Genomic DNA, 57671 nt, shown 5'->3' with positions numbered 1-57671 from the left:
CCCAGGTGGGGTCATCCTGCTCGGCGAGCTGGCTGATCTTCATGCGGTTCTCGCTGAGAATCTGGTCAATCGCCGTTTCCATGTGCTCGGTGCGCACATGGTCGAATTTCGGCAACAGATCTTCGGTCAGTAAAGGGTTATTCATAAGTCCTCTTCTCAGCTCTTTGCATCTAAGGTAGTTTCGGTGCCTCAACTATGGGGCAGGCACCTGTGGGAGAGACCCTTCCAAAACACGCTCCTGGCGGCACGTCCCTGTGACGCTTGAGCTCCGCCATCCATGGCTCCGCACAGTTTTGGAAGGGTCTCTCCCACAGGTGCCCCAAGCCTCCGGGCAAATCAGACACAGGTATATGTAATGACGAATGTACGCTCTCACAAGGGTATTACGCCACATTTTGGCGAACGGTGCTGGGTCGATCCCAGTGCGGTGGTCATCGGAGATGTCCAGACCGGTGAGGATGTGTCCATCTGGCCGATGACCGTCGTGCGGGGTGACATGCACAAGATCCGCATCGGGGATCGTTGCAGTATCCAGGATGGATCGGTACTGCACATCACCCATGCCAGCGACTATAACCCCGGCGGTTATCCGCTGACGCTGGGAGACGACGTCACCGTCGGACACAAGGCCCTGTTGCATGGCTGCACCATCGGCAGTCGGGTGCTGGTGGGCATGGGCTGCATCATCATGGATGGCGCGGTCGTCGAAGACGAGGTGATCGTTGCCGCTGGTTGCCTGGTACCACCGGGCAAGACCCTGAAATCCGGCTATCTGTACGTGGGATCACCGGCCAAACAGGCCCGGCCGCTGACCGACAAGGAAAAGACGTTCTTCAAGTACACCGCCGCCAACTACGTGAAGCTCAAGAATGAGTACCTCAGCGAAAGCAGTCAGAGGTAGTATCAGAGTGGTCTGATCCTCGAGGGCGCACCAATGGTTCGAAGTCGCATCCTGATGGCCATTGCCTTCCTGTTACTCAACGGCCTGCTGCTGGTACCAGCACTGGCGGTGCCGGGCGAGATGCCGTGGCTCGCAGTGGAGGCGCTGGCCATCTGGACACTGCTGGCGTTGCGGCGAAGCCCTCCTGGGTTCCTGCTAGGCACCCTGGCGGCGGCCCACGGTTTGCTGGTACTGCTGGTTGTTGCGGATGCCCTGCTCCGGGAGAGCCTGGGGCGGGGGCTGAATCTGTACCTGGAGGTGGGCCTGGTGGATGCTGCCTGGCATCTTCTACGTACCAACCTCGGGGCGGCCGGCGCCATCCTTGTCCTGGCGCTGCTGGCCTTGGTACTGGCCGCGCTCGCGAGGCTGTTCCTTGCCCTCACTGCGCGGCTGACCAGGCACTCTCCGGAATCCCTGGGAATACCATTATTGCTGATCACCGGGCTGGCGATAGCCACCGCGGTAACGCCCTGGGTGGGCAGCCCGGCCCTGGCCTTTGTCGCCAACCAGGGATCACTGATTGCCCACACCCACCGCACCACCGAGGCTTTTGCCGCCCAGCTGAGCGGGCAGGCGGCTGCCGGTGAGCCCCGGGAGCTGGCCCGCCTGGCAGACACGGACGTGATCCTGGCCTTCATCGAATCCTATGGCATCACGGGGCTGACCGATGAGCCGTACCGGACCATCATCGGACCCCGGCTGGACGCCATGGCAGATGAACTGGCACAAGCGGATCTGACCGTGGCGACCGGTCGGCTCGAATCACCGATCCAGGGCGGCCAGTCCTGGCTCGGGCACCTGTCGGTACTCAGCGGGCAATGGATCCAGAACCAGCTGGCCTACGAAACGCTGCTGAGCAGCGACTACCCGACGCTGGTGGACGACTTCCGCCGTACCGGCCATGAGACGCTGGCTGTCATGCCCGCGATCACCGAACCCTGGCCGGAGGGCAAGCTGCTGGGTTATGACCGGATCTTCGATCACGACGACCTCGGCTACCAGGGCCCGGCCTTCAACTGGGTCACCATGCCGGATCAGTACACCTGGCACTGGTTCGGGCGCCACCGCAGGGACAGTGCCGGGCCGATGTTTGCGGAACTGGCGCTGATCAGCAGCCACGCCCCCTGGGTGCCCATACTGCCCGTGCTCGCGCAATGGGACAGCATCGGGGACGGTCAGGTATTCCGGCAATGGGAGGGCACCGGCGAAGCGCCGGCGTCGCTGTGGCGGGAACCGGACCGGGTGCGCCAGCATTACGCCCGGGCGACCGATTACGCCCTGGCCGTCGCGAGTGGTTTTGCCGCCCGTCACCTGGGCGAAAACACTCTGATGTTCGTTCTGGGTGATCACCAGCCCGCCCCCCTGATCACCGGCGAAAGCGCAAGCCGGGATGTCATCGTGCATGTCATCAGCAGTGACCCGGCCCTGGTCGCCCCGTTCCTGTCCGGGGAGTTGCCCGGTTTCCGGCCCGGTACCCGGCCCGACATGGAGACAGTCGGCGCTCCCATGAGCCGATTCCGGGCCTTTCTGCACCGACACTATGGCGCGCCCTGAACAGCTTACGGCGCAATTGATGCCGATCAAAACTTAACCAACTTCACCCTTGAAAACCGACCGGGAGCGCCTACATTCCAAGGTAGCAGATGTTCACGGATAACCGGCCGGTTGGCGTCGCCGGCAAGGAGCTGTTCCGCGAGCGAAGCTGATAACACACTTTCAGATTCGTTTTCGTACCAAGGAGGAATGACTATGAGCAACCTGACACGCTGGAATCCGATCAATGAGTTCGAAGACCTGATGAACCGCTACAACCGGATGTTCGGGCTGACCCGGGCCGGTGGTGAGCGGGAAGGCAAAGACCTGTTCAGTCGCAGTGACTGGGCTCCGGCGGTGGATATCAAGGAAACCGACCAGGCCTTTACCGTCGAGGCCGAACTGCCGGGCATGTCCAAGGACGACGTGAAGGTGACCGTGCATGACGGTATCCTCACCATCAAGGGTGAACGCAGGCAGGAAGAGGAAACCGAGGACAAGAAGATGCACCGCATCGAGCGCTTCTACGGCAGCTTCATGCGTAGCTTCACCCTGCCGGAAAATGTGGACGAGAACAGCGTCAAGGCCAACTTCAAGGATGGCCTGCTGACCCTGACTATCAACAAGGCTGAACCGAAGGAGCCGAAGGCCATCGAAGTGAACGTGGAGTAAGTCTGCTTCAGTTCACACTGACCATTACCCAGGCAGGCGCCGGGATCACGCCCCCGGCCACTGCCTTTCTTTTGACTCGCCCGGCTCAGTCGGTGCGCAACTCCTCGACTACCGCGGCGGTCTCCGGGCGCACGCCGCGCCAGACCCGGAACGACTCGGCGGCCTGTTCCACCAGCATGCCGAGGCCATCAAACACCCGGGTGGCACCCTGGTCCAGTGCCCACTGGTTGAAGGTGGTGGTCTTCAGGGAGTACATCATGTCGTACACCACCGTGTCGGTGCCGATGACCGTCGGTGACAGGGCCGGAAGATCACCCTGGAGGCTGGCGCTGGTGCCATTGATGATCAGGTCGAATGGCTGCTCGGGCTCCCCGAACCCGCAGGCGCTGAGGCGGGTGTCGCCAGCGTCGTCGGCAAACAGATCCACCAGGGCTTCAGCCTTCGTTACGGTCCGGTTGGCGATCACCAGCTCCGCCGGTTTTTCCGCCAGCAGGGGACCGATCACGCCGCGCACGGCACCGCCGGCGCCAAGCACCAGGATCCGGGCACCCTTTAGGGTCACACCCTGGTTATCGACCAGATCACGAACGATACCGCAGCCATCGGTGTTATCCGCCACCAGGCGGCCTTTATCGTAATACAGGGTATTGGCGGCGCCAGCCTTCTCCGCCCGTCCGGTGCGCTGGTCCGCCAACTGCCAGGCCTGTTCCTTGAAGGGGACCGTAACATTGAGGCCTTTGCCGCCCCGCTCGAAAAACTGCCGGACGGTACCGGCAAAGTCGTTGAGGGGTGCCTGGATGGCGGTGTACTCCACCGGCTCGCCGGTCTGCTGCGCAAACAGGCTATGGATCCGGGGAGATTTGCTGTGACTGATCGGATGCCCGATCACCGCGTACAGATCATTGGTCATGATTCTCTCCCAGCCAGTCCCGGCCCGTAAGAAAATACTCGGTCAGCCGGGCTTCCTCGGTGCCGGGCTCCGGCACCCGGTTATAGTCCCAGCGTACCAGCGGCGGCAGGGACATCAGGATCGACTCGGTGCGGCCGCCGGACTGCAGGCCGAACAGGGTGCCCCGGTCATATACCAGGTTGAACTCGACATAGCGGCCCCGGCGGTAGAGCTGGAAGTTGCGCTCCCGCTCACCGAAGTCCATCTCGATCCGCTTCCGGACGATCGGTTCATAGGCTTCAATATAGCTGTCGCCCACCGATTGCATCAGGGCAAAGTCCTGGCCGAAATCACCGGTGTTGTGGTCATCGAAGAACAGGCCGCCGACGCCCCGGGGCTCGTTCCTGTGCTTGAGATAGAAATAGTCGTCACACCAGTCTTTGAAGCGCCGGTAGGTATCCTCACCGAAAGGCTCACAGGCGGCTTTGGCGGTCCGGTGCCAGTGCACGCAATCCTCGTCGAAACCATAGTATGGCGTCAGGTCATAGCCACCACCGAACCAGTACACGGGTTCGCCGTCTTTGGGCGTGGCGATAAAGAAGCGGACATTGGCGTGGGAAGTGGGCACGTAGGGGTTGTTCGGGTGAATCACCAGGGAAACACCCATGGCCTGCCAGGGCGCGCCGGCCAGATGGGGCCGATGGGCCGTGGCGGAGGCGGGCATGGTGTCGCCCATGACGTGGGAAAAGTTCACGCCGCCTTTCTCGAACACCCGGCCCTCACTGATAACCCGGCTGATACCACCGCCGCCTTCCGGGCGGTCCCAGGAATCACGGATGAACGAGGCCTCGCCGTCCACCGCTTCCAGGCGACGGCAGATGTTTTCCTGCAGACCGAGCAGGTATTCCTTGACGGCCTGGCTGTCGGGTTGTTGTGACATGAACTCTCCTATCGAAGCTGCTGGCCGGTGACGATATCAATAATGCGGCTGGGTTTGCGATTGCCACCAAGTTCACCGGGCACGATCCAGTCCAGCTGGTCACCGAAATAGCGGCGTACCTGCCAGGAATGACGGGCCGGCTGGCGCCCGGCGGGATTGCAGGAGGTGGAGACCAGCGGCATGCCGGCCGCCTCGCACAGGGAACGGACCACCGGATGGTCGCTGACACGCACTGCAATGGAGCTGTGGCGCCCCCGGACCCACTCCGGAATCTGCTCGTTCACATCCGGCAACAGGCAGGTCACGGGCCCCGGCCAGTGGTTCATGGCGGTTTCCCGGAGGTTTGCCGGCAACGGGTCGAGCAGGAAACGCACCTGCTCCACCGAAGCGGCCACCAGGATCATGCCCTTTTCCATGGGGCGCTGTTTCAGTTCCAGGATTCGCTCTACCGCCAGGACATCCCAGGGATCACACCCCAGGCCCCAGACCGCTTCGGTCGGGTAGGCGATAACACCACCCTGGAGCAGGGTGCGGCGGGCACGGCGGCATTGCCAGTCATTCAGTGGCTTGGTCACGGGCATCGAGAATCATCTGTTCAGCACGGGGTGGAACAGGGCACCGGGCTCAGGCGATCCGCAGGTAGCCGCCCGGAGCCGAACTGACCAACCCTTCCAGCTCCAGGAGCAACAGGGACTGCATCAGCTGGTCTGCGGCCAAACCGGTCGCCGAACCCAGTGCATCGGTTGATACCGGATCATACCCTAATGCCTCAAATACCGCGATTTCCCGTTGCCCCAGTCGCGACAGATCCGGCGCCCCCGGCGCCTCGCCGGAATCCGTCTCCCCGGCTTGCGGCGACCACCAGGCACCCAGTTCTTCCAGCACATCGTCCACGGTTTCCACCAGCCGGGCACCCTGCTTGATCAGGTGGTGACAGCCCCGGGCCACCGGACTGTGGACGGAACCGGGAATGGCAAATACCTCTCGGCCCTGTTCCAGCGCCAGCCTGGCGGTGATTAGCGAGCCACTCTTGAGGCCCGCCTCCACCACCAGCACACCCCGGGACAGTCCGCTGATGATCCGGTTGCGCTGGGGAAAATGGGCGGCACGAGCCGGCGTCCCGGGGGGATATTCCGACACCAGCACGCCCTGCTCGATCACCCGCTGGCCCAGCTTGTGGTGCTGGCGGGGATAGATCTGATCCAGCCCGCAGCCGATGACCGCGATGGTGGTAAAGCCGGCATCCAGGGCGCCGGCATGGGCGGCACCGTCCACACCCAGGGCGAGCCCACTGGTGACCACCAGCTCCCGCCGACTGAGTTCCGCTGCGAACCGGCGGGCATGGTCCAGTCCCGGGCGGGTGGCATGACGACTGCCCACGATGCCGATCTGATCCCGGCCGAGCAGGGCCTGGTTGCCCTGGGTATAGAGGACCAGGGGGGCGTCATGGATATGGCGCAAGGCTTCGGGATAATCGGCATCGGCCCAGCTAAGGATGTGGATGCCATGTTGCCCGCAAGCGATCAGGGTCTCCGCGACTTCCATCAGGGCCGGGTGAGTGAGGTCTTTGTCCTGCCAGGCACGGATTCCGGTAATGCTTTCCGGATGCAGACCAACAGCTTTGAGGGTGGCGGCGTTCATAACCAGCAAATCGGTCAATTTTGCGGTTGCAGCCATCGCGGCCTCACGCCGCCGGATACCGAACTGGGGCAGGGTGGCAAGAAGGAGCCAGGGCGAAGCAGGGTGTTCGAGCGCCTGGCAGAAACGGTCGCGGGAACCCGCGCCGGAAAGCAATTCGGTCATGATTCTTCGTCCTTGAAAACAACAATGGCCGGGCAATCCCGCCCGGCCATTCAACTGCAGCTGGAAGCTTCTGTCCGATCAGGGATTGGTGACCTTGTCACCCACGGACAGTGGACGGGTGGCCTGCAGGACCAGCCCGTAGCTCATCTTCTCGTAGGCCTGGAATACCATCAGCAGACCGGCACGCTCGGAAGGCAGCTCGATGGTTTCGCCGGTGACCGGATCGCGCACCAGATTGCCGCTCTTGAGCACGGCCATCACGTTGCCCGCTTCGAGGCCATCCCGTTCACCGCGGTTGATCGCCACCACGTTGTACTGACCGATCTGGCTGACACCGCCATCGACGGCGATCATCTCGCCCTCAACGGTTTCGTCCGGCGAGCTGGGTACAAAGCTGGTGGCAATCGGGCGATCGACGCTGGTCAGCAGGCGATCACCAATGCGGATCTCCTGGTTGGACTTGGTCAGCCGCAGGGTCAGGACATCCCCGTTTTCGGCGGTGATGTTGCCGGCACCAATGCTGCGGGCCTCCAGGCCCAGGAACTCGCCGGTATCCGGGTCACGGAATTCCTTGGTGCGTCGGAAGATACCCACCTTGTCTGCCGGTTTGTCGCCCCGGGCATAGACCCGGTCACCGGCGCCGGTGATGATGCGGCCGTCTTCCCCTTCCAGCACGTAGGGCGCACCCTCGAGCTCTTCCGGGGTGACGATACGGGTATCAGTCAGGAAGCTGCTGATGGCGTCCAGGGGGATGGCCGGGATCGGGGTATCAATCGGCTCGGAGCGCACCTGCGGCGAGAGCTTCACCACGCCGTTGGAAGCCACCTTGGTAATCCGCGGTTTTCCGTCGATATAGACCAGGGCGAGGCGATCACCCGGATAGATCAGATGCGGGTTGGCAACCTGGGGATTAACGTGCCAGATTTCCGGCCAGTACCATGGGTTGTTCAGAAAGCGCGCCGAAATGTCCCAGAGGGTGTCCCCCTTCACGACAGTGTAACGCTCGGGATGGTCGGACCGCAGCTCCGGTTGTGCCTGGGCCCAGGAAGTGAACAGCAGCGCAGTGGCTGCCAGAGCGTACAGCAGTTTCCTCATTGTGTAAGTCCTTGATCGCGTGCCTTGAGTCTTTGCATTCTGTTGGGATGCAGCCGGAATACCTGCAGCTTATTACGTTGTTATTCCTGATACTATAGAAGAAGTCTCGGAAATTGTGATGTTATCTTTTGTTCTTCCAGTGAATTCTATTCTGCCCGTGAAAGATTTTAACTATTAACTGATCAGTTTGTACTCAATCGTGGAATTGGGGGATAATATCGAGACTTCCTTCACAGGATTACAAAACTCAAACGGTAGCCGGGCGGATTGCCTGAACTGCCGGACATACGGACCAGAAACGCGAGCGTTATGATACTAGAAATCCTCGAATACCCGGATCCCCGTCTGCGCACCATCGCCAAGCCGGTGAACGAAGTCACAGACGACATCCGAAAGCTGATCGACGACATGTTCGAGACCATGTACGATGCGCCCGGAATCGGTCTGGCGGCGAGCCAGATCAATGTTCACAAGCAGATCATCGTGATGGATCTGTCCGAGGACAAAAGCGAGCCGCGGGTATTCATCAACCCGGAGGTGGAAGTCCTCGACGGCGATTACGAGGCCATGCAGGAAGGATGTCTCTCGGTCCCCGGATTCTATGAGGACGTGGAGCGCATCGAGCACTGCCGGATCCGGGCACTGGACCGCAACGGCGAGCCGTTCGAAATTGAGGCACAAGGTTTGCTGGCGGTCTGCATCCAGCACGAGATGGACCACCTCAACGGCAAGCTGTTCGTGGACTATCTCAGCGCCCTGAAGCGTAACCGGATCAAGAAGAAACTGGAAAAGCTTCATCGCAAGAGTGCCTGATCTGTTTCAGGCCACCAGAACAGACAGGCAGTGACGGACCGGGCGATGACCCGGTCTTTTCGTATTCAACGGAACAGAGACGACACCACAGTGCGAATCGTATTTGCCGGCACCCCCGACTTTGCCGCTAGCGCCCTGACAGCCCTTCTGGCCACCCACCACGACATCGTCGGCGTATACTCCCAGCCGGACCGGCCTGCCGGCCGGGGCCGCAAGCTGATGCCCAGCCCGGTCAAGAAGGTGGCCCTTGAAGCTGACCTGCCGGTGTTCCAGCCCGAGAACTTTCGCAGTCCGGAAGCCCGGCAGGAACTGGCGATGCTGAACCCGGACGTGATGATTGTTGCCGCCTACGGCCTGATCCTGCCCAAGACCGTGCTGGAAATCCCGGCCCACGGCTGCCTGAATATCCACGCCTCGCTGCTGCCGCGCTGGCGCGGCGCCGCCCCGATCCAGCGGGCCATTGCCGCCGGCGACCAGGAAACCGGCATCACCATCATGCAGATGGACGAAGGCCTGGATACCGGCGCCATGTTGCTGAAAACCATCACCCCGATCCATGACGACGATACCGGTGGCAGCCTCCATGACCGCCTGGCAACCCTGGGCGGGGAGGCCATCGTCAAGGCGTTGGCACTGCTGGAAAAGGGCGAACTGTCCGGGGAAGCCCAGAACGACGAGCAGGCCTGCTACGCCCACAAGCTGTCCAAAGAGGAAGGCCATATTGACTGGCGCCAGGATGCCACCGGTATCGAACGGCTGGTGCGCGCTTTCAATCCCTGGCCCGGCACCTACACCGACCTCGACGACCAGCGCATCCGCATTCACGAAGCCAGTGCCTTGGCCGATGCCTCCACCGAACCCCCGGGCACCGTGATCCGTCGGGAACGGGAAGGCATCGACGTGGCCTGCGGTGAACGCACCCTGCGCATCACCCGCCTGCAGCTGCCTGGAGCCCGCGCCCAGAGCGTCAATGACCTGATCAATGGCGGCAAGCAGCTGTTGCTGCCCGGCCAGGAGCTGAACTGACATGGGCTCCGGCCAACAACCCATGCGGTCCGTAGCGGCCAGCGTCCTGCTGGCGGTCGAGCAGGGCCAGTCCCTGTCCCAATGCCTGCCGCCGGCCCTGAACCGGGTCGGGGAGGGCGAACGGGCGGAACTCCAGGCTCTGTGTTACGGCACCTGCCGCTGGTTCCAGCGGCTCGATGGTGAACTGCAGGGCCGGCTGAAGAAGCCGCTGCGCAAACAGGACCGCGTTGTCCACCACCTGATGCTGGTTGCCCTGTTCCAGCTCCGGTTCAGCGAACAGGCCATCTACGCAGTACTTAATGAATCGGTGGAAGCCTGCCGCGCCCTGGACAAGCCGCACCTGACCGGATTGGTCAACGGTGTCCTGCGCGCCGCCGAGCGCGAAGGCGCCCCCGAGCCGAAAGATGACGCGGCGCGCTTCAGCCACCCCCAGTGGATAGTGGACAAGCTGCGCCACAACTGGCCGCAGGACTGGCAGCAGATTCTCGATACCAATAACACCCAGGCCCCCATGACCCTGCGGGTCAATGCCCTGCGTTTCACCCGCGAACACTACCTCGGCCTGCTGGACGAAGCGGGCATCGAGGCCACGGCGACTCGGTTCGCCCCCCACGCTATCCAGCTGGCCCGGCCAGTGCCGGTGGACCGGCTACCCTGGTTTGCCGACGGCGCCGCCAGCGTCCAGGACGAAGCCGCCCAGCTGTGTACCACCCTGCTGGACCTCGCCCCCGGCCAGCGGGTGCTGGATGCCTGCGCGGCCCCGGGCGGCAAAACCTGCGCCATCCTGGAAGCCTGCGGGGAACTGTCCGAGGTGGTTGCCATCGACGAATCCGCCGAGCGCCTGCCCCGGGTACAGGAAAACCTGGACCGCCTGGACCTCACCGCCACTCTGAAACAAGCGAATGCGTCGGATATTGACAGCTGGTGGGATGGCGCCGGGTTCGACCGCATCCTGCTGGATGTGCCCTGCAGCGCCACCGGCGTGATCCGCCGGCATCCGGACATCAAGCTGCTGCGGCGGGAATCGGACATCACTCCCCTAGCGGGCATCCAGCTGGGGCTGCTCGAGGCCATGTGGTCTATCCTCAAACCCGGTGGCCGCCTGGTATATGCGACCTGTTCCGTGTTCCCCCAGGAAAACCACCGTATAATCCAACGATTCATGAAACAGCAGCCGGACGCCGGCCTGGTCGAGCCGGATGTGGCCTGGGGCCGGGACACCGGCGCCGGTCGCCAGTTGCTGCCGGACCCTGACAGCCACGACGGCTTCTTTTACGCGGTACTGGAGAAACCCGAACCATGAAGATCCTGATTCTCGGCGCCGGCCAGGTGGGCGGAACCCTGGCCGAAAACCTCGCCAACGAAGCCAACGACATCACCGTGGTCGACAGTGACAGCGTCCGGCTCCGGGAACTGCAGGATCGGCTCGATATCCGGACGGTCCAGGGCAAGGCGTCCTATCCGACGGTACTCCGCCAGGCTGGCGCCGAAGACGGTGACATGGTGATTGCCGTCACCAATAGCGATGAGACCAACATGGTCGCCTGCCAGGTGACCAAGCTGCTGTACAAGACACCGACCACCATCTGCCGGGTCCGGGCCAACGCCTATCTGGCCAAGCCCGAGCTGTTCTACCAGCGGGACAAGGCGAAGGACCTGGACAGCCTGCGCGGATTTCCCATCGATGTCCTGATCAGTCCGGAGCACCTGGTTACCAAGCACATCACCCGGCTGATCGAATACCCCGGTGCCCTGCAGGTACTGGAGTTCTCCAAGGGCCTGGCACGGCTGGTGGCGATCCAGGCCACCGAGGGCGGGCCACTGGTGGGGCACGAGCTGTCCTACCTGCGCACCCACATGCCCAAGATCGATACCCGGGTGGCCGCCATCTTCCGCAAGGACCGGGCGATCATGCCCCAGGGCGACACCGTAATCGAGGACGGCGACGAGGTGTTCTTCATCGCCGGCGCCGACCACATCCGCTCGGTCATGAGCGAATTGCAGCCCCTGGAGAAGCCCTACAAGAAGATCTTCATCTGTGGCGGTGGCAACATCGGCCAGCGCCTGGCCAGTACCCTGGAGGGCCGTTACCAGGTCAAGCTGCTGGAACGGGATCATGAACGCTGCGTGATGCTGTCCGAGAACCTGCGCAAGACCGTGGTGCTGGAAGGGGATGCCGCCAACAAGGACATCCTGCTGGAAGAGAACATCGAGAACACCGATGTCTTCTGCGCGGTGACCAACGATGACGAGGCCAACATCATGGCCTCCTTGCTGGCCAAACGACTCGGCGCCCGCAAGGTGCTGACCCTGATCAACAACCCCGACTACGTGGACCTGATCCAGGGTGGGGATATCGATGTCGCCATCTCGCCGCAACAGACCACCATCGGCAGCCTGCTCACCCACGTCCGCCGGGGTGATGTAGTAAATGTTCACTCACTGCGCCGGGGCGCGGCCGAAGCCATCGAGGCTATCGCCCACGGGGATCACCGGTCCTCCAAGGTGGTGGGTAAACGGCTGGACGAGATCTCCCTGCCGGAAGGCACCACCATCGGCGCCATTGTCCGCCACAACGAGGTCCTGATCGCCCACGATCACCTGCGGGTACAGCCGGATGACCACGTGATCCTGTTCCTGGTGGACAAGTCCCGGGTCCGGGATGTGGAGAAGCTGTTCCAGGTCGGTCTGACCTTCTTCTAGTTCAAAATCAACGCAGTGAAGACCACTTAGAAATACCGCTTTGGCAAGCGTATAATGCGCCTTTTTTCGCAGTGCCCCGAAGGATGATCGGGGTGCCACACACAGACTGAATCAGCAGGCATACGTCGTGACAGACAAGGCAACGAACAACTCCGCGCCGGATATCAAGACCTTCCAGGGTCTGATCCTGGCTCTGCAGAATTTCTGGGCGCAGCACGGCTGCGTGGTTCTCCAGCCCCTGGATATGGAAGTGGGCGCCGGTACTTTCCACCCGGCCACCTTCCTGCGGGCAATCGGTCCGGAGACCTGGAATGCGGCCTACGTTCAGCCCAGCCGTCGTCCCACCGACGGCCGTTACGGTGAAAACCCCAACCGTCTGCAACACTACTACCAGTTCCAGGTGGTGCTGAAGCCCTCCCCGGACAACATCCAGGAGCTGTACCTGGATTCCCTGCGGGCCCTGGGTCTGGACCCACTGGTCCACGACATCCGTTTCGTCGAGGACAACTGGGAATCGCCCACCCTCGGTGCCTGGGGCCTGGGCTGGGAAATCTGGCTCAACGGCATGGAGGTGACCCAGTTCACCTACTTCCAGCAGGTCGGCGGCCTGGAATGCTATCCGGTGACCGGCGAGCTGACCTACGGCCTGGAGCGGATCGCCATGTACCTGCAGGGCGTGGACAGCGTCTATGACCTGGTGTGGACCGAAGGCCCGGATGGCGTCGTCACTTACGGTGATGTGTTCCATCAGCAGGAAGTGGAGATGTCCACCTACAACTTCGAGCAGGCGGATACCGAGTTCCTGTTCCACAGCTTCGACGTGCACGAGCGCGAGAGTGCCCGACTGATCGAGGCCGGCCTGCCGCTGCCAGCCTATGAACAGGTTCTGAAAGCCTCCCACACCTTCAACCTGCTGGATGCCCGCCACGCCATTTCCGTGACCGAGCGGCAGCGTTTCATCCTGCGCGTACGTACCCTGGCCCGTGCCGTGGCCCAGGCCTACTTCGACAGCCGCCGCAAGCTCGGCTTCCCGCTGGCCCCGGAGGCCCTGAAACAGGAAGTGCTGTCTGCGGCAGAAGCGGCTGAGGCCAAGGCCAACGGCAAGAAGAAAGGCAAGAAAGCGAAGAAGGCACAGCAGGAACAGGGGAACGTATAACCATGGCTACACAGGATTTTCTGGTTGAACTGGGCACCGAAGAACTGCCCCCCAAGGCTCTCAAGCGACTGTCTGATGCCTTTACCCAAGGTATCGCCAAGGGCCTGGAAGCTGCCGGCATCGAATTCGGCAAGGTGGAAGCCTTTGCCGCGCCGCGCCGATTGGCGGTCCGGATCCGCGACCTGGCCGACGCCCAGCCGGACAAGCCGGTAGAAAAGCGTGGCCCGGCGGTCAAAGCCGCCTTCGACGATTCCGGCAACCCGACCCGGGCGCTGACCGGTTTTGCCACCTCCCTGGGCATCACCCCGGACCAGCTCGACACCATGGAAACCGACAAGGGTGCCTGGGTGGTGTATCGCACCGTGGAGAAGGGCCGCCCGACCGTGGAACTGATGCCGGAACTGGTGGAGCAGTCCCTGGCCGCCCTGCCGATTCCCAAGCGCATGCGCTGGGGCGCCTACCGTACCGAGTTTGTCCGTCCGGTGCACTGGCTGATCCTGCTGTTCGGCAACAAGGTGATCGACGCGTCCATCATGGGCCTGAAGCCCGGCAACACCACCCGTGGCCACCGGTTCCATTGTCCCAAGCCTCTGATCGTGCCCACTCCGAATGACTACGAAGTGGTGCTCAAGCAGGAAGGTTATGTGCTGGCAGACTTTGCAGAGCGTCGCGAGCATATCCGCGCCGGTGTCGCTGCCCTGGCCGAGAAGGAAGCCGGCGGCAAGGCGGTCATCGACGAGGACCTGCTGGACGAGGTCACCGCCCTGAACGAGTGGCCGGTGCCGCTGATGGGCCGGTTCGAGGAGCGCTTCCTGGAAGTGCCTGCAGAAGCCCTGATTTCCTCCATGAAGGAACACCAGAAGTATTTCCACGTGGTGGACAAGGACGGCAAGATGCTGCCGCTGTTCATTACCGTGGCCAACCTGGAAAGCAAGGACCCGAGCCAGGTCATCTCCGGTAACGAGAAGGTGATCCGCCCACGCCTGGCGGACGCTGCCTTCTTCTACGACACCGACCGAAAGACCCGGCTGGAAGACCGCATCGAGTCCCTCAAGCCGATCGTGTTCCAGGAGAAGCTGGGCAGCATCTACGACAAGTCGGTGCGGGTCGCCGCCCTGGCGAAGAAGATCGCCGAGGCGATCAACAGTGACCCGGCCCTGGCCGAGCGCGCTGCCGTGCTGGCCAAAACCGACCTGGTCACCGAGATGGTCCTGGAGTTCACCGACCTGCAGGGCATCATGGGCCAGTACTACGCCACCAACGATGGCGAGCACGAGGATGTGGCCAAGGCGCTGAACGAGCAGTACATGCCGCGCTTTGCCGGTGATGACCTGCCAGGCACCCTGACTGGCTGCGCCGTCGCCATTGCCGACCGGATCGATTCTCTGGTGGGCCTGTTCGGCATCAACCAGCCGCCCTCCGGCACCCGCGACCCGTTCGGTCTGCGCCGTGCTTCCCTGGGCGTATTACGCATCATCATCGAGCGTGAGCTGCCGCTGGACCTGCAGACCGTGTGCGAGTGGGCCGAGCAGAATTTTACCGTGCTGACCGAGCAGAACACCGCCACCACCGTGGTGGACTACATGCTCGAGCGCTTCCGCGCCCACTACGAAGAGCAGGGCATCGGCGCCGAGGTGTACCTGGCGGTACACGCCCGCCGGCCCACCAAACCGCTGGACTTCGATCGCCGGGTCAAGGCCGTGGAAGCGTTCCGCCAGCTGCCCGAGGCCCAGGCCCTGGCCGGCGCCAACAAGCGGGTATCCAACATCCTGACCAAACAGGGTGGTGACAGCATCGGGGAAACCGTGGACAACAGCCTGCTGCAGGACGCCGAGGAAAAGACCCTGGCGGCGCAGGTGGAAGAGCAGGCACAAAAAGTCCTGCCGCTGTTCGAGAAGGGTGACTACGCCAGTGCCCTGAGCTCCCTGGCGAGCCTGCGGGAACCGGTGGATACCTTCTTCGACGAGGTCATGGTGATGGCCGAAGACGAGGCGATCCGCAACAACCGCCTGGCGCTGCTCAACCGCCTGCGCAACCTGTTCCTGCGGGTGGCGGACATCTCCCTGTTGCCCACCGCCGGGTAACAGGGAGGGCGATACGGCCGGTCTCAGCAGTTATACGGACGAAAATTCCCCGCCCGAGGGGTAGCCAAACCTCGTTTAATCCGTATAATACCGGCCGTTGTTCGGCGTGTGGCGCAGCTTGGTAGCGCACTTCGTTCGGGACGAAGGGGTCGCAGGTTCGAATCCTGCCACGCCGACCACTTTCCCGCATTGCTTCCCTGATTCAACCCTTTGATCTGATCCCCCTATAGCAACGACTCGATCGGCATCAGCGTCCAGAAAAACACCATTATCCGCTTCAGTGGCCCCGTTCCCGGTTCATGGTCGTACCGGACCGTCCGGTGTTCCTGATGCTCCAACCAGCGGAGCTTACCCTCCTGATTCAGGATCACCTGGTACGCACTGAGTCGCACCTGCTGGTCGAACTCTCTCTCCATGGCCCGGGCCAGTTCTGGGCTCTTGATCACGAAGCCCAGTTCAGTGTTGAGATGGATGGAACGGGGATCGAAATTGAACGAGCCCACAAACAGGATCTCGCCATCAACTGCGAACGTCTTGGCGTGCAGACTGGACACCGAAATGCCCATCATGCCGGTTTGCAGGTCCTGTTCCTTCTGGGCCTCGTCATCAAGCCGGCGCATCTCCCACAGCTCCACACCCGCCCGCAACAGCGGTTTCCGGTACTTGCTGTAGCTGGCATGCACCATTGCCACATCGTTGGCCTCGAGGGAGTTGGTCAGAACCCGTACCTCAATGCCCCGTTCCTCCAGCGTCCGGAACAGTTCGACCCCGGCATCCCCCGGGATGAAGTAGGGGGAAACCAGGGTAATGCTTCGTTCGGGATCCTCCAGCGCCCTGGCCAACTGTTGGCTTAGCAGATCCTCATTATCATTCCGGCCCAGCACTTTGGCGGGATCATCACTGACCATAACCACCGGCGCCCAGCTGAAGGTCAGTTCACCGATCAACAATTTGCGCAGGAACGCCGAATCCTCCAGCGTGCGGACATAGACCGAGGAGGCATCACTGTTTTCGGAGACTTTTAACAGTTCGGCCAGTTCCGCCAGCGGATCCGGTCCAGGTTCGGGCTCCCCCAGAATCTGCCGGGCCGGCCACGAGGCGTTACTGGCCCAGTATCGGTCGAAATCCCGGGAAATATCATCCACGGCCGGACCGATGGCCAGCACATCCAGATCGGCAAACAAGCCACCCCCGGCGGCGCCAAAGTACTCATCCGCAATGTTCCGGCCGCCAATGATCGTGACCTGGTTGTCCGCCGTGAAGGACTTGTTGTGCATTCGATAATTGAGACGCCGAAAATCCGTGAGGTAGCCCAGCCACTTGGGGTTGCGAACCACAAAAGGATTGAACAGACGGATCTCGATGTTGGGGTGCTGACTCAGGGCCGCCAGCATGTCGTCCATACCCACGATGCCGTTGTCATCCAGTAACAGCCGGATCCTGACTCCCCGTTCCGCGGCCCGATACAGGGTGTACAGCATCAGGGTGCCCGTGGTGTCGGGACGCCAGATGTAGTATTGGACATCCAGGCTGGCCTCCGCCGCCTCGGCCAGCAGGGCCCGGGCGGCAAAGGCATCGTAGGGATCCGGTAGCAGGACGATGCCACTCAGGCCGGGATGGGCATCGGTTTTCGGGGTAATGGCCTGGCCCAGGACCGTTTCCCGGGTCTGGGACTGGGGAATGGATCGGCTGTCAGGCCGGTCGACCAATGGTGGCAAGGCACAACCCGATAGCAGGAGGATGACCAACCCTGTCCAGATTTGCCGACGGTATTCTGCCAGGTTATGTAACGACAATCGCCTCACCACATGGGCCTTTCAGGGAAAACTCTGTCTCCTGTGGACAATATATGCGCTCTCCCGGGTTTCGGAAACAAAACGGCAAACTACCCTTGCTATAAATACTTAATGGAATAACCTTATACTATTAATTATATAAGAGAGGCCCGGCGCTAATCTGGTGGGCCCTGAATCGAAAATCTGGCGGTTTCGGGTCTTCACGGCTGTTGACCGGCATCAACTTTCGATTCTGTTTTTGGTAGAACCCGGGACAGGTTCCGAGATCTGACCTAGGATTTTAGTATCCATATCCCGGCTGTACCTGTCTTCTCAAATCCGCAATGAGCGATACCGCTCCTGGGAGGGACCGCAATGAAAACCCTGTTACTGTCACTGCTCATTACTTTTGGCCTGGCATTCCAGGCGCAGGCAGAAGAAGCTCTGTCTGTCACCCCTGAGGAAACTTGGAAAATGACTCAGGAACAGGGAGATGAGATCCTGTTCATTGATGTCCGGGACCCCGTCGAGATCATGTTCATCGGTTTCACCGATGCGGTGGATGCCAACATTCCGTTCAAACTGGTGGACCGCGCCCGCTTCAGTGAAGAGAAAGCCAAGTTCGCCATGGATACCAATCCGGACTTCGTCGCGGATGTCGACAAGGCGCTCGAAGCGAAGGGACTAGACCGGGATGCCCTGATCATCACCATGTGCCGTTCCGGTTCCTCCCGGGGCAAGCCCAGTGCCGAGTACCTGCTGGAGCGGGGCTTCACCAATGTGAAATACATCGACCACGGTTTCCAAGGCAGCAGCGCCAAAGAAGGCAAGATGAAGGGACTGCGGGTAGTGAACGGCTGGCAGAATTCCGGCCTGCCCTGGTCCATGGATATCAATCCGGACAAGATCTATCGCCCCTGACAACTACGTCAGAACCTGAACAGGGCTGGCCAGAGCGCAGGCTCTGGCCAGCCCTGTTCTGAAAATGGACTATGCTGTACCGGGTAATCCCCGAGCGTGGAGGGAGTCATGGCATCAACAGGATGTGTAGGGTTCAGGCCAAGAGTGGTCACAGCTTTTATGGCCGTGCTGGCTTTGGCAGTTGTTTCCATAGCCCAGGGAGCGGAACGCTCACCTCCCACCGCAGACCACAGCAAGTTCGAAGCGCTCAAGGGTCCTTTCGAGGACGCCACGGAAGTCACCGAAGCCTGTCTGGGCTGCCACACCGAAGCGGCCGATCAAGTAAAGGGCACCACCCATTGGACCTGGCTCTACGATCACCCAGAAACCGACCAGCAACTGGGCAAGAGCAAGGTGATCAACAGTTTCTGTGGAATGCCGGTGACCAACGAGGCCCGCTGCACCTCCTGCCATGTCGGCTATGGCTGGGAAGACATGAACCAGCCACCCCCCCAGGCGGACTCGGCAGTGGATTGTCTGGTCTGCCACGACACCACCGGTGACTACTGGAAATTCCCGACCCTGGCCGGGCATCCCACCTATGTTCCCCGGGAATGGCCTAAGGGCAGCGGCAACATGGTGCAGCCGCCCGATCTGGCCAACCTTGCCCAGAACGTCGGCGCTTCCAGCCGGGCCAACTGCGGCAGCTGTCACTTCTATGGCGGTGGTGGTGACGGCGTCAAGCACGGTGATCTGGATTCATCCCTGGTGAATCCGCCCAAGGCACTGGACGTTCACATGTCCCCCGAAGGTCTCGATTTCGCCTGTTCCGATTGTCACTCCACCTGGGGCCACAACGTGTCCGGCAGCCGATACCAGGTTGAAGCCAAGGATACCCTCGGCATTGACGTCCCGGGCCATACCGACATGACCCGAACCACCTGCGAATCCTGTCATGGTGCCAGCCCGCACGAGCAGCAGAAACTCAACGACCATGTGGATACCCTGGCTTGCCAGACCTGTCACGTGCCGGAGTTCGCCCGTGGCGGTGTGCCCACCAAGATGTGGTGGGACTGGTCAACCGCCGGCAAGCTGGACGCAGACGGCAACCCCATCACCGAATATGACGAAAACGGCCACGTCAGTTACCTGAGTACCAAGGGCAATTTCCGCCACGGCGAGGATGTGGTGCCGCATTATGCCTGGTTCGACGGTACCGTTGAGTACACCCTGATCGACGAAAAACTGGATCTGTCCAACCCCCCCATCAATATCAACCGCATTGACGGTGGCCCGGACGACCCGGATTCCCGGATCTGGCCGTTCAAGCTAATGCGCGGCAAACAGCCTTACGATACCGAGCTGGGCACCCTGCTGGTCACCCATGTCTTCGGGGCGGATGACACCTCCCTGTGGAGCAACTTCAACTGGCAGAAAGCCCTGGAGGCGGGTAGCGAGATGTCCGGAATGCCATTCAGTGGCCAGTTCGACTTTGTCGAAACCCGGATGTACTGGCCAATTGCCCATATGGTGCCGCCAGCGGAGGAGGCTCTGCGCTGTGGTTCCTGCCACGCCGCCGAGAGCCGGCTGGCCGGTATCGGGGGCATCTACATGCCCGGGCACGACAGCAATGTCTGGCTTGACCGGCTTGGCTGGCTGGCAGTCGCGCTGACCCTGCTGGGCGTGATTCTCCACGCCATCGCACGGATGATCTTCAAGGGGAGGAAGCACTCATGAGCCGGGTAATGATCTATAAACGCTTTGAGCGTTTCTGGCACTGGTGTCAGGCACTGCTGATCTTCACCCTGTTGATCACCGGGTTCGAGATCCACGGCAGCTATTCCTGGCTGGGGTTTGGCGATGCGGCCCGGATCCACACCCTGGCCGCCTGGGCACTGATCGTGCTCTGGCTGTTTGCCATCTTCTGGCACTTCACCACCGGTGAATGGCGCCAGTACATACCTACCAAGAACGGCCTGTTCGCCGTCATCCAGTATTACCTGATCGGCACCTTCACCGGAGCCGAACATCCGTACCGCAAGACCACCAAGGCCAAGCATAACCCGCTGCAACGGCTGGCTTACCTGTTCTTCAAGGTGGTGATCTCACCGGTGATCTGGGTGACCGGGCTGCTTTACCTGTTCTATAACGACTGGCCGGCAACCCTGGCTGGTGCGCTGGAACTGGAGTGGGTGGCGCTGGTACACACCGGAGCGGCCTTCGCCATGCTGGTGTTCATCATTGCCCACGTTTACATGACCACCATGGGCCACACCCTGACCAGCCATATCAAACCGATGGTGACCGGCTACGAGGATCTTGACCAGTAATCCCCGTATACCGGAAATTCATCAGTCCTCGATACAGACCGCCCGGCGCCTGACGGCCTGGGCGGTTTTGCCCGCCAGCACCGTGATCAGCAGGGTCAACAGAGCCAGTAACACCACACCCACTCCCTTGAAGAACGCCAACTCAAGCTGCTGGTACATCACAAAGGTGGCGATGGTGATGGCTGCCATCGGAAACGAGTACGCCCACCACGACAGGAAGAATTCCAGCCGCAGGAAACGCCGTACCTGGGTCATCAGCATCAGGGTCAGGAAGATGGCGCTGTAGTACAGGATGCGGGCAAAGGCATCCACCTCACCGGTCAGCTGAAGCCAGGAAATAAACCCGACCGCCGGCGGCGCAATCAGGATAAACAGGGTGGGGAGCAACTTGGCCGGCAGCGGATGATGAAAGAACATCCGATAGAAGATGATGGTCAGCAGCACCAGCCAGAACACCAGACCGATACTGAAGAAAAACCAGGAAATCTCGGACGAGGCATGTTGAACTCCGGCGATGGGCACCAGGATGTTGCCGACAATCGGTATGAACCAGGCCGGATTGATGTGGGAAACCTCAAAATGGGTCTGGTGCAACCAGGCTGACAGCACATACAGGGTGAAGGCCAGATGCAGGAGCAACCCTACCAGCCAGCACGCCAGGGAGGCGTTGGCACTGTAGGGCAACACGGCAATACTCATCAGGATCAAGCCGATGGATATGGTCGGGAAGAAGTTGAGTTTTACCGGGTGGCCGAATTCGGCTTTGACACGATCCGGATACCGGACCGTCTTGGCCAGGTAGAAGCCCGCCAGAACCACAAAGATGGTGATGGTCAGGCCGAGCAGTACCGGGCTGGGTTTTACCGGCAAGGCAAAGAGGGTTTCGGCCCGGTGCCAGGCAATGGTGAACCCGGTCATCCCCATGACCACGGCAAACCAGGAAATCGGGAAATTCTGCAAGCGGGAAGGCTGGATCTCGATCATTACGTCTCTGGTCTCCCTATTCTGTGAAGGGTGCGCCGGCATACTGCGCCGACGCACCGTTTCATGGCTCAGAAAGTGAACGTGCGCATCGCGGGATTCAGCATCTGGCCAGCCATCTCCGGCGGCATGGCAACGCCGACACCCTCGATCAGGTCATCCTTTGTGTTCTCGCTGTTCGGCAGGTACAGGGCGCACACCTTGGCACTGCCGCCGTTCTTCAGCAGACCGCGCAGCATCTGGCCCGGGGTTACGTTCTTCGGCTTCAGGGGCTCGGCCTCATAGGATTTGAGGGCCAGATCGCCGGCCTTGTCACACAGCAGGACATTCACCTTCGCGCCCTGTTCCGCCATGGTATTCGACAGAACCATGGCCATTCCCTGGGTCTGGAGCGAGTCACTGGAGAGAATCACCAGGACCTCGTCAACGGTTTTCTTGTGGCTGTCAGCGTGCGTCACAAACGGCACACAAATGAGCAGGGCGGTCAGCCCCAGTACCTTGAGTTTTCTGATCATGGCTATTGCCTCCTTGACGGGTTTTACGATCGTTTCGCACCTTAACTATAGGCGGCAGATCCCGAGCGCTCAGTGACAAAGTCACTTTCGGCCATAACCCAGGCAGAAAAAACCGGAGCCGATTGCCCGGCAAGGAGTATTGCCCTGCATGTAGCACACACTGAATATGCTTAATCGATATAACGTTATACCTCTAAGTTTGCTAGCATTTGATCAATATCAACTGCAGCCTGGCAGTTGCTCTAACAATGACAAACAGAGAGGTTCAAGGCATGAGTATGAATTCAGTCCCCCGGGAGTCCGATAAAAAACACACTGTCGTCATTGTCGGTGGCGGTGCCGCCGGTGTTTCGGTTGCGTCCAGCCTTCACAAGCGGGACCGCTCCCTCGATATCGCGGTGGTGGAACCTTCCTCCACCCATCATTACCAGCCCGGGTGGACCATGGTTGGCGGGGGCGTCTTTCGTCCCGAGGTAACGTCCAGACCCATGAAAGAAGTCATGCCCTCGTTCGTCAATTGGTATCAGCAAAAGGTCCTCTCCGTGGACCCGGAACAGAATCGCATCCAGCTCGCCGACGGATCCTGGACGACCTACGAGACCCTGGTGCTCGCACCGGGCCTCGAACTGAACTGGGGCGCCATCGAGGGCCTGGAGGAAGCGCTCGGGCAAAACGGCGTGACCTCAAACTACCTGGAAGGGATGGCCAGCTACACCTGGGAAACCGTCCAGCGTCTGAAGAATGGCAGGGCGCTGTTCAGTCAGCCCCCCATGCCGATCAAGTGTGCCGGCGCCCCCCAGAAAGCCATGTACCTGTCCTCGGACTACTGGCTCCGGCAGGGCGTGCTTAACAACCTTGATATCCAGTTCCACAATGCCGGGGCCGTGTTGTTCGGCGTTCCCGATTACGTACCGGCCCTGGAGTCCTACATCCGGAAATATGGAATCGACGTCAACTTCCAGAGCAACCTGGTGGCCGTGAACGGTCCGGCCAGGAAAGCCACCTTCCGCATGACTGATGCCGAAGGCAATGCCCGGGATGAAGAGATCGGTTTCGACATGCTGCACGCGGTACCGCCACAGCGAGCGCCGGAATTTATCCGGGAATCCCCCCTGGCCAATGACGGTGGCTGGCTGGATCTGGAGGACGACACCCTGCGCCACAAGCGCTTCGCCAATATTTTCGGTCTCGGGGATGTCAGTGGTACCGGCAATGCCAAGACCGCAGCAGCCGTGCGCAAACAGGCGCCGGTGGTGGCGGAAAACCTGCTGGCAACCGTACGCAACCAACCTCTGAAGGCGGCCTATCTGGGCTACGGTTCCTGTCCGCTGACGGTAGAGAATGGCCGGATCGTGCTGGCGGAGTTTGGCTATGGTGGCAAGCTGCAGCCCAGCTTCCCGAAGTGGCTCAATGATGGCACCAAGGCAACACGGGCGGCCTGGTGGCTCAAGGCGAAGCAGCTGCCAGCCCTGTACTGGCACGGCATGCTGAAGGGACATGAATGGCTGGCAAAGCCCGCACCACGGGGGTGAGGGCTAACGCTCAATAGGCCCCGCGGATAAGGTCAATGCCGGGGTTCAGGACTTCACGCCAGGCCTTGCCCAGTTCTGGCGTGTAGTCGGGGTCGTGCTGGCGGACCGTTTTCAGCAGGGCCTCCAGCCAAAGCGTGTACCACTCCGGCTTGATGTCGTAATGGTTGCGGTTGTGGCTCTCACCCAGGGCCCGCAGCTTGCGGTCCGACATGCCACGGGCATGCAGGATCAGTTGCATGATGCCGTTGCGGAGCAGGTGCCGCTGGGCTTCCATGTCGGTTTTCAGGAAGCGGTTGCGGATGGTGTCCGAGCTGGACATGAAGAAGTCGTAGAAATCGACGAAAAAATCATCCTTCCGGCAACACCTTCCGTAGCTGTGGAAGACCAGATCCGTATTGTTCATTGCGTTCAGTGTCCTTGTCAGATAACGGGAATTCCTGATAGGGGAACGCATTCTATAGAGTTAGGAAAAGGTTTGTATAGCAACATACCGTCACTACCGGGTTATGCGACAATATGACGCTGAATCGAATCAGCCAATTATGGGTTTCAGGCAAACCACCAGCGCGGCAGCAGATTCCGTACTTGCGGGCGCGTGAACCTATCGTCGATCAACCAGATCACGCCCCGGTCCTCGGGCGTCCGGATCACCCGGCCGGCGGCCTGGGCCACTTTCCGGAGTCCCGGTATCAGGTAGGTGTAGTCATAGCCTGCGCCGAAGCGCTCTTGCAGACGATCCTTGAGTATCTCGTGCCAGGGATCGAACGGTGGTAGTCCCAGGGTCGCCACAAAAGCGCCGATCAGCTGGTCGCCGGGCAGGTCGATGCCTTCGCTGAACACCCCTCCGAGCACGGCAAACGCAACACCGGGCTCCGGCTGCCGGAACTCCGCCAGGAAGGCCTCCCGCTCGGCCTGGCTCATGCCCGGCGCCTGGCAACGCTGGGGTATATCCGGGGCTTGTTCGGCGAGGGTTTCGCTGACGGCCCGGAGGTACTGGAAACTGCTGAAGAACGCCAGGTAATGACCCGGCTGCTCCCGGAACTGGCGGGCAATGATCTCGGCAATCGGCGCGCGCGATGCTTCCCGGTGCGTCTGGCGGGTACTGATCCTCGGCGTAAAGTGCACCTGCAGCTGATCAGCGCTGAACGGACTGGGCAGGGAGGTAAACGCCGTGGTTTCCGGCAGGCCCAGCAGATCCCGGTAGTAGATGCCGGGGCTCAGGGTGGCCGAGAACAACAACACCGAGCCGGCGGCCGCGAAGCGTTCGCGCAGGAAGTCCGCCGGGATCAGGTTCTGGATGGTGAGCGAGGCCCGGCCGCGCTCGGAGCGCCGGAATTCACACAGGGAGTGGTCACCGAAGCTGTCCGCCAGCTTCATGAACGCGACACTCTCAAACAGCAGTTCCTGCAATGCCAGATCCGGCGGGTTGTCCGCCAGGTAATCGGTCAGATTCGAAACCAGCCCTTGCAGGCTGCCGATCAGACTCGGCGGCAAGGCCTCGAGAAACACCGGCACAGCCGGATCCACGTCCTGATCCCGGATCAGGGTTTGCCAGGCGCGCGCGGTGCGGTCCAGGGCCTTCTTCAGCACCTTCGGGGCGGTTTTCTTTACCCGCAACAGTCGCTGCTGTTCAAGCGCTACCGAATACATGCCCCGGGCCCGGTCCACCAGGTTGTGGGCCTCATCCACCAGGATTGACGCCTGCCACTGGTTCTGGCGAACCAGGCCGTGGAGCAAGGCGGACTGGTCAAACATCCGGTTGACGTCGCCGATGACCACGTCACTCCACCGGGCCATCTCCTGGGCCAGGAAATAGGGACAGATATCGTGGCCCGCGGCAATACGCGCCAGTTCGGCCCGGGTGAGTGTCGCGGATTGGGCGGCCTCGGCACGGGCGTCCGGCAGTCGATCGAAGAACCCTTTGGCCAGCGGACAGGATTCGCCGTGGCAGGCTTTGTCCGGGTGTTCGCAGGCGTCGTCCTTCGCCACCAGCTCCAGCACCCTGAGCGACCAGTCCCCGGACTCTTCCCGGGCGGCCCTGAGTTTATCCACAGCATCCAGGGCCAGCTGCCGGGCAGTATTGCGGCAGGTCAGATAGAACAACCGGTCCTGGTCGGCCCGGGCCATCGCCATCAGCCCCGGGAACAGCGTTCCCAGGGTTTTACCCAGGCCGGTGGGTGCTTCCAGCAACAGGGTGCCGCCGGTCATGGCATTCTTGTAGACGGTTTCGGCCAGTTGCCGCTGGCGCGGCCGGAAGTCGGCAAAGGGAAAATTCAGGCGGGCAAGGGCCACATTACGCTGTTCCCGGTGGTGTTCTTCCTGCTCGGCCCAGGCCCGGAACCGTTGGCACAGCCCCTCGAGTTCCTGCCAGAGTTCATCGGCATCAGCGGTTTCAGCAAGCTGACTTTCCTTGTCCCGACCGGTGTCGTAATACACCAGCACCAGCTCGATCTTTTTCAGCTTTTCCTGTTGGCACAGCAGGGCACCGTAAGCCCGCAACTGAGCCCGGTGCAGGGCCCGCTGGTGTTCCCGCACCCGGGCAAGGTCGCCCCGGTGGGTCTTGATTTCCTCCAGCCGGCCGCGGTGGGGATCATAACCATCTGCCCTTCCGGAAAGTTTTATTCCCAGGCATTCACCGGTCAGTAAATACTCGCTTTTATAGCCGTAGCCCCGACGGGACTGGATAGCCTGGTGGCCGGCGATGCCCTCCTCGGAGGAGGGAGCGGGGGTGTAGCGGAAGTCCAGGTCCCCGGCCCGGGCGGCAAACTCGCACAGGGTGCGCACCGCCGCTTTCATTCACCGCTCCCGACGCCGGAATCCTCGTCCCAACGAACGTAACAGACACTGGCGGGAATGCCCTCCCAGGCAAAGAAATCCAGCCATCGGCGCTGGTGATCCTGCAATCGGTCACCAGGGCCTTTCACCTCCACCATTTCATATCGCGGTTCATCATCAGAACGCTGCGGGTGGAACTGGATCAGATCCGGGAAGCCACTGCGATGCTCCTTCACGTTCAACAGCAGGCGACGGAACATGGCCTCCAGGTGCTCCGCCGGGATGCACGCCAGCGCAAGCTCAATCAGGGCTTCGGACAACGCCGGCCAGATGACAAAGGGATTGGCGAGCCCCTGTTTGTCATGCCAGGTGTCCAGGATGAGCTGTCGGTATCCGCCATCGTCGAGGGTGGCGAAGCAGGCCTCGAAACCGGACCGGCGGCGCTCCACGAAATCCTCCCGGGTCAGGTCGGCAGGGCCGGTATGGAAGGGGTGGAAAAAGGCGCCGGGCACCGGTTTGAAGATCACCGGCCAGCACAACAGGCCGAACAGGCCGTTGATCAGGGTGTTTTCCACATAGGCCACCGGTGCCTCGGGTCGGTTCAGGTGTTCCGCCGCGGCCCATTCCACCGAACCGGCCGCCGGCCGGGGTAACGAAACCTGCCACTCATTGATCGGCAGTGTCGCCGCCGGAGCCGGCCTGGGCTCGCCGACTTTCGGGGCCAGCCGTTTCAGGATCCGGTCCAGGCCCTGGCGTTCGGCATCACTCAATTCTTCGGATTGCCAAAGGCTGGCGATGTCCCAGGCCTCCTGGTGCCGTTTCATCCGCTCCAGCAGCCGCAACTGCTTCAACCGGGCTTCCCGATGCTGGCTCTGGGCCCAAGCCGTCAACGCCAGCTCCCGGTCGCCCTGGCGCTCGGCCTGCCGACCCAGTTCCAACAGCAGCCGGTCCCGACGGCTGGCCAGCCAGGCGTTGGTCACCGGTGCGGGCACCTGAGGCCACACTTCAGATACCGGAACCCCCTCGTCAAGCTGGTCCCGACAGGCCTGCATCGCCAGGTAGCAATCCACCTCCTCCCGGTGCGAAAAGGCCCGGGACTCGGCCGTGAATGGCACCTGCTCGTAGCTCTGGTACCCCAACTCCACCAGCACAAAGTCGGACCAGGTCTGGCGCAGGTTGCCGAAGAACATCAATCGGATCCGGTCGAACAGCGCCATGTGTCGCAGACAAACCACCCGGGCCTCACCGGTATCGAACCATTGGTCGAGGGTCCGGGCGTCTGAAAAGTGGTCGGACAACGCGGTTTTCATGGCCGCTTTGGACAGTGTGCGGCTGTGGCCAAGCTCTTGCAGGGTATCGGCGAAGGCCGGTCGCAGTTCGGCCAGGGTGAACAGGCGGAACAGCTGATCGAGGTCGAGCAAAGGCTCCGGTTCGAGCCACTCACCCGACACCAAACGGGACAGGATTTCAGAAACCGGTGAATCCAGCTCCGGATACACCAGTTTGTCCGCCCGGAACAGTTCGCCCGTGCGCATCACCAGACGGGTCAATAGCGCTTTTTCCTCTGTCTCAAGACCGAGGAAGGTTTCCAACAAACGGAATTCGGACCCGGTCAGCAGGTCTCCATGGTGATCCAGCACCCAGCGCACCACGGTTTCCATGTTTTCCAGGTAATACAGAGGATTATCCAGGTCCGCGGTACGCGGCACAGAGGCAGGATCAAACGTGGTCATAGGGCGAGCAGGTACTTCACGGAAAGCAGTCGGGTCATGCAACTGTACGCCCGCTCGTCCGTGACCTCAAATGCCCTTTAGATTCCCATGTCCGCCGGCTGCAACTGCACGCCGGCAACCCGCCAGTCGCCATCACTGCGCACCATCCGGTAGTAGGCATCCCAGCGTTGTCCGTCCGGGCCGGTCAGTCGTACCACCTGGATATCGAACGTACCGTGGGGGACCAGCTCGACAAATTCGATGGTCGAGGCCCGGTGCACCGCAGGGTAGGCCTCCCGAACCATGCTGAAGAACACACCGGCATCACCAAACCTTCGCTTGATACCCTCGGATGCAAACGACCAGGCGGCCTCCTGGTCGTCGTTGGCAAAGGCCTCGATCTGCCGCAGGATGGTCTGCTCAATGGCCTCGTCCTGTTCCTCGGCACTGGGCACGCCCGGCAGCGCGACTACCAACAAGACGATCAGAAGGAAAAACGGTAATCGGACTCTTGTCCGGAGAGGATTCCAGGCCATCTTTCTCACCTCCGCTTTTGCGCCACGCCCTCCCTGAATCATACGCTGCGGGTCACGAACAGATGATTAAAAAATGATCGACCAGTAAAGCTCCCGCGACGGTAACTGTCGCAGCCATTGCTCAGACTGATCAGGCATAATGACCGTCTGATTTTCCAGCCACATACGGTAACCTGTGGCATCAGGATTGAACCGATCGCCAACAAGGAGCCCCATGGCCGACCACTCCGCCATCCAGCCCGGCTTTCACGCCATCCATGCCAACCACCTGGAAGACCTGCGCCGCGCGGTGATTTTCCTGTGCCGGGAAAACCCGCTGCCGCCACTGCAGAGCGAGACCTTCCTGGTCCAGAGTAACGGTATTGCCCAGTGGCTGAAGCTGGCCCTGGCGGAAAAGCGCTCGGATGATGGTGCCAGGGGCGGCCTGGGTATCGCCGCCGGCATGGACTTCCTGTTTCCGGCGCGGTTTATCTGGCAGGCGTACCGGGCGGTGCTGCCGGACGGCGAAGTGCCGGAACAGTCGCCCTTCGACAAACGCCGGCTGGTGTGGCGGTTGTACCGGCTGCTGCCGGATCTGGTGGACCAGGACGAGGCCTTCACGCCGCTGGCGCGGTTCCTGGATGGCAGCGACACCGACCTGCGCAACTTCCAGCTGGCAGAGAAGGTGGCGGACCTGTTTGACCAGTACCAGGTATTCCGGGCCGACTGGCTCAGTGCCTGGGAGCAGGGCCGGGATGTGGTGATCACCGCCCGCAACGAGGAAAAGCCCCTGGACCCGGAGACGCTGTGGCAGCCTCTGCTCTGGCGCAAACTGGTGGAGGATGTGGGACCGGACGCCCACACCAGCCGGTCCCGGATTCACACCCGGTTCATGGCGGAAGGCCAGCGCCGGTCAGCGCCGGCGAACCGCTCCCGACTGCCAGCGCGGATCGTAGTGTTCGGCGTCTCCTCGCTACCACGCCAGGCTCTGGAAGCGCTATACGTACTCAGCCGGTTCAGCCAGGTGGTACTGTGCGTCCACAACCCCTGCCAGTATTACTGGGCCGATATCGTCAGTGACCGGGAACTGCTGAAGGCCGAACGCAAACGGGGCATTGCCCATCCGGAACTGTCGAAGATTGCCGATCCGGACCAGCTGCACCAGCATGCCAATCCGTTGCTGGCGGCCTGGGGCAAACAGGGGCGGGACTACATCCGTCTGCTGGACGAGTTCGACAATCCCGAGGAATACCGTGACCGGTTCGAGACCCCGGACCAGAAGATCGACATTTTCTCCGCCCACGGCGAACCGGGCGAACCGACCCTGCTGCACCAGCTTCAGAACGATATCTATAACCTGACGCCCCTGCAGGACATCCGCGCGGAAAGCCGCCGGCTGGACCTGGCCCGGGATCACTCGCTGGTCTTCCACGATGCCCACAGCCCCCAGCGGGAAGTGGAAATCCTCCATGACCAGCTGCTGGCCGCCTTCAATGCCGATCCCGGCCTGCGCCCCCGGGACGTGATGGTCATGGTGCCGGACATCAATGTCTACGCACCCCATATCCAGGCCGTGTTCGGCCGTTACCAGGCGGGGCAGAAACGCCACATCCCGTTCACCATCTCCGACCAGGGGCAGCGCCACCACGAGCCGGTGCTGATTGCCCTGGAAACCCTGATGTCCCTGCCGCGCAGCCGTTTCGGGGTGAGTGAAATCCTGAGCCTGCTGGAGGTGCCCGGCATCCGGGACCGCTTCGGCATCGACGAGGGCGAGATTCCCCTGGCCCGGCGCTGGGTGGAAGGCGCCAATATCCGCTGGGGCCTGCACGGGCGACACCGGCAAAGCCTGGAGCTGCCGGCGGAGCTGGAACGCAATACCTGGCAATCCGGCCTGCGGGCCATGTTGCTCGGTTACGGCATGGGCGAGGATAAGCCCTGGGCCGGCATCGAACCCTATGGTGAGATCGGCGGGTTGCAGGCGAGTCTGGCCGGGCGACTGGCGGAATTTGTGGAGCAACTCGAAGATCTCTGGCAGGCCCTGCAGGCGCCGCGCACCCCGGCGGACTGGGAAACCCTGTTCTCGCAGATGCTCGAGCGCTTTTTCCTCAGGGTCGAGGGCAACGACCTGTTATTGCTCAACCGCTTCCGCCGCCAGCTGGAACAATGGCTCGAGGACGCCCTGGCCGCAGGGCTGGACACCCAACCCCTGCCACTGAACATCGTCAAGGATGTATTGCTGGCCGGTCTGGACGAAGGCGGACTGAACCAGCGCTTCCTCGCCGGCAAGGTCAACTTCGCCACCCTGATGCCGATGCGGGCGATCCCGTTCCGCAAGGTCTGCCTGCTGGGCATGAACGATGGTGACTACCCGCGCTCCCGGCCCCCGGTGGATTTCGACCTGATGGCCAACGACTACCGACCCGGCGACCGGTCCCGGCGTGAGGATGATCGCTATCTGTTCCTGGAGGCCCTGCTGTCAGCCCGGGAACAGCTCTATATCAGCTGGGTGGGCCGCAGTATCAGGGACGATTCGGAGCGTCCTCCCTCCGTTCTGGTGGGCCAGTTGCAGGACCATCTGGACAGCCTGTGGGCACTGCCGGGCGAGCCGGACGGATCGGTCACCGAAGCCCTGACCACCCGGCATCCGCTGCAGCCCTTCAGCCGGGATTATTTTCCCCGCGGCAACGGCCTGGAGGCCGGTCCCGCGAACCCACCCCGACCTCTGGCCGAGGTGCTGCAGGCCCGCAGCCTGTTCACCTTCGAGCGGGAATGGCGCAATGCCCACGGAGCCGGGGCGACGGAACCGGACCAGGCACCGCTGCCGTACCAGCAACCGGAGGAGCCGATCCGGCTTAGCGACCTGTCGAACTTCCTGAAAAAGCCCATCGACACCTTCTATCAGCGACGCCTGCAGGTGCATTTCGAGGAGCTGGAGGACGATGACACCGATAACGAGAACTTTGACCTCAACGGCCTGGATCGGTGGCGGCTGGACAGCGAACTGATCCGCGAAGGCGTGATCAAGGCCGTCAGCGAGGAAGACCTGCATGAACGCCTGGAAGCGACCCTCGATCGCATGGCCCGCCGCGGCGACCTGGGCATGGGGGTCACCGAACACCGGTTGCGCACGGAACTGGCCGGTCGGTTACCGGACCTGCATCAACGCTACCGGGACGCGCTGTCCGACTGGCCGGAGGCCATCTCCGAACCATTGAACTTCGAGTACCCGTACCGGAACGACACCGGCTCGGTGGAAGTGGTCGACCTGATCGACAACCTGCGCACCAGCCCCGACGGCCGATTGTGCCGGCTGGTGGTGGCCGGCTCCAGCCTGTTGTCCGGCTCCGGTGGCAGCAGGAAAGTGCGCTACGCCAACCTGATGCGGGACTGGGTGATTCACCTGGCCGGCCAGCTCACCGATCAGCCTTTCGAGACCCTGATTCTGGCCAGGGAGGAGAAACGCACTTTCAATTTCGCACTCATGGCTCCGGAACAGGCCAGACAGCACCTGGAGGCCATCCTTAGCCGGTGGATGGAGGCCACCACCCGCACCCTGCCCATCCACTGTGAGGCGGGATTCGCCTGGATTACCAGCTATTACCAGAGCAAGAAATACCGCGGCGATGATGAGCGGGCCCGGAACGATGCCGAGCAGGCCTACAGCACCGCCCTGGCACGGGACACCGGTTACCTGCGCGGTGCCTTCGACAGCCCGGAGGCGTTGTTCGCCAGCGGTGAATTCGAGGCCTTGCTGCACCAGCTGTATGTACCGCTCTGGGAGGCAGAGCAGGGCAAGTCCGCCGCCGAACAGATCGAGGGAGAGGCATGAGTACCGAGATGACCAATCGCAATCCGAACCTCGACCCTTTGACCCTGCCCCTGAACGGCAGCACCCTGATCGAGGCCAGTGCCGGTACCGGCAAGACCTTCACCATCGCCATCCTGTACGTGCGGCTGGTACTGGGCCATGGCCAGAGCGAGGACAGTCCGCTGGCCCGGGGCATGCTGCCGCCCAACCTGCTGGTGGTGACCTTTACCGACGCCGCCACCAAGGAGCTGCGGGACCGCATCCGCACCCGCCTGACCCAGGCGGCCGAGGTGTTTTCCGACAGTGCCGACGCCAGCGAGCCTCCGGCTGAAACCAGACTCCTGTATGAGTTGAGAGAGGCCAGCTACCCCGATCCGGCGACCTGGCCGGAGTGCCGGAAAAAACTGCTGCTGGCGGCGGAATGGATGGACGAGGCGGCGGTTTCCACCATCCACGGCTGGTGCAACCGGATGCTCAGCGAACACGCCTTCGACAGCGGCAGCCTGTTCCGGCTGACTTTGGAAACCGACCAGAGTGAACTGCTCGACGACGTGGTCCGGGACTACTGGCGCACCTTCATCTACCCCTTGCCCCCGGTGCTGATGGACGAGGCCCTGGGTCACTGGAAAACCCCGGAGGCCCTGCGTGGGGCCATCCGCAACCTGATTCCCGAGGCAAGCCAGCTGGGCTCTCCGGCCGGCGATGTGCAGGAGGTCATTGATTCGGTGGTCAGCCAGCGCCTGGGCCGAGCCCGGGAACTGAAAGCGTATCCCTGGGCCGAGTGGCAGGGCGAGGTGGTTGCCCTGCTCAACGAACTGAACAAGAGCAAGCGTCTGCACGGTGTCAGCAAGAACGCCATGGTCAAGATCTGGGATACCCTCCTGGCCTGGGCAGAATCAGACGAGCCGGTCCCGGATGGCCTGGACAAGGCCGGGTTCCGTAACCAGACCCCGGAAGGCCTGGAACAGATCCTCAAGGGCGAGGATCCGGCCCCGTATCATCCGGCCTTTGACGCCATCGTTGAACTGATGGAGTTTAGCCAGAACCAGCCCAGCGCCCGGGCGGATATTCTCAGACACGCCAGCGTCTGGGTCGCGCAACGGCTGGAATCGGAGAAACAGCAACGCTCGGAGATGGGTTTCGACGACCTCCTCACCCGCCTGGACGATGCCCTGCATGGCCCCCGGGGCGATCAGCTCGCCGCCACCATCCGCCGCCAGTTCCCGGTGGCGTTGATCGATGAGTTCCAGGACACGGACCCGGTGCAGTACCGGATCTTCAACCGGATCTACCGGGTGGCGGACAACAATCCGGACACTTGCCTGCTGATGATCGGGGATCCCAAGCAGGCCATCTATGGCTTCCGCGGCGCGGACATCTATACCTACCTGGAAGCCCGCCAGGGTGCCCGGGACCGCACCTGGACCCTGGGCCGCAATTTCCGCTCCTCCGCCAGCATGGTGGCGGCGGTGAACCGGGTGTTCGAGCACGCCGACCGGAACAGCCGGGACGGCGCCTTCCTGTTCGGCAAGGGCGACCGCACACCACTGCCGTTCCAGGGCGTCGATGCCAACGGCACCAAACGGCAATGGCGGATTGACGGCGAGGATCAACCCAGCCTCAGCTTCTGGACCCTGGACAGTGAGGACGAGGACCGAAACGGCAACCGCAAGCCCATGGCCAAGGGCACGGCCACTGCCGAGGTGGCCGAAACCTGTGCCAGCGAAGTCGCCCGTCTGCTGACCCTGGGGCAGCAGGGCAGGGCCGGCTTTGCGCTGCCGGATGACCCGGCGGACCTTCAGCCGGTCTGCCCCGCTGACATTGCCATCCTGGTCAACAATCGCAACGAGGCGGCGGCAGTGCGTGAAGCCCTGGGCCAGCGCCGGATCAAGAGCGTGTACCTGTCTGACCGGGATTCGGTACTGACCTCCACCGAGGCCAGCGAGGTGCTGACCTGGCTGCGCGCCTTTGCCGAACCCCGGCAACTGGCCCTGACCCGGGCGGCACTGGCCACGCCCACCCTGGGCCAGTCCTGGCAGAGCCTGGATAGGCTGCTTACCGACGAAATCGCCCTGGAGCGGGAAATCGAACGGTTCATGGGCTATCACGACCAGTGGCGGACCCAGGGCGTGCTACCGATGCTGCGCAGCTTCCTGATGGACTTCGAAGTACCGGCACGGCTGCTACAACGGCCCGATGGCGAACGGCGGCTGACCGATATCCTGCACATCGCCGAACTGCTGCAGCAGGACAGCCTGCAGCTGGATGGCGAGCACGCGCTGGTGCATCACTACGCCCAGATCCTGAGGGCGGCGGACGAGGAAGACGAATACCGCACCCTGCGACTGGAAAGCGACGCCGGTCTGGTCAAGGTCATTACCGTGCACAAATCCAAGGGTCTGGAATACCCACTGGTATTCCTGCCGTTCGGGACCGCGTTCCGGGCCCAGAACGACAAACAGGCCTATGTCCGCTACCACGATGACCAGGGCCGGCTGGTTACCGTGTTCGATCCGGAACCCGAGGCGGTCGCCCGGGCGGACCGGGAACGGCTCGGCGAGGATATCCGCAAACTCTACGTGGCCCTGACCCGGGCCCGGTATGCCACCTGGGTGGGTGTCGCCACCATCGACAACTGGGCCCAGAGCGGCCTGGGCTACCTGCTCGGTGGCGAAGGCCGCGAGCAGTACCCCCTGGCCGACAGCCTGACTCCCCTGGCCGGGGATGCGGACACGATCACGGCCATGACACTGCCCGAAGCCGATACGGCCTGCTATATCGAAGAGGCAGCGGAAGCCCTGGGGCCGGCACTGGAAGCGACCCGGGAGGCCCGGGAAGACTGGTGGATTGCCAGTTATTCCTCGATCGAATACACCGGCCTGGCCGGCACCGGCATCGTGTTCAGCGGTGAGGTGGAGGACGCCGAAACCCAGAACCTGCTGGAAGAATCCGCCCAGGGCACCGGCGATGAGGGGCCGACCGCTCCCGCCAATCACTCGCTCCACCAGTTTCCGAAAGGCGCGGGGCCGGGCACCTTCCTCCACGAACTGCTGGAGTGGTGCTGCCAGCAGGGCTTTGGCCAGGTTGTGGATAACCCGGCGATGCTGCGGGAATACCTGGCGCGGCGCTGCACCATTCGCGGCTGGGCCGACTGGACCGACACCCTGGAGCACTGGCTGCTGAGCCTGATCCGGACCCCCCTGCGCCTGGACCGCGACGGGGGCACTTGCGCCGCCCTTGAGGAATTCGGCACCGTGCGACCGGAACTGGAATTCTGGTTCGAGAGCTGCAACGTCGCCACCGGTGCCCTGGACAGCCTGGTGCGCCGGCACACCCTCGAGGGCGCGGACCGGGCCCAGGTGGATAACCGCCGGTTCAACGGCATGCTCAAGGGCTTCATTGACCTGGTATTTGAACACGGGGGCCGCTACTACGTGCTCGACTACAAATCCAATACCCTCGGGGAAGACGACAGCGCCTACACCGACCAGGCCATGGGCCAGGCTATCCTCGACAAGCGCTACGACCTGCAATACGTACTCTACCTGCTGGCCCTGCATCGCCTGCTCAAGGCCCGGTTGCCCGGTTACGACTATGACCAGCACATCGGCGGTGCCGTCTATCTGTTCCTGCGGGGTATCCATGCCCCCGGTGCCGGTGCTTTCACCGACAAACCGCCACGGGCACTGATCGAACAGCTCGACGCCCTGTTCGATGGTGACACCTTGCATGGGGAGGACGCCGCATGAATCTCGAGCAACTGGAAACACTGCTGGAGCAATGGCGCCAGGCCGAATGGATCCGCCCGCTGGATGTGGCCTTTGCGCGCCTGATCCGGCAACTGTGTGAAGAGCAGGGCGAGAACCCGGACCCGCTTCTGTTGTTGCTGGCGGCGCTGGCCTCGCACCAGGTCGGGCGTGGGCATGTCTGCATCGACCTGGTGAGCTTGCTGGAGGACGCCGGCAACACCCTGGCCTTGCCACCGGAAGAGACCATAGCCGCACTCCCGGTCGGGGACCAGGAGGCATGCCCTTCGCCATCCGAGGTCCTGGTAAAGGCCTCGCTTGAAGACTGCCTGACTGCGCTGGCCAATACTCGGGCGGTAAGTGATGGCTTACTGACCACACCACTGGTTGTGAACGATACCCGCCTTTACCTGCGGCGTTTCTGGCGTTACGAACAACGGATTGCCCGGGGTATCAGTGACCGCCTGGCCCTGAACTCCCCGCTCGATGATCCTGGCTCAGGTGCCACCCGGACCCTGACTGAAACACTGAACATCCTGTTCCAGCCCGGGGATGACGTGGACTACCAGAAACTGGCCTGTGCGCTGGCAGCGCACAAACGTTTCGCCGTAATTACCGGCGGGCCGGGTACCGGCAAGACCACCACAGTGGTGAACCTGCTGGCGGCCTTGCAGGCAGTGGCGGGTGAGGATCCCGGCCGCGCCGGCCGGAAGTTCCGCATTCGGCTGGCCGCGCCCACCGGCAAGGCGGCGGCACGGCTGAACGAATCCATTGGCGGGGCGGTGAGCCGCCTGCCGCTGGATCAGCTCCCCGGCCGGGTCAGGCTGGAGGATATCCCAACTCGCGTCACCACCCTGCACCGGTTGCTGGGCAGTCGTCCGGATACCCGGAAGTTCCGCCATAACCGGGACAATCCCCTGCTGGTGGATATCCTGGTGATCGACGAAGCCTCCATGGTGGATGTCGACCTGATGGCCTCGGTGTTCGAGGCCCTGCCGGTCCATGCCCAGCTGATTCTGCTCGGCGACAAGGACCAGCTCGCGTCGGTGGATGCCGGCGCGGTTCTTGGCGAACTGTGCCAACGGGCCCGGCAGGCCCACTACCGGCCTGACACGGCACAGTGGCTGGAATCGGCGACCGGGCAACCACTGCCGGAGGATTTGCTGGATCCACAGGGGCAGGCGCTCGACCAGGCAGTAGCCATGCTTCGCAAGAGCTACCGCTTCACCGAGGGCAGCGGTATTCGTGAGCTGGCGGAAGCGGTCAATACCGACTCCCTGGATGCCACGATGCTCGAACATTGTCGCCGGGCGCACTTCGATGATGTGGTCTGGCTCAACGGCGACGATGCCAATCCTGATCCGGAAGCGACGCTGGAGCGCATCTGTCATCACGCCATCTCCGGCAGTCCCGGGGCATTCCGCAATGAGGGCCAGGGCAGGGTACTGCACGGTAAGGAACTACCAGCCCCCGTGGGCTATCGCCATTACCTTGAACTGATGGCCAACCACAATCTGGGGATGGACAGGCCGTTGGCGGACTGGGACGAGCTGGCCCGCCGCGTGCTGGCTGCCTTCGGTGACTTCCAGCTGCTGTGTGCGCTGCGTCAGGGTCCGTGGGGCGTGGAAGGCCTGAACGAACGCATTGCCCGTCACCTGCTGGCGGAAAAACTGATCCCCCGGGCGGAAGGCTGGTACGCCGGGCGGCCGGTACTGGTCACCGGCAATGACTACAATCTCGGCCTCATGAACGGCGATATCGGCATCACCTTCAGTGTGCCCTGGGACCGGGCCGAGAACGGCGAACCCCGGCCCGCGTTGCGGGTGGCCTTCCCCAGCAGCGATGGGTCCGACGGCATCCGCTGGATCTCCCCGAGCCGCCTGCAGCAGCTGGAGACGGTCTACGCCATGACGGTCCACAAATCCCAGGGCTCGGAGTTCAATCACACCTGCCTGGTGTTGCCGGATCGGATGAGCCCGGTGCTGACCCGGGAGCTGGTGTATACCGGCATCACCCGGGCTCGGAACTGGTTCAGCCTGATCACCGGTGATGCCAATGTGTTCAAAGCCAGTGCCAGCCAACAGGTGGTACGGGCCTCCGGGCTGGCCCGGGCGCTTGCGGCATCTGCCGGGCCGGTTGGGTCGTATATGAACGATTCCTCAACTATAGTCTGACAAGACCCCGAAAGTTCCAGGCAATCAATTCAATGTCCGACAGATCCACAACGGAGCACAGCGCCTACCTTGGCCAGGATGAGGCCGCCCGGCTCAAGACCATTCTCGAAGGCACCAGGGCCGGCACCTGGGAATGGAACGTCCAGACCGGTGAGACGGTGTTCAACGAACGCTGGGCCCGGATCATTGGCTACACGCTGGAAGAACTGCAGCCGGTCTCCATCGAGACCTGGCTGAAATTTGCCCATCCGGATGATCTGGCAGAGTCCGAGAAGCGCCTGCAGGCCCACTTCCGGGTGAGACGGACTACTACGAATGCGAAGCCCGCATGCGTCACCGGGATGGCCACTGGGTCTGGGTGCGGGATTATGGTCGCCTGGTGAGCCGGACCCCCGAGGGCGATCCGGAATGGGTCAGTGGCACCCACATCGACATCAGCGCCGCCAGGGAATACCAGCAACAGCTCGAGACGGTCCAGGCGGAGCAGCTCGAGACCATCGAGCGACTGGAAAAGATGGCGGCGACGATTCCGGGTGTGATTTACCAGTTCGAGATGCAACCGGACGGCTTCATGAGTTTTCCCTATGCCAGCGCCGGGATCGAGCGGATCTATGGGGTCAGCCCGGAACAGGTACGCAAGGATGCCTCCCTGATCTTTGACAAGATTCATCCCGACGATCTCCAGCATGTGCGCGACACAATTGAGGCCTCACGGGCCAGTGGTGGGGACTGGAATTGTGAATACCGGGTCGTGGTGGACGGCCATGTCCGCTGGGTTTACGGCCAGGCCCGACCGGAATTCCGGGACAGCGGCAGTATCCTCTGGCATGGCGCGATTCTCGACATCAGCGCTCAGAAAGAGCTGGAGGAAAAGTTGCGGCAGATTGCCATCACCGACGAGCTGACCGGGGCCGCCAACCGTCGCCAGTTCATGGAGCTGCTGTCCAGGGAATACCAGCGCTACCGCCGGAACGGACCGGCTTATGCAGTCATCCTGTTTGATTTCGACTGGTTCAAGCAGGTCAACGACCGGTTCGGCCATAATGCAGGGGACATGGTGTTACGGGAGACCACTCGTCTGGTCCAGGACAGCCTGCGCGCCAGTGATACTTTCGCCCGCATAGGTGGCGAAGAGTTTGCCATCCTGCTACCCGACAGCGACCAGGACAGCGCCCGCCATCTTGCCGAGCGCCTTCGCCAGACCCTTTCCGAGCATTCGTTCAACGGCCCCGAACAGGGTATCCGGGGCTCCATTACCTGCGGTATTGCGGTCTCCTGCCAGCAGGACGGCGACGCCAAGGAGATCATGCTCCGGGCGGATACCGCGCTCTATGCCGGCAAGGCCGCGGGACGGAACCAGGTCGTGGTGTATGACCGGAGCCTGGCCCCGGCAAGCCGTCACGCCGGCGACTGATCCTGGTGCTGCTGGCGCCAGAGGCGGGCGTAATGGCGGTCCAGGGCCAGCAATTCGTTATGATGGCCGCTCTCCACGATCCGGCCGGCATCCATCACCAGAATGGTATCGGCATCCCGGATGGTCGACAGCCGATGGGCGATGACCAGGGTGGTCCGCTGCCGGCTGACCTCCCGCAGGGCTCCGAGGATCGCCTGCTCCGACAGGGAATCCAGTGACGACGTGGCTTCATCCAGGATCAGCAGGGGCGGGTTCTTGAGGATCACCCGGGCGATGGCCACGCGCTGCTTCTCGCCCCCCGACAGTTTCAGACCACGCTCACCTACCTTGGTGTCATAGCCCTCGGGCAGGCTGTGGATAAACCCCTCCAGGTGGGCCATGCGGGCGGCCCGGTGCACTTCCTCTTCGGTGGCTTCCGGCCGGCCATAGGCCAGGTTCCGGTATAGAGTGTCATTGAACAGGACGGTGTCCTGGGGCACCACACCGATGGCAGCCCGCAGGCTGTCCTGGGTCACGTCCCGGATATCCTGGCCATCGATCCGGATACTGCCGCTGTCCACATCGAAGAACCGGAACAATAACCTCGCCAGGGTGGACTTGCCGGCACCACTGGCACCGACTACTGCCACCGTATGCCCGGCGGGAATGGAAAAATCCACATCCCTCAAGATCGGTCGGTCAGCCCGGTAGCCAAAGTGAACGTGGTCGAACCGGACCTCGCCGTTATCCACAGCCAGGGCCGGGGCATCCGGTTTATCCACAATCACCGGCCGGTCGTCGAGCAGCTTGAACAGGCGCTCGACGTTCACCAGGGCCTGGCGGATTTCCCGGTAAACAAATCCCAGGGCATTTAGGGGGATGAACAGCTGGATCAGGTAGGCATTGATCATGGTGAAATCCCCCAGGGTAATCTCCCCGGACGCTACCTCACGCACCGCCATGGCCATGATCACGATCAGGGCCGCCCCAATGATCAAGGCCTGGCCGCCGTTCAGGGTGGCCAGTGACAGCCGGTTTTTCAGCCGGGCCGTTTCCCAGTCCTCCAGGTCCCGGTCATACAGCTCCGCCTCATAGTGCTCATTGTTGAAGTACTTGACCGTCTCGTAGTTGAGCAGGCTGTCCACCGCCCTTGAGTTGGACTGGTTGTCCCGGGCATTGGCCTCCCGTACGAACTTCGTGCGCCATTCGGTGACCTTGATGGAGAACACCACGTAGACCACCACCGCCACCAGAATCGCCAGCACGTAACTAACGTTGAACACCACCAGCAGGATGCCCGCGACCAACAGGATCTCGAGCAGGGTGGGGACGATGTTGAACAGGGTGAAGCGCAGCAGGAAACTGATGCCGTTGGTACCCCGCTCGATATCCCGGGCCAGGCCCCCGGTCTTCCGGTCCAGGTGAAAGGCCAGTTCCCGCTGGTGCAGGTGCCGGAACACCCGCAGGGACACCCGGCGCATGGCCCGCTCCGCCACCCGGGCAAAGACCGCATCGCGCAGTTCGCTGAACAGGGTACCGGCAAACCGGAGGCTTCCGTAGGCGATGACCAGCACAACGGGTATCCACAGCACCATCTCCGCTCCCCGGTTCTGGTCCAGGTAATCGACGATGTACTTGAGGGCAACCGGTGTGGCCACCGTGGCCAGCTTCGCCAGCACCAACAACGACAACGCCAGGATCACCCGACCACGGAACTCCCGCAGGTAGGGCCAGAGGCCGGCAATCACTTTCCAGTCAGGCTTGTGGTCGGCGGGGTAATCGTTGTCAGCGTACGCGCGCACGGGTTTTCCTTTTCGGTCAGGGCAAAATGATCGATTCAGCCGTATGATGGACAGCGATCAAAGTGTACAGCACTTCCTGTGGATATCCGGAGGCAGACTATCAACACCCGTCACCGCAAAGCCCTGAAACTGGTCTGTGAGTTCATCAGTCCCTATCGGCGTGCCGTTGCCGGCGCCCTGGTGGCCCTGGTCATTACCGCCGGCATCACCCTGAGCCTGGGGCAGGGGCTGCGGATCCTGGTGGATCAGGGCCTGGCCACCGAATCACCGGCCAACCTGGCCAGGGCCATTGGCCTGTTCTTTGTGCTGGTGCTGGGCCTGGCGTTCGGTTCCTTTGCCCGGTTCTACCTGGTGTCCTGGATCGGCGAACGGGTGGTGGCGGATATCCGAAAAAGGGTATTCAACCACCTGATTGACCTGCACCCGGGCTTCTTCGAACAGAACCGGGCGCTGGAAATCCAGTCCCGGTTCACCGCCGACACCACCGTGCTGCAATCGGTGATCGGCTCAACGGTATCCATTGCCCTGCGCAACGCGCTGATGCTGGTGGGCGGTCTGGTACTCCTGTTCGTGACCAACCCGAAACTGGCCAGCATCATCCTGCTCGGCTTCCCGCTGGTGATTGCGCCGATCCTGTTCTTTGGCCGCCGGGTCCGGCAGCTGTCCCGGCTGAGCCAGGACCGGGTGGCCGATGTGGGCAGTTACGTGGGCGAGAGCCTCACCCAGATCAAGACGCTACAGGCGTTCAATCACCAGCCCCAGGACCGGCGCTTCTTCGGGGAGGTGTCGGAACGGGCATTCGACATCGCCCGGGCCCGGATCCGGCAGCGGGCCTGGCTGACCACCCTGGCGATTTCCCTGGTGATGGGCGCCGTCGGCATCGTGATCTGGATTGGCGGGCTCGATGTCATCGAGGGCCGCATCAGCCCCGGGGAACTGGCCGCCTTCGTATTCTACAGCCTGTTGGTGGGCGTGGCTGCCGGTGCCATCAGCGAGGTGATTGGCGAGCTGCAACGGGCTGCCGGGTCCGCGGCCCGGCTGTTCGAACTGCTGCAAACCCGCCCGGAATTCGGTGAGCGGGGCAAGTCAACGGCCAGACTGCCGGAGTGGGTGGCCGGCCGGATCGAGATCGACCATCTGCGGTTCTGTTACCCGAGCCGGCCTGAAACGCCCGCGCTGGATGACCTGTGCCTGACCATCGAGCCCGGCGAGACCCTCGCGCTGGTGGGGCCTTCCGGCGCCGGAAAATCCACCCTGTTCGACCTGCTGCTGCACTTCTATGGTCCACAGGCAGGCCGCATCCGGATCGATGGTATCGATACCTCCGCTGTTGAGCTGACCGATCTTCGCCGCTGCTTTGCGCTGGTGCCGCAGAACCCGGCGCTGTTCAATGGTTCGGTCGCCGACAATATCCGCTATGCCCGGCCGGACGCCAGCCAGGCGGACGTGGAGCAGGTGGCCCGCGTGGCCCATGCCCACGAATTTATCCACAGGCTGCCGCAAGGCTATGACACCCGGCTCGGTGACAATGGCCTGGGCCTGTCCGGCGGCCAGAAACAGCGTCTGGCCCTGGCACGGGCGCTTCTTGCCGATGCCCCGATACTGTTGCTGGACGAGGCCACCAGCGCCCTGGATGCAGAGAGTGAGCACCTGATCCAGCAGGCGATGCCGGCACTGACCCGTGGCCGGACCACCCTGGTGATCGCGCACCGGCTGGCTACGGTGCGCGATGCCGACCGGATTGCGGTACTGGAGAACGGCCGGTTACTGGCTATCGGCAACCACCAGAAACTCATGGAAACCAACCCCTTGTACCAGCGTCTTGCCCGACTGCAGTTCCGGGACCAAGGGGAGTGAGACAGTGGTCGGTTTGTGGCCGGCGCCCGTACTCCTTACACTGGTAGTTAAACCTACTGACTCCCGAACAGGAGGATCGCAAAGTGAGCAATCAAGAATTGCAGGCTCTCAAAGAACGTTACGTGGCAGCAGGCGCGGCAAGTCCCAATGAACAGTTTGCCGATCACGCTCTGAACGCCGAACTCTGGGATGCCGACGGCAAGCGCATGATCGATTTCGCCGGCGGCATCGGTGTGCTGAACATCGGCCACCGTCATCCCAAGGTAGTGGAAGCCGTCAAGGCGCAGCTGGACAAGCTGATGCACACTTGTCAGACGGTGATGCCCTACGAGGGCTATGTGAAGCTGGCCCAGAAGCTGAGCGAAGTGGTGCCGGTACGCGGACACGGCAAGGTCATGCTCGCCAACTCCGGTGCCGAAGCCCTGGAGAACGCGGTGAAGATCGCCCGGGCAGCCACCGGCAAGACCAACGTCATCTGTTTCGACGGCGGCTACCATGGCCGCACCTTCATGACCATGGCCATGAACGGCAAGGCCGCGCCTTACCAGACCGACTTCGGCCCCATGCCGGGCATGGTGTACCGGGCGCCCTTCCCGGTGCCGTACCACGGTGTTTCCGAGGACGAGGCCCTGCGTGGACTGGCCATGACCATGAAGGCCGATTCCCCGGCCCGCAATACCGCAGCGATTGTGCTGGAGCCGGTACTGGGTGAGGGCGGTTTCTATCCGGCCCCCAAGAGCTTCCTGGAAAAGGTCCGCAAGATCTGCGACGACAACGGCATTCTGATGATCGTCGACGAGGTCCAGAGTGGCTTCGGCCGTACCGGCAAGATGTTTGCCATCGAACACAGCGGTGTCGAGCCGGACATCATGACCATGGCCAAATCCATGGCGGACGGTATGCCGATCTCCGCGATTGTCGGTACCGACAAGGTCATGGATTCCTCCGGCCCGAACTCCCTGGGCGGCACCTACACCGGCAGCCCCACGGCCTGTGCGGCGGCCCTGGCCGTCTTCGACGTGTTCAAGGAAGAGGACATCCTGGGCAAGAGCCAGCGTCTGGGCGAGAAGCTCAACGCCCGTTTTGCCCAGTGGCAGGAGCAGTTCGAGCATGTGGATAACGTGCGCAACCTCGGCCCCATGGCGGCGATCGAGCTGGTGGAAAGCAAGGATTCCCACAAACCCATGCCGGAACTGGCGGCGGCGGTCACCAAGAAGGCCAAGGAGAAAGGCCTGATCCTGCTGAGCTGCGGCATGTATGGCAATACCCTGCGTTTCCTCATGCCGGTCACCATCGAGGATGACATCCTTGAGGAAGGCCTGGCCATTGTCGAGGAAAGTCTGAAAGAGGCAGGTGCCTGATCGTCAAAGGCATTTGCCGGCCGGGTCCCCGCGACCCGGCCAACTCCCTTCGAATACCCCCGGATTCATCGTATACTGCCTGAACACGTTTATTCACCGGGCCTGCGTACACAGGCTGTCCAACCAGGTAATTCAATGACTCCGGACACTCCCCGATCGGTTCCCGATCACAAGCCCCGCCCCTGGGTGGATCTGCTCGTCAGCATCATCATCCCGTCGGTCATCCTGATGAAGTTCAGCGGAGATGAACACCTGGGCAGCGTGAACGCCCTGATCATCGGCCTGGCATTTCCTCTGGGCTGGGGCCTGTTCGAACTGGTGCGTTACCACAAGAAGAACTTTATTGCCCTGCTTGGCCTGATCAGTGTCGGCCTTACCGGTGGCATCGGTCTGCTCGAGCTCAATTCCCAGTGGCTGGCCATCAAGGAAGCGGCGGTACCGGCGATCATCGGGCTGGCCGTGCTGGTGTCTACCCGTACCCGGTATCCACTGGTCCGAACCCTGCTGTACAACCCGACCGTACTGGACGTGGACAAGATCCAGGAACGGCTGGTACACGAAGGCAGGGAAGGTGAGTTCGAAGGCCGTCTGCTGAAAGCCAGTTACTTCTTCGCCGGCACCTTCCTGTTTTCCTCGATCATGAACTATGTATTGGCAAAATGGATTGTCACCAGCCCCTCCGGCACCCAGGCCTTCAACGAAGAGCTTGGGCGCATGACCCTGGTGAGCTATCCGATGATCGCGATTCCCTCCATGGTCATGATGATGCTGATTTTCTGGTACCTGTGGCGCACCATCCGCCGCCTTACCGGCTACACCCTGGAAGAGGTCATGGCACCGCACCTGGTGGAAAAGGAACGGGAGAAAGAGAAGGCCCGGTCCCGGGAACAGACCTCCGGCAAATAGGTCTTAAATCTTCCGGAAATAAAGAAGAACTGTTTAAAACAAAAAAGGCGGGAAGCTCTCACTTCCCCCCTTTTTTTGTGCCTTTCTCAGGCCACCTACACGTCCAGGTTGGTGACTTCCAGGGCGTTGGTCTGGATGAAGTTGCGGCGCGGCTCGACGTCATCACCCATCAGCGTGGTGAAGATCTGGTCTGCGGCGATGGCATCCTCGATGGTGACTTTCATCATCCGGCGGGTTTCCGGATCCATGGTGGTTTCCCACAGCTGCTCCGGGTTCATCTCACCCAGCCCCTTGTAGCGCTGGATGTTGAGACCCCGCTGGGCCTCCTTCATCAGCCAGGCCAGGGCACCTTCGAACGACAACACCGTCTGCTTGCGCTCGCCACGCTGGATATAGGCACCTTCCTCGATCAGCCCCTCCAGGGTCTCGCCCATACGGGCAATGGCGGCATAGGACGAGGACTCGAAGAAATCGTGACTGAACACGTGCTCATGGGGGATACCGTGCACGTAGATGGTGACCTTGGGCAGGAACAGGCCGCGCTCTTCGTCCCGGGTGACCGAGAAGGTGTACTTGGTACCAGTACGGGTATCCAGGTTCAGCCCCTCGCCCAGGCGACCTACCCACCGTGCCACGCTCTCTTCGTCCTTCAGGTCGTCCATCTTGAGAGTGACGTTATGCAGCATCTGCTCCAGGACCTTGGCGGGATAGGCGCGGGACAGACGATCAATCATCGCCATCACCGCCTGGTAATCCTTGACCATGGTCTCCAGGGCCGAATCCTTGATGGCCGGCGCATCGGCGTTCACGAACAGCTGGGCACCCTCGAGGGCTGTCTGGGTCAGGTAGGCTTCCTTGGCCTTCTCATCCTTCAGGTACTGCTCCTGCTTGCCGCGCTTGACCTTATACAGGGGCGGCATGGCAATGAAGACATGACCACGCTCGATGATTTCCCGCATCTGCCGGAACAGGAAGGTCAGCAGCAGGGTCCGGATGTGGGAACCGTCCACGTCGGCATCGGTCATGATGATGATGGAGTGGTAACGGAGCTTGTCCGGATTGAATTCCTCACGGCCGATACCACAGCCGAGGGCAGTGATCAGGGTGCCCACTTCCGCGGAGGACAGCATCTTGTCGAACCGGGCTTTCTCCACGTTCAGGATCTTGCCCTTGAGGGGCAGGATAGCCTGGGTCTTGCGGTCACGACCCTGCTTGGCGCTGCCGCCCGCGGAGTCACCCTCCACAATAAACAGTTCGGAAAGGGCGGGGTCCTTTTCCTGGCAGTCGGCCAGTTTGCCGGGCAGGCCGGCAATATCCAGCGCGCCCTTGCGGCGGGTCATGTCCCTGGCCTTGCGGGCCGCTTCCCGGGCCCGGGCCGCCTCAAGCATCTTGTTGACGATCAGCTTGGCTTCGTTCGGCTGCTCCTGCAGGAAGTCACTGAAACTCTGGTACAGTTCCTGCTCCACCGCGGTCTTCACTTCCGAGGACACCAGCTTGTCCTTGGTCTGGGAGGAGAATTTCGGGTCCGGAACCTTCACCGAAATAATCGCGGTCAGGCCTTCCCGGGCATCGTCACCGGAGGTCGCCACCTTGGCCTTCTTGCCCAGACCTTCATGCTCGATGTAGTTGTTCAGTGAGCGGGTCAGGGCGGCCCGGAAGCCTGCCAGGTGGGTACCGCCATCCCGCTGGGGGATGTTGTTGGTGAAGCAGTAGATGTTTTCCTGGAAGGCGTCGTTCCACTGCATGGCCACCTCGACGGCGATACCGTCCTCACGCTCACGATTGAAATGGAACACGCGGTTGATGGGGGTCTTGGTGGAGTTCAGGTGCTCCACGAAAGCACGCAGACCGCCTTCATATTCAAAGACTTCTTCCTTGCCCGAGCGCTCGTCGGTCAGTCGAATCCGCACCCCGCTGTTCAGGAAGGCCAGCTCCCGCAGACGCTTGGCCAGGATGTCGTAGTGGAACTGGATGCTCGAAAAGGTTTCCGGAGACGGAATGAAATGAACCTTGGTACCGGAGGCATCGGTATCACCGACCACCGACAGTGGGGCTTTCGGCACACCGTGGATGTAGGTCTGCTCATAGACCTTGCCGTCCCGGCGGATGGTCAGAGTCAGGTTAGAGGACAGGGCGTTAACCACGGATACGCCCACACCATGCAGGCCACCGGAGACCTTGTAGCTGTTGTCATCGAACTTACCACCAGCGTGCAGGACGGTCATGATCACCTCGGCGGCGGACACTCCTTCCTCTTCATGGAGGTCGGTCGGGATACCACGACCGTTATCCTTGACGGTTACCGACTCGTCCGGGTGGATAATCACCCCGATTTCGGAGCAGTAGCCCGCCAGAGCCTCATCGATGGAGTTGTCCACCAACTCAAAGACCATGTGGTGCAGGCCGGTACCGTCATCGGTGTCGCCGATGTACATGCCGGGCCGCTTTCGCACCGCATCCAGTCCTTTCAAGACTTTGATACTGGAGGAATTGTAGTTCGATTCACTCATTAGGTGACTCCTGAAGGGTGATGACCGGTGCTAGCCTGACGGCCTCGTGGGCTTCATCATCAGGGTTGGCATCGCCGGTTTATTCTTCCGTCAATTTGCCATGTTCCACGTGGAACATTCTGTAATCCGGGGTTTCGTCAGCGCCCCAGAGGGACTCGGGATCCGGATGCTCAATCGATGTAATAAATACCTGGCTGCCCAGGGCCCGGAGTTTCCGGGCCAACATGGCCCGATGACCAACATCCAGTTCTGCGTTGATGTCGTCGAGCAAAAACGTGACCTGCCGGCCCATATCGCTCAACACCATCCCCTGGGCAATCTTCATTAATATAACCAGGGTTTTCTGCTGACCCCGGGAAAAGGTTTCGGCAACCGGCCGCCCCTGAAACTTGAGGCGGATGTCTGCCCGATTGGGGCCATACAATGTATGGCCCATCTTCAGTTCCTGTTCCCGGTGATTCCTGAGGATCTCGGTGAGCGCGTGCGCCCGGTCCCAACCCGGGAAAAACTCCATCTTCAAGCCCTGCGTCCAGGGTACGTCCACCTGATCAACCAGCAGCTCGAAGGCTTCCTTGAACCGGTCGAAGGTGGCCTGCCTCGAGTCGCTCAGGCGCTCGCTGAGGCCTGCGTACTGACTATCCCAGACCCGAAGCAGGGATTCGTCTATTCTACCATTTCTGAGCGTCTGATTCCGCTGTGATGTGACTCTCTGGCATTGTTGCCACACCGACGCAAAGGAAGGTTCCACGTGGAACACTAACCAGTCCAGGAACTGTCGCCGCTTTCCGGGACCGCCCGCCACAATGTCAAAAACCCCAGGATCGATAACCGACACCGGGAGATGCTTCGCCATAGAGGAAAGACTCCGCACGCTTTCACCATCGACTCGCAGCGACGTCTCTTTCGCGCTCACATCCCGGGAGATCCCGAGCCGGTGCGCAAGAGTGCCTTCAACCCCGGAAACCGATTGTTCCGCGCCCCGGTCCAGACCGCCGAACACGGTCAAACGGTTCTGCCCATGGGAAACCACCGCCTGATGACGACTGACCCGGAACGAGCGGCCAAGTCCCAGATAGCCGATCGCCTCGAGTACGCTGGTTTTTCCACTGCCGTTGGCACCGTAGAGAAGATTGAACGACGGCGAGAAAGACACCGGATCCGGCGCCAGATTGCGGAAATGCTCGGTCTGGAGTCTGACAAGGGCCATAGAAAGGTTGGCTTTCCGGGGGGACGAAACTGGGCCATTAAAAAAGGCAGCGCCGGATTATCCGTGCGCTGCCTTAGTGTACAAAAGCTGTCCGGTGATGGCGACAGGCTCAGTGCAACATGTTCAATCGTTCATCCATGAAGACATCCATTTCCGGTGCCAGGATGTGAACATACCGGTCGAAGTACAGGAACTGTTTCAGCAACAGCGCGAATTCCCGCGGGAAATGCAGGCCGTGGCTCTCACCGATCTTCACCATATCCATCAGGATGTTGTTCACATCGTCCTCGGCCTGGTCCACCTCGTAAGGCACATGATCGGGCACCATCTTGTCCATCTGCTGATACAGCCGGCGGAGATCTGCCGCTAGGTCCGAGACCTTCACCGTCTGATGGGTGACACCGATACGAATCATGGCCGACGCCATACCGTCAAAGTTGCCAACCATGATCGCCGAGATGAAATCGCTCACCGCCTGCCAGGTATCCGGTTTGATCCGTCCCACGATCCCGAAATCAATGAAACCGACCCGGCCATCCCGCAAGACCATGAGATTGCCGGCGTGTACGTCCGCGTGGAAAAACTCGCACTGGGTCAGGCTGGCAAACCAGGTGTTCATCGCGGTAATCAGCGTGTGCTCCGGATCCCGCGCATAACCGCGAATGCTTTCCAGATCGGTCAGTGGCACACCGTAGAAGCGTTCCATCGTCAAGATGCGGCGGGTACTGCAATGTTCATAAACCAAGGGGCAGGTTGCTTCTTCATTATGGGTATCGTGCAGGAAGTTGCGGAACACCTTCAGGTTGTTCGCTTCCTTGATGAAGTCACATTCCTCCATCATCGTGCGCTGGATTTCTTCCACAATGCCGGACATGGAGGTCCAGGACAGTTTCGGTGCCAGGGTCTCGACGATACGCGCCGACAGGTACAGGAAGTTGAGGTCGGTGAGCAGGATGTTTTCCACACCCGGCTTCTGGACCTTGATCACCACGTCTTCGCCGGTCACCAGACGGGCCGCATGGACCTGGGCGATGGACGCGGACGCCAGCGCCACCGGATCTATCTCGGAGTAGACCTCTTCGATCGGACGCCCCAGTTCTTCCCGGATAATTTTCTTGATCACCCCGAACGGAAGACTCGGCGTCTTGTCCAGGCAGTACTGGAACTCCTCCACGTATTCCTTGGGGAAGAATGTCGGCGAACTGGCGATGAACTGGCCGAGCTTGATGTAGGTGGCACCCAGGGATTCAAACGTCTGCCGCAGCAGCCGCGGGGTAGCGGGCCGTTCGCCCCGAACCCAGTTGACACCGGTGCGGCCAAGCACCGACAGTGTCTGGCCAATCCTGAATGCGCCTTTGATTCCGTTCGTCACGGTACCCATGGTGTGTCCTCCCTTACCCGGCACCCCGGTTACAGCCGCATCGGCATGACCACGTACAGGCACCGGTTGTCGCTTTCCGATTCGATCAATGCACTGCTGTTCGGATTGGACAGGGTAATCTTCACCTGATCATCATCCAGCGCATTCATCACATCCACCAGGTAGCCTACATTAAAGCCGATCTGGAGTGATTCGCCCTGATACTCCACCGGCAGCGCGTCTTCGGCCTGTTCCTGATCCGGGTTGTTGGCAAACACCTGCAGCTGGTTCGGTCCCAGGTTCAGCCGGACACCCCGGATATTTTCGTGGGAAAGAATACCCGCGCGCTGAAGCGTGTTTTTCAGGGTGGACCGGTCAGCCAGCACCACCTTGTCACCGCCCCTGGGGATCACCCGGTTGTAATCCGGGAATTTGCCTTCGATCAGCTTGGAGGTGAAGGTATAGGCACCGACGGTGGCGCGCAGATGGTTATCGCCGATCACCAGTGTCACCGGCGTTTCCACGTCATCCAGCAGACGGGCCAGTTCCAGCACGCCCTTTCTCGGCACGATAACCTGCCGCAGCTCCGGGCAGCCGGTCTGCATATCCACATGGGCCATCGCCAGCCGGTGGCCGTCGGTGGCCACAGTGCGCACGTGATCCGAGGACACTTCCAGCAACAGGCCGTTCAGGTAATACCGGACATCCTGCTGCGCCATAGCGAAGGCGGTGGCATCCAGCATCCGCCCGAGTTCCTTCTGGGGAAGTTCCAGCCGGAAGCTCTCGTCTTCATCCTCTACGTTGGGGAAATGCTCTGCTGGCAACGTGGACAGGGTGAAATGGCTGTTGCCGGAGCGAAGGTGCAGGCGATCGCCCTCCAGGGACAACTCAATCGGCGATTCATCGCCCAGGGCGCGACAGATGTCGGCCAGCTTCCGGGCGGGCACCGTGATCCGGCCAGACTGGTCCACATGCACCGGAGTCACCCGGCCCACCAGTTCAACCTCCATATTGGTCCCGGTCAGGGTCAGCGTATTGTCCTCGGCCACCAGCAGTACGTTGGAAAGCACGGGCATTGTCTGTTTCTTTTCCACCACGCCGGCAATGCTTTGCAGCGGGGTGAGCAGGGATTCACGGCTGATCGTCAGTTTCATGGCACTCAGCTTTCTTTGGTGTTGGAAGGGTGAATGTTGTCGCTAACGCCCGGCATCAGGTGGTCAGCAATCTCATAAAGTTCTGATAATCCTCACGGATACCCGGATCCGTATCCTGCAGTTCCAGGATCTTCTTGCACGCGTGCAGCACCGTCGTGTGGTCCCGCCCGCCAAAAGCGTCGCCGATTTCCGGCAGACTGTGGTTGGTCAGTTCCTTCGCCAGCGACATGGCAACCTGCCGGGGCCGGGTAACCGTCCGGGTCCGCCGCTTGGACAACAGGTCCGCCACCTTGATCTTGTAGTACTCCGCCACCGTGCGCTGGATATTGTCGATGCTGACCTGCTTTTCATGCAGGGCCAGCAGGTCTTTCAGGCTCTCACGGATAAACGGCGGAGTAATTTCGGAGCCTGTGAAGTGAGCATTCGCTATCACCAGACGAAGCGCCCCTTCCAGCTCTCGCACATTGGACCGGATCTTCTGGGCAATAAAAAAGGCCGCTTCGCTACTGAGCTTGACGTTGGCCTGTTCCGCCTTCTTCATCAGGATCGCGACCCGGGTCTCCAGCTCCGGCGGCTCCACCATCACGGTCAGACCCCAGCCGAACCGGGATTTCAACCGCTCCTCCATATCGGAGATTTCTTTCGGGAAGCGATCACAGGTCACGATCACCTGTTGCCCACCCTCAAGCAGGGCGTTAAAGGTGTGGAAAAATTCTTCCTGGGAACGCTCCTTGCGGGCGAAGAACTGGATATCGTCGATCAGCAAGGCATCCACCGACCGGTAATAACGCTTGAACTCGTTGATGGCATTGAGCTGCAGCGCCTTGACCATATCCGCGACAAAGCGCTCGGACCGCAGATAGGCCACCTTGGCCCGCGGATTACGCCGAACGATCTCATTACCGATTGCGTGCATCAGGTGGGTCTTACCCAGGCCCACGCCGCCATACAGAAAGAGCGGGTTATAGGCGCCACCGGGATTTTCGGCGACCTGCATGGACGCAGCCCGGGCCAGCTGGTTCGACTTACCTTCCACGAAAGTCTCGAACGTGAAGCCCTCGTTGAGGAAGCTCTGGTGCTTGATGTCACCTTCCACCTGCACTTCCCGGCGATCATGGTCGGTTTTGGGCTTTACGCTCACCGGTCCCGCCACCGTGGCAGCGACACCCTTTTCCTCTTCGGTGACCTGGTTGCCGGTTTCTTCCTGCAGCCTGCCATTGACCGCCGGTTTGTCGGCGGCGCGGTTTACCGGAGCCTGTTCCCGGGGCGCCGACCCCACCTTCATATTGACCCGGGGCGCCTGACCTCCGTTCAGATCCTTGAGGACTTCCTCTATACGACGAAGATATTTTTCGTTGACCCAGTCCATGACAAACCGGTTGGGAGCAAACAGCACCAGCTGACCTTCCCTGTGATCAGACTGTAGCGGTCTCAACCAGGTATTGAACTGTTGTGCGGGAAACTCGTCCCGGAGTACTTCAAGACATTGATGCCAGATACTGTTCGGCACGACCGTCTGCTCCCGATAACCCAGAAATTCTTCTCTCCGGAATGACAGCTTCCGGTAGTAAAGAGGTGATCACGGATTCTAACCCGAGCGACCTGGCAGTAAAAGTGCAAAACTGAACTCATAAACAGCCTGTGGAAATTTTAAATATTCAAAAACAAAATCTTAGAAACTTACCTACAGCCTTGTGTACAGAAAACCTCCTGCAAAAAAGTTACCCACAGCCCTGTGTGCACACCCTGCGTGCAACCCTGTGCGAAAGCCCGGGACCGATCAGGGGATAACCTGCACTTTTGGGTCAACCTCGACTTTCCCACATTCCGTCATTGCGTTCTCCACAGACCTCACCCCGCCTTGTCAATAACCTTGTCAACGCCAGAAGAAACTGAATTAAAAACGAAAATTTGGCTTTTCCACAGAAATCAGGGACCCTAATAACAGTAATAATTAATCCTTAAAAGAATTCATAAAAGACTTACTAAATCTGTTATCTGGTTGCTCCCGAGACCAGTCCACCGACCCCGTATTGTCCCTCACACAATAACCATTGAATTCTCACCGGTATTTGCATAGAATGCCGCTCCTGTTTTGGCTGTACATTTTCCAGCCAGTTACTGAATTTCAAACTTACGAAATGTGAGATCGTCACCATGAAAAGAACGTTTCAACCAAGCGTCCTGAAGCGTAAGCGCGTCCACGGTTTCCGTGCCCGTATGGCTACTGCCAACGGCCGCAAGGTTCTGTCCCGTCGCCGTGCCAAAGGTCGCGCGCGCCTGTCAGCGTAAGACCTGTTCGCCTGATGAAGGCTTTGGGCTTCCCGAAATCCGCCCGTTTACTGCGGCCAGCGGATTACAGCAAAGTCTTCGACGACGTGCAGCTGAAGGTTCCGCACCGGAATTTCCTGATCCTGGCTACACCGAACGATCTCGGTCATGCCAGGATCGGTCTGGTTTTTTCCAAGAAGAACCTCAAGCTGGCCGTCCAGAGAAACCGGGTAAAACGCCAGGTCAGAGAGACTTTCAGGCTCCAGAGTGGCCTGCCCGGCGTAGACATCGTGATCCTTGGGCGTCAAGGCCTGACCAACCTGGATAATCAGGCCATCCGGGATTCCCTGAATGACCTCTGGCGCCGGCTCAAGAAAAAATACCACCAGTCATCGCCGTCCCGTGCAGCTGAATCCACGCCTGCCGGTAGAGGAACGGGGTAATGCGCAAACTCTTGCTTGTACCCATTCGCTTCTATCAATATGCAATCAGTCCTCTGATGGCGAGTCACTGCCGCCACTATCCCACGTGCTCGCAATACGCGGTTGAAGCCATTACCCTGCACGGTGCCGCTAAAGGCTCGGTGCTGGCGATCCGGCGTTTAGGCAGGTGTCACCCCTGGAGTGAAGGCGGCTACGATCCTGTTCCAGGTACTGAGCATTCCCCTCAAACCACCCAGACCAGACAGTAATCCTATGGATATTCAACGCATTGTTTTGTTTGCCGGCCTGGCGATTGTCAGTTATCTGATGGTTCTGGCCTGGAACGAGGATTATCATCAGCAGCCGCAACCTACTGAAACTGCTCAGGTTGCCAGTGCCTCAAATGGCAACGGTGCCAATGGTGACGATGGCATGGTGCTTCCCGAACAGGGCACCACTTCCTCGGCCGGAAGCGAAGAGTTTTCCACACCCGAAACCGGGCAGTCGGCAATCCCGGCAAGCGCAGAAGGCACCAGCGTTGAAAACCAGTTCGTCACCATCCGCACGGACGTCTACGACCTGACCATCGATCGGGTCAGCGGCAACCTTGTCCGCAGCTCGCTTCTCAACTTCGACAAATCGCTGAACAGTGAAGAACCACTCCAGCTTCTGACCAGTACGGACACCCGCACCTACCTTATGGAAAGCGGTCTGATTGGTCGTGACGGCCCGGACAGCCAGAAGAATGGCACCGGTCCCGTGTACCAGGCCGCGGCTGACCATTATCAGCTCGACGAAGGTCAGGACCAGTTGACCGTTGATCTCACCTACACCACTGATACCGGCGTCAAAATCACCAAACGCTACCAGTTCGAGCGCGACAGCTATGAAATCGGTGTTCGTTACCTGGTGGAGAACAATTCCGGACAGCCATGGCAGGCCAACTTCACCGGCAAGATCGTCCGTGACGAAGCTCCCGACCCCACCAGCCAGGCCAGTATGGGCATCCGTGCCTACCTGGGCATGGTGATGAGCTCGCCGGAAGATCCCTATGAAAAGTTCGATTTTGATGACCTCAAGGAAAATCGCGTCAACCAGCAGGTCACCAATGGTTGGCTGGCCTTCCTGCAGCATTACTTCCTGAGCGCCTGGATTCCCGAGCGGGATATGCCGGCCCAGTTCCAGACCACCCAGCGTGGTCCGCTGCATGTGATGGGCTTTGTCTATCCGGCCACCACCGTGGCGCCGGGCGAGACGGCCGAAGTGGGCGCCAAGGCCTACGTCGGTCCGAAGATCATCGACCGGCTTGAGGCCATTGCCCCGAATATCGACCGCACCGTGGACTTCGGCTGGCTGTTTTTCATCTCCCTGCCGCTGTTCTATATCCTGCAGTGGTTCCATAGCCTTGTGGGTAACTGGGGCGTGTCCATCATCCTGCTGACTGTGCTGGTGAAGGCGGTGTTCTTCCACCTGTCCGCCACCAGTTACAAGTCCATGGCCAAAATGCGCGCGGTCGCTCCGCAGCTGACCCGGCTCAAGGAACTCTATGGCGATGACCGCCAGCGTATGTCCCAGGAAATGATGGCCCTGTACAAGCGGGAGAAGATCAATCCGTTGGGCGGCTGCCTGCCGATCCTGGTGCAGATGCCGGTATTCATTTCCCTGTACTGGGTTCTGTTCGAGAGTGTCCAGCTGCGTCACGCGCCGTTCATGCTGTGGATCCAGGATCTGTCCCAGATGGATCCCTACTTCATCCTGCCGATCCTGATGGGCGCCAGCATGTTCCTGCAGATGCACCTGAACCCGACGCCACCAGATCCCATGCAGGCGAAGATTATGAAGATGATGCCGCTGATCTTCACCGTGTTCTTCCTCTGGTTCCCGGCGGGCCTGGTTCTGTACTGGCTGGTGAACAACATTCTGTCCATTGCCCAGCAGTGGTACATTACCCGCAAGATTGAAGCGGAAGTGGCAGGCAGGAAGCACTGACCAGAGTGCTGACCTGACCCGACAGAGGCTCCTTCACGGAGCCTCTGTTATTTCAGCCGGGGAATTTTCATGCAGCAGAGCACAGATACCATCGCCGCGATTGCCACTGCGCCGGGCCAGGCCGGCGTCGGCATCGTCCGGGTCTCCGGTCCGAAAGCCCGGGACATCGCCCGGCGCATGCTGGGATTCGAACCCAGACCCCGGTATGCCCATTACGGTCCCTTTGTGGATAACTCCGGCCAGCTCATCGACGAGGGCATCGGGTTGTTTTTCCCCAACCCCCACTCCTTCACCGGCGAGGACGTATTCGAGCTCCAGGGCCATGGTGGTACCGTCATCCTGGATCTGCTGCTCCGGGAAGTCTGCAGCCTCGGTGCCCGTCTGGCCCGACCCGGTGAATTCTCTGAACGGGCATTCCTGAACGACAAGCTCGACCTGGCCCAGGCCGAGGCCATTGCCGACCTGATCGAGAGTAGCTCGGAGCAGGCGGCTCGCTGTGCCGTGCGTTCCATGCAGGGCGTATTCTCCCGTCGGATCGACGATCTGGTGGAAGCGGTTACTCACTTACGGATCTATGTCGAGGCCGCCATCGACTTTCCCGAGGAGGAAATCGACTTCCTGGCCGACGGCAAGGTGGCCACCGATCTGAAGGCACTGATCGAGAGGGTCCATACTATCCTGGCCGAGGCCCAGCAGGGCACCATTCTGCGTGACGGCATGAAAGTGGTCATCGCCGGCCGCCCCAATGCCGGCAAGTCCAGCCTGCTCAACGCGCTGGCCGGCCGGGAAGCTGCCATTGTAACCGCCATCGAGGGCACCACCCGCGACGTGCTCCGGGAACATATCCACATCGACGGCATGCCCCTGCATATCATCGATACCGCCGGCCTTCGGGACAGTCCCGACGAGGTGGAACAGATCGGCATTGCCCGGGCCTGGGATGAAATTCGCCAGGCCGACCGGATCCTGCTGATGGTGGACGCCACTACCACCGACAAGACCGAACCCCACGAAATCTGGCC

The 57671-nt window shown here is 61.3% G+C and carries 45 protein-coding genes and 1 tRNA gene (1 of these 46 running past the window's edge); 27 read left to right on the top strand and 19 right to left on the bottom strand.

Going from position 1 to position 57671, the window contains the following annotated elements:
• Positions 1-145, bottom strand: partial view of an oligopeptidase A gene (gene prlC, locus ACESMW_RS06115; RefSeq protein ID WP_372986174.1) — the 5' portion only. 1901 nt of this gene lie to the left of the window's left edge; 145 of the gene's 2046 nt are visible here — the first part of the coding sequence; its start codon is at positions 143-145; its stop codon lies beyond the left edge, outside the window.
• A 210-nt stretch (positions 146-355) separates the two neighbouring features.
• Between prlC and ACESMW_RS06110 the strand changes: the two genes are divergently transcribed.
• The 3 genes from ACESMW_RS06110 (at position 356) to ACESMW_RS06100 (ending at position 3145) form a co-directional block, all read left to right on the top strand.
• A complete protein-coding gene (locus tag ACESMW_RS06110) occupies positions 356-901 on the top strand; it encodes a gamma carbonic anhydrase family protein (protein WP_372986173.1) in 546 nt (181 codons plus the stop codon).
• A 33-nt stretch (positions 902-934) separates the two neighbouring features.
• Positions 935-2494 (top strand): sulfatase, encoded by a 1560-nt coding sequence (locus ACESMW_RS06105; RefSeq protein ID WP_372986172.1) that lies wholly within the window; start codon positions 935-937, stop codon positions 2492-2494.
• 195 nt (positions 2495-2689) lie between these two features.
• A complete protein-coding gene (locus ACESMW_RS06100) occupies positions 2690-3145 on the top strand; it encodes an Hsp20/alpha crystallin family protein (RefSeq protein WP_372986171.1) in 456 nt (151 codons plus the stop codon).
• Between the two features lie 85 nt (positions 3146-3230).
• Here ACESMW_RS06100 and aroE read toward each other — a convergent pair whose 3' ends face one another.
• The 5 genes from aroE to ACESMW_RS06075 form a co-directional block, all read right to left on the bottom strand.
• A complete protein-coding gene (aroE, locus tag ACESMW_RS06095) occupies positions 3231-4055 on the bottom strand; it encodes a shikimate dehydrogenase (protein ID WP_372986170.1) in 825 nt (274 codons plus the stop codon).
• Entirely contained in the window at positions 4045-4974 is a 930-nt protein-coding gene (hemF, locus tag ACESMW_RS06090; RefSeq protein ID WP_372986169.1) for an oxygen-dependent coproporphyrinogen oxidase, read from the bottom strand. The genes aroE and hemF overlap by 11 nt, the downstream gene beginning before the upstream one ends.
• An 8-nt stretch (positions 4975-4982) precedes the next feature.
• On the bottom strand, positions 4983-5555 hold the full coding sequence (locus ACESMW_RS06085) for an L-threonylcarbamoyladenylate synthase (RefSeq protein WP_372986168.1): 573 nt from the start codon (positions 5553-5555) through the stop codon (positions 4983-4985).
• Positions 5556-5598: 43 nt separating this feature from the next.
• Positions 5599-6777, bottom strand: a complete 1179-nt coding sequence (dprA, locus tag ACESMW_RS06080) for a DNA-processing protein DprA (RefSeq protein WP_372986167.1) — start codon at positions 6775-6777, stop codon at positions 5599-5601.
• Between the two features lie 78 nt (positions 6778-6855).
• Positions 6856-7872 carry a LysM peptidoglycan-binding domain-containing protein gene (locus ACESMW_RS06075; RefSeq protein ID WP_372986166.1) on the bottom strand — a complete coding sequence of 339 codons (1017 nt, stop codon included), beginning with the start codon at positions 7870-7872 and terminating at the stop codon, positions 6856-6858.
• Between the two features lie 309 nt (positions 7873-8181).
• Between ACESMW_RS06075 and def the strand changes: the two genes are divergently transcribed.
• The 7 genes from def (at position 8182) to ACESMW_RS06040 (ending at position 15833) form a co-directional block, all read left to right on the top strand.
• The gene (gene def, locus ACESMW_RS06070; protein WP_372986165.1) at positions 8182-8685 is read left to right on the top strand and encodes a peptide deformylase; all 504 of its coding nucleotides are present in this window, start codon (positions 8182-8184) and stop codon (positions 8683-8685) included.
• 90 nt (positions 8686-8775) lie between these two features.
• Entirely contained in the window at positions 8776-9711 is a 936-nt protein-coding gene (fmt, locus tag ACESMW_RS06065; RefSeq protein ID WP_372986164.1) for a methionyl-tRNA formyltransferase, read from the top strand.
• Between the two features lies 1 nt (position 9712).
• A complete protein-coding gene (rsmB, locus tag ACESMW_RS06060; protein WP_372986163.1) occupies positions 9713-11014 on the top strand; it encodes a 16S rRNA (cytosine(967)-C(5))-methyltransferase RsmB in 1302 nt (433 codons plus the stop codon).
• Entirely contained in the window at positions 11011-12414 is a 1404-nt protein-coding gene (trkA, locus tag ACESMW_RS06055) for a Trk system potassium transporter TrkA (protein ID WP_372986162.1), read from the top strand. Before rsmB ends, trkA begins: the two co-directional genes overlap by 4 nt.
• Positions 12415-12541: 127 nt before the next feature.
• Positions 12542-13570: a glycine--tRNA ligase subunit alpha gene (glyQ, locus tag ACESMW_RS06050; RefSeq protein WP_372986161.1), complete on the top strand. Its 1029-nt coding sequence runs from the start codon at positions 12542-12544 to the stop codon at positions 13568-13570.
• A 2-nt stretch (positions 13571-13572) separates the two neighbouring features.
• The gene (gene glyS, locus ACESMW_RS06045) at positions 13573-15654 is read left to right on the top strand and encodes a glycine--tRNA ligase subunit beta (RefSeq protein WP_372986160.1); all 2082 of its coding nucleotides are present in this window, start codon (positions 13573-13575) and stop codon (positions 15652-15654) included.
• A 102-nt stretch (positions 15655-15756) separates the two neighbouring features.
• Positions 15757-15833, top strand: a tRNA-Pro gene (locus tag ACESMW_RS06040).
• Positions 15834-15878: 45 nt separating this feature from the next.
• Here the strand turns inward: ACESMW_RS06040 and ACESMW_RS06035 are convergent.
• Entirely contained in the window at positions 15879-17450 is a 1572-nt protein-coding gene (locus tag ACESMW_RS06035) for a phospholipase D family protein (RefSeq protein WP_372986159.1), read from the bottom strand.
• Positions 17451-17804: 354 nt separating this feature from the next.
• On the opposite strand from ACESMW_RS06035, the gene ACESMW_RS06030 reads away from it, so the two are divergent.
• The 3 genes from ACESMW_RS06030 (at position 17805) to ACESMW_RS06020 (ending at position 20659) form a co-directional block, all read left to right on the top strand.
• Positions 17805-18350 (top strand): rhodanese-like domain-containing protein, encoded by a 546-nt coding sequence (locus tag ACESMW_RS06030; protein WP_372986158.1) that lies wholly within the window; start codon positions 17805-17807, stop codon positions 18348-18350.
• Between the two features lie 144 nt (positions 18351-18494).
• Positions 18495-20066 (top strand): tetrathionate reductase family octaheme c-type cytochrome, encoded by a 1572-nt coding sequence (locus ACESMW_RS06025; protein WP_372986157.1) that lies wholly within the window; start codon positions 18495-18497, stop codon positions 20064-20066.
• Positions 20063-20659, top strand: coding sequence for a cytochrome b/b6 domain-containing protein (locus tag ACESMW_RS06020; protein WP_372986156.1), 597 nt, complete (start codon positions 20063-20065; stop codon positions 20657-20659). Before ACESMW_RS06025 ends, ACESMW_RS06020 begins: the two co-directional genes overlap by 4 nt.
• Before the next feature lie 21 nt (positions 20660-20680).
• Here the strand turns inward: ACESMW_RS06020 and ACESMW_RS06015 are convergent, their stop codons facing one another.
• Entirely contained in the window at positions 20681-21643 is a 963-nt protein-coding gene (locus tag ACESMW_RS06015; protein ID WP_372986155.1) for an SLAC1 anion channel family protein, read from the bottom strand.
• 68 nt (positions 21644-21711) lie between these two features.
• The gene (locus tag ACESMW_RS06010) at positions 21712-22155 is read right to left on the bottom strand and encodes a hypothetical protein (RefSeq protein WP_372986154.1); all 444 of its coding nucleotides are present in this window, start codon (positions 22153-22155) and stop codon (positions 21712-21714) included.
• Between the two features lie 272 nt (positions 22156-22427).
• On the opposite strand from ACESMW_RS06010, the gene ACESMW_RS06005 reads away from it, so the two are divergent.
• Entirely contained in the window at positions 22428-23687 is a 1260-nt protein-coding gene (locus ACESMW_RS06005; RefSeq protein WP_372986153.1) for an FAD/NAD(P)-binding oxidoreductase, read from the top strand.
• A 10-nt stretch (positions 23688-23697) separates the two neighbouring features.
• Here the strand turns inward: ACESMW_RS06005 and ACESMW_RS06000 are convergent, their stop codons facing one another.
• The 4 genes from ACESMW_RS06000 to ACESMW_RS05985 all read right to left on the bottom strand — a co-directional run bounded on the left by ACESMW_RS06000 (position 23698) and on the right by ACESMW_RS05985 (position 28710).
• Positions 23698-24090, bottom strand: coding sequence for a globin (locus ACESMW_RS06000; protein ID WP_372986152.1), 393 nt, complete (start codon positions 24088-24090; stop codon positions 23698-23700).
• Between the two features lie 146 nt (positions 24091-24236).
• The gene (locus tag ACESMW_RS05995) at positions 24237-26483 is read right to left on the bottom strand and encodes a helicase C-terminal domain-containing protein (protein WP_372986151.1); all 2247 of its coding nucleotides are present in this window, start codon (positions 26481-26483) and stop codon (positions 24237-24239) included.
• Positions 26480-28195, bottom strand: coding sequence for a VRR-NUC domain-containing protein (locus tag ACESMW_RS05990; protein WP_372986150.1), 1716 nt, complete (start codon positions 28193-28195; stop codon positions 26480-26482). Before ACESMW_RS05990 ends, ACESMW_RS05995 begins: the two co-directional genes overlap by 4 nt.
• 77 nt (positions 28196-28272) lie before the next feature.
• Positions 28273-28710, bottom strand: coding sequence for a DUF4864 domain-containing protein (locus ACESMW_RS05985; RefSeq protein ID WP_372986149.1), 438 nt, complete (start codon positions 28708-28710; stop codon positions 28273-28275).
• A gap of 214 nt (positions 28711-28924) precedes the next feature.
• Between ACESMW_RS05985 and recC the strand changes: the two genes are divergently transcribed.
• Genes recC through ACESMW_RS05960 form a run of 5 tightly spaced genes read left to right on the top strand, consistent with a single transcriptional unit; the run spans position 28925 to position 39831 of the window.
• A complete protein-coding gene (gene recC, locus ACESMW_RS05980) occupies positions 28925-32518 on the top strand; it encodes an exodeoxyribonuclease V subunit gamma (RefSeq protein ID WP_372986148.1) in 3594 nt (1197 codons plus the stop codon).
• Positions 32515-36246, top strand: a complete 3732-nt coding sequence (gene recB / locus ACESMW_RS05975) for an exodeoxyribonuclease V subunit beta (protein ID WP_372986147.1) — start codon at positions 32515-32517, stop codon at positions 36244-36246. The genes recC and recB overlap by 4 nt, the downstream gene beginning before the upstream one ends.
• Positions 36243-38417 carry an exodeoxyribonuclease V subunit alpha gene (recD, locus tag ACESMW_RS05970; RefSeq protein ID WP_372986146.1) on the top strand — a complete coding sequence of 725 codons (2175 nt, stop codon included), beginning with the start codon at positions 36243-36245 and terminating at the stop codon, positions 38415-38417. Before recB ends, recD begins: the two co-directional genes overlap by 4 nt.
• Before the next feature lie 32 nt (positions 38418-38449).
• The gene (locus tag ACESMW_RS05965; protein WP_372986145.1) at positions 38450-38800 is read left to right on the top strand and encodes a PAS domain-containing protein; all 351 of its coding nucleotides are present in this window, start codon (positions 38450-38452) and stop codon (positions 38798-38800) included.
• On the top strand, positions 38746-39831 hold the full coding sequence (locus tag ACESMW_RS05960) for a diguanylate cyclase (protein ID WP_372986144.1): 1086 nt from the start codon (positions 38746-38748) through the stop codon (positions 39829-39831). Before ACESMW_RS05965 ends, ACESMW_RS05960 begins: the two co-directional genes overlap by 55 nt.
• On the opposite strand, the gene ACESMW_RS05955 is transcribed toward ACESMW_RS05960, so the two are convergent.
• Entirely contained in the window at positions 39816-41612 is a 1797-nt protein-coding gene (locus ACESMW_RS05955) for an ABCB family ABC transporter ATP-binding protein/permease (protein WP_372986143.1), read from the bottom strand. The genes ACESMW_RS05960 and ACESMW_RS05955 overlap by 16 nt on opposite strands.
• A gap of 123 nt (positions 41613-41735) precedes the next feature.
• Here ACESMW_RS05955 and ACESMW_RS05950 point away from each other — a divergent pair, with 123 nt between their 5' ends.
• The 3 genes from ACESMW_RS05950 (at position 41736) to ACESMW_RS05940 (ending at position 45736) form a co-directional block, all read left to right on the top strand.
• Positions 41736-43469 carry an ABC transporter transmembrane domain-containing protein gene (locus ACESMW_RS05950; protein WP_372986175.1) on the top strand — a complete coding sequence of 578 codons (1734 nt, stop codon included), beginning with the start codon at positions 41736-41738 and terminating at the stop codon, positions 43467-43469.
• 83 nt (positions 43470-43552) lie between these two features.
• Positions 43553-44830 carry a 4-aminobutyrate--2-oxoglutarate transaminase gene (gene gabT / locus ACESMW_RS05945; protein ID WP_372986142.1) on the top strand — a complete coding sequence of 426 codons (1278 nt, stop codon included), beginning with the start codon at positions 43553-43555 and terminating at the stop codon, positions 44828-44830.
• A 135-nt stretch (positions 44831-44965) separates the two neighbouring features.
• Positions 44966-45736 carry a VC0807 family protein gene (locus ACESMW_RS05940; RefSeq protein WP_372986141.1) on the top strand — a complete coding sequence of 257 codons (771 nt, stop codon included), beginning with the start codon at positions 44966-44968 and terminating at the stop codon, positions 45734-45736.
• A 95-nt stretch (positions 45737-45831) separates the two neighbouring features.
• Here ACESMW_RS05940 and gyrB read toward each other — a convergent pair whose 3' ends face one another.
• The 5 genes from gyrB to dnaA all read right to left on the bottom strand — a co-directional run bounded on the left by gyrB (position 45832) and on the right by dnaA (position 53477).
• Entirely contained in the window at positions 45832-48246 is a 2415-nt protein-coding gene (gyrB, locus tag ACESMW_RS05935) for a DNA topoisomerase (ATP-hydrolyzing) subunit B (RefSeq protein ID WP_372986140.1), read from the bottom strand.
• 79 nt (positions 48247-48325) lie between these two features.
• Complete coding sequence (gene recF / locus ACESMW_RS05930; protein ID WP_372986139.1) at positions 48326-49453, bottom strand: DNA replication/repair protein RecF; 1128 nt, start codon at positions 49451-49453, stop codon at positions 48326-48328.
• 109 nt (positions 49454-49562) lie between these two features.
• Positions 49563-50834, bottom strand: a complete 1272-nt coding sequence (locus ACESMW_RS05925) for an ABC1 kinase family protein (protein WP_372986138.1) — start codon at positions 50832-50834, stop codon at positions 49563-49565.
• A gap of 29 nt (positions 50835-50863) precedes the next feature.
• Positions 50864-51967, bottom strand: coding sequence for a DNA polymerase III subunit beta (gene dnaN / locus ACESMW_RS05920; RefSeq protein ID WP_372986137.1), 1104 nt, complete (start codon positions 51965-51967; stop codon positions 50864-50866).
• Between the two features lie 55 nt (positions 51968-52022).
• Positions 52023-53477 (bottom strand): chromosomal replication initiator protein DnaA, encoded by a 1455-nt coding sequence (gene dnaA / locus ACESMW_RS05915; protein ID WP_372986136.1) that lies wholly within the window; start codon positions 53475-53477, stop codon positions 52023-52025.
• Positions 53478-54124: 647 nt separating this feature from the next.
• Between dnaA and rpmH the strand changes: the two genes are divergently transcribed.
• The 5 genes from rpmH to mnmE form a co-directional block, all read left to right on the top strand.
• Complete coding sequence (gene rpmH / locus ACESMW_RS05910; protein ID WP_008940054.1) at positions 54125-54259, top strand: 50S ribosomal protein L34; 135 nt, start codon at positions 54125-54127, stop codon at positions 54257-54259.
• A 14-nt stretch (positions 54260-54273) separates the two neighbouring features.
• Complete coding sequence (gene rnpA, locus ACESMW_RS05905) at positions 54274-54681, top strand: ribonuclease P protein component (protein ID WP_372986135.1); 408 nt, start codon at positions 54274-54276, stop codon at positions 54679-54681.
• A complete protein-coding gene (yidD, locus tag ACESMW_RS05900; protein ID WP_372986134.1) occupies positions 54681-54929 on the top strand; it encodes a membrane protein insertion efficiency factor YidD in 249 nt (82 codons plus the stop codon). Before rnpA ends, yidD begins: the two co-directional genes overlap by 1 nt.
• A 4-nt stretch (positions 54930-54933) precedes the next feature.
• Complete coding sequence (yidC, locus tag ACESMW_RS05895; RefSeq protein WP_372986133.1) at positions 54934-56649, top strand: membrane protein insertase YidC; 1716 nt, start codon at positions 54934-54936, stop codon at positions 56647-56649.
• A gap of 69 nt (positions 56650-56718) precedes the next feature.
• The coding region (gene mnmE / locus ACESMW_RS05890; RefSeq protein WP_372986132.1) for a tRNA uridine-5-carboxymethylaminomethyl(34) synthesis GTPase MnmE at positions 56719-57671 on the top strand (953 nt) is incomplete at its 3' end.

This window comes from Marinobacter sp., from assembly GCF_041690455.1.
GTDB lineage: Bacteria > Pseudomonadota > Gammaproteobacteria > Pseudomonadales > Oleiphilaceae > Marinobacter.
Note: the sequence above shows the minus strand (reverse complement) of the source record. Positions and strands in the feature narration are given on the sequence as shown.

What these genes read in the sequence shown, in the direction of transcription:
- ACESMW_RS06000 (WP_372986152.1), bottom strand. Translation starts at nt 24,090, where the DNA reads ATGAACAATACGGATCTGGTCTTCCACAGCTACGGAAGGTGTTGCCGG.
- ACESMW_RS05960 (WP_372986144.1), top strand. Translation starts at nt 38,746, where the DNA reads ATGCGTCACCGGGATGGCCACTGGGTCTGGGTGCGGGATTATGGTCGC.
- glyS (WP_372986160.1), top strand. Translation starts at nt 13,573, where the DNA reads ATGGCTACACAGGATTTTCTGGTTGAACTGGGCACCGAAGAACTGCCC.
- ACESMW_RS05925 (WP_372986138.1), bottom strand. Translation starts at nt 50,834, where the DNA reads ATGGGTACCGTGACGAACGGAATCAAAGGCGCATTCAGGATTGGCCAG.
- dnaN (WP_372986137.1), bottom strand. Translation starts at nt 51,967, where the DNA reads ATGAAACTGACGATCAGCCGTGAATCCCTGCTCACCCCGCTGCAAAGC.
- ACESMW_RS05965 (WP_372986145.1), top strand. Translation starts at nt 38,450, where the DNA reads ATGTCCGACAGATCCACAACGGAGCACAGCGCCTACCTTGGCCAGGAT.
- rnpA (WP_372986135.1), top strand. Translation starts at nt 54,274, where the DNA reads ATGAAGGCTTTGGGCTTCCCGAAATCCGCCCGTTTACTGCGGCCAGCG.
- ACESMW_RS06005 (WP_372986153.1), top strand. Translation starts at nt 22,428, where the DNA reads ATGAGTATGAATTCAGTCCCCCGGGAGTCCGATAAAAAACACACTGTC.
- ACESMW_RS06010 (WP_372986154.1), bottom strand. Translation starts at nt 22,155, where the DNA reads ATGATCAGAAAACTCAAGGTACTGGGGCTGACCGCCCTGCTCATTTGT.
- trkA (WP_372986162.1), top strand. Translation starts at nt 11,011, where the DNA reads ATGAAGATCCTGATTCTCGGCGCCGGCCAGGTGGGCGGAACCCTGGCC.
- ACESMW_RS06100 (WP_372986171.1), top strand. Translation starts at nt 2,690, where the DNA reads ATGAGCAACCTGACACGCTGGAATCCGATCAATGAGTTCGAAGACCTG.
- ACESMW_RS05940 (WP_372986141.1), top strand. Translation starts at nt 44,966, where the DNA reads ATGACTCCGGACACTCCCCGATCGGTTCCCGATCACAAGCCCCGCCCC.
- recC (WP_372986148.1), top strand. Translation starts at nt 28,925, where the DNA reads ATGGCCGACCACTCCGCCATCCAGCCCGGCTTTCACGCCATCCATGCC.
- ACESMW_RS06030 (WP_372986158.1), top strand. Translation starts at nt 17,805, where the DNA reads ATGAAAACCCTGTTACTGTCACTGCTCATTACTTTTGGCCTGGCATTC.
- def (WP_372986165.1), top strand. Translation starts at nt 8,182, where the DNA reads ATGATACTAGAAATCCTCGAATACCCGGATCCCCGTCTGCGCACCATC.
- ACESMW_RS06020 (WP_372986156.1), top strand. Translation starts at nt 20,063, where the DNA reads ATGAGCCGGGTAATGATCTATAAACGCTTTGAGCGTTTCTGGCACTGG.
- yidD (WP_372986134.1), top strand. Translation starts at nt 54,681, where the DNA reads ATGCGCAAACTCTTGCTTGTACCCATTCGCTTCTATCAATATGCAATC.
- ACESMW_RS05985 (WP_372986149.1), bottom strand. Translation starts at nt 28,710, where the DNA reads ATGGCCTGGAATCCTCTCCGGACAAGAGTCCGATTACCGTTTTTCCTT.
- ACESMW_RS06085 (WP_372986168.1), bottom strand. Translation starts at nt 5,555, where the DNA reads ATGCCCGTGACCAAGCCACTGAATGACTGGCAATGCCGCCGTGCCCGC.
- aroE (WP_372986170.1), bottom strand. Translation starts at nt 4,055, where the DNA reads ATGACCAATGATCTGTACGCGGTGATCGGGCATCCGATCAGTCACAGC.
- rsmB (WP_372986163.1), top strand. Translation starts at nt 9,713, where the DNA reads ATGGGCTCCGGCCAACAACCCATGCGGTCCGTAGCGGCCAGCGTCCTG.
- ACESMW_RS06075 (WP_372986166.1), bottom strand. Translation starts at nt 7,872, where the DNA reads ATGAGGAAACTGCTGTACGCTCTGGCAGCCACTGCGCTGCTGTTCACT.
- recB (WP_372986147.1), top strand. Translation starts at nt 32,515, where the DNA reads ATGAGTACCGAGATGACCAATCGCAATCCGAACCTCGACCCTTTGACC.
- recF (WP_372986139.1), bottom strand. Translation starts at nt 49,453, where the DNA reads ATGGCCCTTGTCAGACTCCAGACCGAGCATTTCCGCAATCTGGCGCCG.
- ACESMW_RS05990 (WP_372986150.1), bottom strand. Translation starts at nt 28,195, where the DNA reads ATGACCACGTTTGATCCTGCCTCTGTGCCGCGTACCGCGGACCTGGAT.
- gyrB (WP_372986140.1), bottom strand. Translation starts at nt 48,246, where the DNA reads ATGAGTGAATCGAACTACAATTCCTCCAGTATCAAAGTCTTGAAAGGA.
- yidC (WP_372986133.1), top strand. Translation starts at nt 54,934, where the DNA reads ATGGATATTCAACGCATTGTTTTGTTTGCCGGCCTGGCGATTGTCAGT.
- rpmH (WP_008940054.1), top strand. Translation starts at nt 54,125, where the DNA reads ATGAAAAGAACGTTTCAACCAAGCGTCCTGAAGCGTAAGCGCGTCCAC.
- ACESMW_RS06110 (WP_372986173.1), top strand. Translation starts at nt 356, where the DNA reads ATGACGAATGTACGCTCTCACAAGGGTATTACGCCACATTTTGGCGAA.
- ACESMW_RS06015 (WP_372986155.1), bottom strand. Translation starts at nt 21,643, where the DNA reads ATGATCGAGATCCAGCCTTCCCGCTTGCAGAATTTCCCGATTTCCTGG.
- hemF (WP_372986169.1), bottom strand. Translation starts at nt 4,974, where the DNA reads ATGTCACAACAACCCGACAGCCAGGCCGTCAAGGAATACCTGCTCGGT.
- dprA (WP_372986167.1), bottom strand. Translation starts at nt 6,777, where the DNA reads ATGACCGAATTGCTTTCCGGCGCGGGTTCCCGCGACCGTTTCTGCCAG.
- ACESMW_RS05995 (WP_372986151.1), bottom strand. Translation starts at nt 26,483, where the DNA reads ATGAAAGCGGCGGTGCGCACCCTGTGCGAGTTTGCCGCCCGGGCCGGG.
- recD (WP_372986146.1), top strand. Translation starts at nt 36,243, where the DNA reads ATGAATCTCGAGCAACTGGAAACACTGCTGGAGCAATGGCGCCAGGCC.
- ACESMW_RS06105 (WP_372986172.1), top strand. Translation starts at nt 935, where the DNA reads ATGGTTCGAAGTCGCATCCTGATGGCCATTGCCTTCCTGTTACTCAAC.